The following is a 57,671-nucleotide window of genomic DNA, read 5'->3' on the forward strand; positions in this document are numbered from 1 at the left end:
AATAGAAATGTGGACGACCACGGATGCTACAGGTAAAACGGTATATAGTAAAGATTACAGCACAACTATTACTTACACTGCAACGCGTTACTATTGCAAAAAATACTGGCCAGAGGTATACAGGACCGTTGGCGGAAGTACAACTTTACTAAACTATCTATATTTCCGCTATGGCGAAATATTGCTAAACTACGCCGAAGCACAGAATGAAGCGGTGGGGCCTGATGCAAGTGTTTATGCACAGCTTGTGGCCTTGCGTAAACGCGCAGGAATTACCCAAGGTGCTGGTACTTATGGCTACGGACTTAAAGATAACATGACCCAGGATGAAATGAGAACTGTTATCAGGCATGAGCGTGCTATAGAGTTGGCTTTCGAAGATCACCGCTGGTATGATATTATGCGTTGGAAAATTGGTGCACAAACCATTGCTGTTCCGATGAAGGGTATGGATGTGGTAAAAAATGCCAATGGAAGTTTTACTTATACACCGATTGTACTTAGCTCAACTTTCCAGAAAAGCTGGACAGAGGCACAAAACCTTTACCCAATCCCTAGAGCTGAAATTTACAAAAGTAAAGGGGCTTTAATCCAAAATCCAGGCTGGGAATAGTTGATATAATCACATAACGCTAAAAGATTTTCAAAATGAAATTTATAAAATCAAAATATATTATATGTCTGTTATTCACGATGGCAGGAATGCTGAGTGTTTATGGGCAAAAACCTGACGAAAGATTAACCGTAACCGGGAAAGTGGTAGATCAGGATAAAAAACCGCTTCCAGGCGTAGCCATTTCCATTCAGGAAGATAAAACCAACAAAGCGGTTTCTACAGGCACAGATGGTACCTTTTCTATCGAAGTGACGAGCAGCGATGTACTGGTATTTAAATTTGTAGGCTATGGAACAATATTAAAGCCAGCAGCAGAAGTAATTAAAGCCGATATAATTTTAACCAAATCTTTAGTTGATGCTGGAGATGATGATTTGGTATATATCCCTTTTGGGGTAAGAAAGAGAAGGGAAGTAACCGCAACAATCAGCACCATTCGTGCAGAAGACCTTCCTCAAATTCCTTCCTCATCATTAACCAATGTTTTTACCGGAAGGTTAGCAGGTTTAGCAGTATACCCAAGTGGTTCGCAACAACCGGGTTACGATGCATCTAGTTTTTTAGTAAGAGGGCGTTCATCTTACAACAGCAATCAGGAACCCTTAGTATTGGTTGATGGAATTGAAAGAGACTTTACCTCAATGGATTTAAATGAAATTGAGAGCGTAAGTGTTTTAAAAGATGCCGCAACATTAGCCTGGTATGGCATGTATGGCGGCAACGGTGTAATTTATGTAAAAACGCGCCGTGGTAGTGCAACTTCTACCAAAGTAAGTTTTGATGCGCAGGCTGGTTTACAGGCTCCATTGCAGATTACTGCTCCTTTAGATGCTTATTCTTATGCAACGCTTTATAACGAAGCATCTATCAATAGCGGTGGTACAACAGTTTACAACCAAGAAGCTTTACAGGCTTATCAAACCGGATCTGATCCGATAAAATATCCGAATAACAATTTTGTAAGAGATTTTACCAAAAGAGTAGCACCTACACAGCGTTATGTAGCTTCGGTAACAGGCGGTAATGCCTTTATTAAATATTATACGGTATTAAGTGCTTACCAACAAGGTGGTTTTTACAAAGGTGGTAACAGCGAAACTTATGATGCCAATACCGATTTTAGCCGTTATAACCTGCGTACCAATTTAGATCTCCATGTAAACAAAAATTTAGATGTAGCTTTAGATATTGGTGGTAGGATCACTAACCTTACTTTCCCTAATGCGGGTACAGGAGCCTTTTTAACCGCAGTATACGCTACACCTGCAAATGCTTTCCCTATTCTTAATCCTAATGGATCGTATGGTGGAACCTCAGTTTATCAGCAAAGCAACCCTTTGGCCATGATGCAATCAAGAGGTGCAAGTACTGATTTAATGCGGAACATGATTGCAACCATCAGTGCACGCCAAAAAATGGATGGTATCTTAAAGGGCTTATCAGGTGAGGTTTTTTATGCTTACGATATTGCAGGTTTGTATCGCTCAGGTTTTGCTGAAACTTATGCAACCGCAGTGCTGAATGCAGATGGAACTTATTCGCCATTTGGTACAGCAAGTAAGGTGAATTATCAAGGAAATGTATTTTCTGGTAACGTTAAAAAAAGTGAGTTTTGGGCTGGCTTGGATTACAACCGTACTTTCGGTAAACACGATATTAAATTCTCAACAAGGGTTTCGAGAGCAAATTTATCGTCTTTCGGAAGTTTGGACGTTCGCAGAGAAGGTTGGTCTAACCGCTTATCATACAATTTTATCCAACGTTATTTTGTTGATGTAACAGCTAATTATTCAGGGTCAGAGAATTTTGCACCCGGCAAAAGATATGGCTTTTTCCCTGCTGCATCAGCAGGATGGATCATCTCTGATGAGAATTTCATGAAAGGATCCAGCAGTTTCTTAGATCTGTTAAAAATCAGGGGATCTTATGGTCTGGTGGGTAATGATGCAATTGGTTCGGCCAGAAGATTTGCCTTTAACGATTTCTATAGCAGAAGTACAACAGGATATAATTTCGGTACGGCTTTTACTGGTGCAACTGGTACAGGTCAACTGGCTTTGGCCAATCCCGATCTAACCTGGGAGAAAGCCTATAAAACCAGTGTTGGTTTCGATGCCAGGTTGTTTAAACAATCATTATCCATCAGTGCCGATTATTTTTACGAAGACAGGAAAGATTTAACCACGGCTTCGTTATTACCAAGTTTGCTTGGCCAGAATTTAATTTATGTTAATGAAGGTGAAGCCGAATATAAGGGCTTTGAAACCGGTGTTAATTATAATAAGAAAATTGGCGCCGTAAACCTGAACGTTTTTGGAAACTTTACCTATAACGTAAGTAAAATCCTTGCTATAAACGAAGGAGCTGGTTTGCCGTCTTATCAAAAGCAATTAGGTCATCCCATTTCGAGTGTAATTTCGCCTGCAGCCACTGCAACTACTTCTGCAGGTTATATTTCTACTATGTTAATATCCAATGGTATTTTCCAATCACAGGCTGAGATTGATGCTTCACCAAAACAGATGTTGTCAGGAGCTGTGAAACCTGGTGATATCAAATATGTTGATCAGAATGGTGATGGCTTGATTAACGATCTAGACAGGGTAAGGACTGATTTTAATTTTGTGCCAAAAGCATTCTTTGGTTTTGGCGCTTCAGTATCCGTTAAAAATTTCGATCTGAATTTCCTGTTCCAGGGAACCAGCGGTCGTTCTATTACCATTCAGAACCTGGTTAACTCAGGTAATGCCAATAATGGTTACTTAAGCCAGTTTAGTGTAGATCGGTGGACACCAAGTAATACAAATGCGCCTTATCCTAGGTTATTATTAACCGATAGGGGTAATAATACGGCTAATTCTGATTTTTGGATCCGCTCTGGCGATTACATCAGGTTAAAAAATGTTGAATTGGGTTACTCATTATCTCCGGCATTTATCAAAAGGTTAAAAATTTCACAGCTCCGTTTTTATGTTGGCGGATTAAACCTGTTAACGTTTGATAAACTTGGCGATCTGCCAATCGATCCGGAATTGCCCGAATCGGGATACAATGCTTCATATCCTTATATGAAAATTTATTCGCTGGGGTTGAACTTGAAATTTTAAAAGATAAGACAATGAAACCATCATGATTTTACAACTTTCTAATAAGATATGCTTAAAATCATGATAGCTTCATCACCGTTGAAATAAATAAAAAAAGATGAAAAAAAATATATTTTATCCAATCCTGGCCTTTGTGATCTTACAGGTAGCAGGGTGTAAAAAATCCGACTTTCTTCAAGATGGATCTTTTAGCGGGACTAATGATATTACCGAAGCACAATTATGGGCAAATCCCGATTATGCCAGGAATTTTTTAAACAATGTATATTCTGTTGTTTCTGACCGATATAATCTGGGTGATGGCGCACTGTTGGCATCAGGAACTGATGAAGCAGTAAATTCCAATCTCAATGCATCAATTTCTACTATAAATAATGGCACCTGGAGTCCGGTTAGAACCTTCGATGATGTTTACGTAGATATGTATGTAGGCATCAGAAAAGCCAATATGTTCCTCGAAAAAGTAGATGGCAGCGCAATTGTTCCCATTGATGAGGTTTTGCCTGCTAACGTGGCCGAAAACCAGACTTATGCTTCGCAGATAGAGCGTTTAAAAGGTCAGGCTTATTTTTTAAGGGCATTTTTCGAATTCGAACTGCTTAAACGTTATGGCAGCTTCGCCATCATAACTAAAACCTTAACCATTAACGATAATCTTGATTTGCCCAGAAATACTTTCGATCAATGTGTCGCACAGATTTCGGCAGATTGTGAAGCCGCTATATCCAGATTACCGCTTTCTCCATTAGAATGGAATACGACTAACCGCGGTAGAGCCACGCAGACTTCAGCCATGGCACTTAAATCGAGAATGTTATTATATGCAGCTAGCCCGCAATATAATCCAACAAACGATGTTACCAAATGGCAGGCAGCCCTTGATGCGGCCAAAAGGCTAATGGATACCAATAAACATGGTATTTACACCTCTTATCCAAACCTTTGGCTGTGGAATGTATCTGGGGCTGCATACAACACAGAAGTTATTTTTGCCACGCAAACGCTTAATACCAATTCTATCGAAAGTACCAATGCTCCTATCAGTTATGATGGTGCAACCGGACGTACCAACCCGACGCAGGAAATGGTTAATGCTTTTGAAATGAAAACAACCGGTAGAGCCATTACCGATGCTGCTTCAGGATATGTAGCAACAAACCCATATGCGAACCGCGATCCAAGATTAGGTTTTACTGTGATGTTTAATACCGCTTCAGTGCAGCCCATTGTAACGGCCAATAATTTTAAGGGTAAGCCTGTGGAAACTTTTGTGGGTGGTAAAGATGGTTTAGGACTTAATGTTAATGCCACAAAAACGGGTTACTACATGCGTAAATATTTAAGCGAAAGTGCTGTTTGGACAGGTACAGCGACAAATATCCGCCGCCCCTGGATCCTGTTCAGGTATGCAGAAATACTCTTAAATTATGCTGAAGCATTAAATGAGGCACAAGGAGCAGGCGCACAAACTGAAATATTGAGGGTATTAAATTTAATCAGAGATAGAACAGGCGTTAAAATGCCTCTTTTGCAAACCACTAATGTCGCCGGTAACGCTTATGTAGCACCAACAAAAGATGAATTGCGTAAAAGGATTCATAGCGAGCGTAGAGTAGAACTATGTTTTGAAGAGCACCGTTTTTACGATGTGCGTAGGTGGAAAGAAGGAGAGATTACATTTAACAAACCGGTTACAGGTATGCGCATCGTTCAGTTAACGCCAACAACTTTTAGTTATACACCGTTTACAGTAGAAAATAGAGTGTTTACAGCTAAAAATTACTTATACCCTATTGCTCAAAACGAATTAAATAAAGCACCAGGCCTGGGTCAGAATCCCGGATATTAACTAAAAACTAGATTTTGCTCAAATTTAGGCGGGCGGTGGAAACACCGTCCGTTAATTAATTGTTAGTTTTGAAACGATCAATTAATTAATATTAAAACTTAAGTTATGCTAAAAACAACCTATAGCGTATTTTTAATCTACTTTTCGCTCCTTTCATCAATCAGTTATGGTCAGGTTACCGCTATACAGAACATTCAGGGCCGGAAAATCCAGAGCCTTAATGGTAAATGGAATTATATTGTCGATCCTTACGAAAACGGTTATTACGATTATCGCCACGATCCGTTCGATCAGTCTAAAACCGGAACCGGAGGTTATTTTGATGACAAAGTACAGAAAGATAAATCGGAGCTGATTGAGTACGATTTCGATCATTCACCTCAAATGAATATTCCGGGAGATTGGAACTCGCAGTCAGAAAAATTAGAACTTTACGAAGGCAATGTCTGGCTCCGTAAAAAGTTTGATGCAAAACCCGAAAAAGGTAAAAAATACTTCGTGTACTTCGGGGCCGTAAATTACGAAGCCCATGTGTACCTCAATGGTAAAAAGTTAGGTGTGCACAAAGGCGGATTTACGCCTTTCCAGTTCGAAGTAACCAATAACTTAAAAGTTGGCGAAAATTCCATTGTACTTAAAGTTGATAATATCCGCAAACAGGATGAAATCCCGACTGTAAATACCGATTGGTGGAATTATGGCGGCATTACACGTGATGTTTTTTTAGCCGAATTTCCTGAGCATTTTATTAGTGATTATAAACTTCAGCTCGTTAAAGGAAACAATAACCTGCTAAATTTTTCGGTAAAACTTGCTGATGCAACTGCCGGGCAGGAAATTACCCTTTCTATTCCAGAACTTAAGCTAGAAAAGAAATACAAAACGGATAACGAAGGTAAAATTGCAGATGAGTTTACCTGGAATAATTTGAGCTTATGGTCGCCAGAAGCACCAAAACTTTATGCGGTAAATATTAAAAGCGATAAGGAAAATATTAACGATAAAATTGGTTTCAGAACCATTCAGGTTGATGGTGATAGCATTTTGTTAAACGGTAAATCTGTTTTTCTAAGAGGGATATCACTTCACGATGAAAACCCGCTTTTAGCAGGCCGTTTACGCTCAGAAGGAGATATGCGCATGATGTTACAATGGGCGAAAGATATGAACTGTAATTACGTTCGCCTGGCACATTACCCACATAATGAAGAAATGATCCGCCTGGCGGATGAAATGGGCCTGTTGGTTTGGGCAGAAGTGCCTGTTTACTGGACCATCAGCTGGACCAATCCTGCAACTTATGCCAATGCAAAAAAACAGCTTACTGATTTAATCGTACGCGATAAAAACAGGGCAAGCGTAATCGTTTGGTCTATCGGTAACGAAACGCCGCTAAGCGATGCCCGTTTAAGTTTTATGAGCAATTTGGCAGAGACAGCCCGCTCTTTAGATGATACGCGTTTAGTAGCTGCCGCTTTAGAAGTGCACCGCGAAGGAAATAATATCATTTTAAATGATCCTCTAGGCGAAAAAATAGATCTGGTTAGTTTTAATGAATACGCTGGCTGGTACTGGGGAGGTAATCCATCCGAAATAACCAAATACAATTTTGATATCAAATATAAAAAACCTGTAGTGATCACCGAGTTCGGAGGCGATGCTTTGGGCGGTTTCCACGCAGATGAAAATACGCGTTGGAGCGAAGAGTACCAGGAGGCATTGTACAAAAACCAGATTACCATGTTAAGCAAAATCGGTGCTTTACGCGGAATGACACCATGGATTTTAACCGATTTCAGATCACCAAGAAGACAACATCCAATTTATCAGAATTTCTGGAACCGTAAAGGATTGATCAGCGAAACAGGCAAGAAAAAGAAAGCCTTCTATGTGCTGAAAGATTTTTACGACCAGATGCAGGTCAAATACAAATAAAATATGAACAGATTACAGAAAATTAGTTTCGCTTCGAAAATAATGTTTTCGATGTCGCTGTTATGCCTCTCTTGTGCGAAATATAAGAGCACCAGCATTGATCCCGGGATCTTGATACAGCCACAAAAGACAGAAGAAATCAGTTTGCAAAAGAATATGCCTTTCCCAATGGGTGCCGCTGTTAATGTAAGTCTTTTAAAAAGCAATGCTAACTACCGTAATCTGGTCATTAAAGAATTTAATAGTGTTACGGCAGAAAATGCCATGAAGTTTACCGCTCTGCATCCCTCAAAAGACACTTATACCTGGAGCGATGCAGATTATCTGGTCGATTTTGCCGTAACCAACGGAAAAAGAGTGCATGGCCATACCTTAAACTGGTACAAATCGCTTCCCGATTGGGTGAATAACTTCCAGGGAACTACAGCTGAATGGGAGAATCTCTTAAAAACACATATCCAAACTGTTGTGGGTCACTTTAAAGGCAAAGTTGTTTCCTGGGATGTGGTAAACGAGGCAGTTAACGAAGATGGTACCATGCGCAACAGCATCTGGGTACAGAAATTAGGGGTCGATTATATCGGTAGAGCATTTCAGTATGCACACGAAGCAGACCCTAATGCCTTACTTTTTTACAATGATTATGGCCATGAATTTGGGCCAACAAAACGAACAGCAATCCTAAACCTTATTATAGGATTAAAAAATAAAGGAATTCCAATTGATGGAATTGGTATACAGATGCATACCCGCGTAACACAAACTGATGCCAACTTAACAGCTGCTATTTCTACTGCAGCAGCAACTGGCCTAAAAATCCATATTTCTGAAATAGATATTGCGCTTAATCCTGATAATGTACAGTCGATGACTTACACCACTACTTTAGGCGAGCAACAGGCTGCAAAATATAAATCCATTGTTCAGGCGTATAATGCCATCCCGAAAAGTCAGCAATTCGGGATCACGCAATGGAATGTAACCGATGCCGACAGTTGGATACCATCCAATTATAGCCGCCCCGATTGGCCTTTGCCTTTCGATGCACAATATCAACGAAAAGCAGCTTATCAGGGAATTTTAGACGGAGTAAAATAGCCATACAGTAATGAGAAGATATTTACCATTAGCCTTAATTTTAGGAATATCCCTTTCTGCTACAGCGCAGGATAAAAAGATTGAAAAGAAGATCGATTCGGTTTTAAAACTGATGACTTTAGATGAAAAAATAGGCCAGTTAAACCAGTATACTGGCGATCGCGATGCAACCGGACCAATTACCAATAACCCCAACAAATTAAAAGATATCCGTGATGGTAAATTAGGCTCTATGCTGAATGTGCGCGGCGCAAAAGAAACCCGCGAAGTACAGGAAGTGGCGATGCAGTCGAGAATGAAAATTCCATTGCTGTTCGGTTTAGATGTGATACATGGTTACCGGGTTACTTTTCCGATTCCTCTGGCAGAGGCCGCCAGTTGGGATTTAGCAGAAATGGAAAATGCGGCAAGGGTTGCTGCGAGAGAAACTGCTGCCTCTGGTGTACATTGGACATTTGCACCCATGGTTGATATTGCCCGCGATCCGCGTTGGGGAAGGGTAATGGAAGGGGCAGGTGAAGATACCTACCTGGGTTCTAAAATTGCTTTTGCCCGTGTAAAAGGCTTTCAGGGTAAAGGTTTAGGTAATCTTGATGCGATCATGGCCTGTGCAAAACATTTCGCTGCATACGGAGCGGCCATTGCCGGGAGAGATTACAATGCGGTAGATATGAGCGAGCATACACTTTGGGAAACTTATCTTCCTCCTTTTAAAGCTGCGGTTGATGCTGGTGCGGCTACTTTTATGAATTCTTTTAATACGTTGAATGGAATTCCAGCTACTGGAAACAGCTATTTGCAACGCGATATTTTAAAAGGACAATGGAAATACCAGGGCTTTGTGGTAAGCGACTGGGGATCGATCGGAGAGATGATTGCCCACGGTTATGCAAAAGATAAAACCGAGGCCGCAGAACTGGCCATAAAAGCAGGAAGCGATATGGATATGGAAAGCAGGAGTTATCTCCCAAGCCTCGCCAAACTGGTTGCTGATAAAAAAGTACCTGTTGCTTTAATTGACGATGCTGTAAGAAGAATTTTGCGTAAGAAATTCGAACTGGGCCTGTTTGATGATCCATACCGTTTCAGTAACGAAGGCCGTCAGGAAAAAGAATTAAATTCTGCAGAAAACAGGGCAGCTTCATTAAAAATGGCCGAAAAAAGTATCGTGTTGTTGAAAAATGAAAACCAGGTTTTACCCTTATCCAAAAACTTAAAAAAGATTGCGGTGATTGGTCCATTGGGGAAATCAAAAAAAGATATGCAGGGCTTTTGGTCAATCGCCTGGGAGAAAGATAACCTGGTTTCTTTATACCAGGGTTTAAAAAATAAAGTTGGCAACAAAACCGAATTACTTTATGCAAAAGGTTGCGAAGTAGCTGATTCATCCAAAACTGGTTTTGCCGAAGCTGTAGAAGTAGCCAAACAGGCCGATGTGGTGATTATGGCGGTTGGAGAGACCTTAGATATGAGTGGTGAAGCAAAAAGCAAAGCTAATATCCATATGCCTGGTGTGCAGGAAGATTTAATAAAAGCCATTCAGGCTACAGGTAAACCTGTTGTGGTGTTGGTAATGGCTGGTCGTCCACTAATCTTCAATTGGACAGCCGATCATGTTCCTGCCATTATGTACACCTGGTGGTTGGGCAGCGAAGCCGGTAATGCCATGGCCAATGTACTTTATGGCGATTACAATCCGTCGGGTAAATTACCCATGACTTTCCCACGTGATGAAGGACAGATTCCTTTGTATTACAATTATTTAAGTACTGGCCGTCCGGCTAAAAACGATAATGATACCCGCTACCGTTCTGCTTATTTAGATATGCCGAACAGTCCGAAATTTGCTTTTGGTTATGGCTTAAGTTATACCAATTTCGATTATAGCGATTTAGCCGTGAGCAAAACACAAATGGATAGCAACGATAAAATAACTGTGAGTTTTACTTTAAAAAATACAGGTAAATATGCTGGAGAAGAGGTAGTTCAATTGTATTTGCAAGATAAGTTTGCTTCAGTAGTGCGCCCGGTTAAAGAGCTTAAAGATTTTTATAAAGTAATGTTGAAAGCAGGAGAAAGCAAAACCATCACTTTCAATATTGATAAAGAGAAACTTTCTTTTTATAACCAGCAACTTAAATGGGGCGCTGAAGCTGGCGACTTTAAATTAATGATCGGAACGGCTTCGAATAATATTAAACTGGAAAAGGATTTTACGTTGTTGAATTAGGATGGCCACGGACACGGAATTATGAAGTAAGGCTACTTTGTGTACCTAGTGGTTATAAATGTTAGCCACGGAGACACAGAAACACGGCGGATTTGTATAAACTGCTTTTTGTACTTAGTGCCTTGGCGGTAAAAAAAGAAAAACGGTTGGTGGATACATGAACCATTGAGAAGCAGGAAAGAATTCAAATTAAACAATGTTTTCCGTGCTCTCCGTGCTTCCGTGGCAAAAATAGCTTAGCCAAGGAGACACAGAAAATTTGTGTAAACACACTTTGTGATAAAAAAAAATATGTGAATGGTCTGTGAGGATACAGGTCAAGGAATGGCAAAAATGCTGAATTAAATCCGATAGCTATCGGATCAGCGTGACGATTACCTTATAGGAACCAGATAAACCGAATTGAAAAAACTAAACGAATGTTAAAAGCGAAATCACTTTTATTACTACTTATTACAGCGGCTACAAGCCTAACCAGCTTTGCTCAGGATTCAGGTCGGAAAACCATCAGTTTAAATGATCAATGGGAATTTAACAAAGAAAACGGACCGGTTGAAAAGGTAAATATTCCACACACCTGGAACGATAAAGATGTTTTGGATGATGTGCCAGGTTACTACCGTGGATTGGGAATTTACAAACGGAAACTCAAACTAGATGAAAGTGCAAAAGGCAAAGCTATTTTTCTGGTATTTAACGGCGTAGCGCAAGAAGCTGAAGTATTAGTTAATGGTAAATCTGCCGCTAAACATATCGGTAGCTATACCCGTTTTATCGTGCCGATTTCTTCATTTTTAAACTATAAAGATGATATAATCGAAGTTAGGGCAAACAATCGTTTCAATGAAGATATTCCACCACTCACCGCCGATTTTACATTCTTTGGTGGTATTTACCGTAATGTAACACTGTTAATTGCCAATCCAGTTCACTTTTCGCAGACAGAAAATGGTAGTTCTGGCGTTTTTATCACCACCCCACAGGTTTCAGTATCAACGGCAAGTGTGCAGGTTAAAAGTTCTATTAATAATACCTCAGGAGCAGCTCAAAAGGTACAAGTGATTACCACTATTTTCGATGCCAATGGAAAAGTTGTAAAGAGTCAAAATACTGCTGTAAGTATAAAAAAAGGTGGAAATATAGTTGCAATCCAGGATATTAAAGCAATTCAAAAGCCTCAGTTATGGTCGACGGATAATCCTTATTTGTATCGTGTAGTTACTAAAATTATCGATGCTAAAACCAAGTTAGTAATCGATCAGGCGTCGAATCCGCTGGGTTTCCGTTGGTTTAAGTTCGATGCCGAAAAGGGATTTTTCTTAAACGATAAACCTGTAAAAATTATAGGTGCAAGCCGTCATCAGGACTATGAAGACAGAGGGAATGCGACCCCCGATGCTTTACAGATCAGAGATATAGAACTGCTAAAAGCCATGGGCGGTAACTTTTTAAGGGTAGCGCATTATCCTCAAGACCCACAGATTTTAGAGGCCTGCGATCGTTTGGGCATTTTGGCTTCGGTAGAAATTCCCGTAGTAAACACCATTACCGAATCGGAGGCTTTTACTGCAAACTGTTTGAATATGCAGACCGAGATGATCAAACAGAACTTCAATCATCCTAGCGTTATTATCTGGGCATACATGAACGAGATTTTGCTTCGCCTGAAGTTTTCGAATGATAAACCACGACAGCAGATTTATTTTGATCATGTTCGTGAACTGGCCCAAAAATTAGACAGTTTAACCCGTAAACAAGATCCATCCAGGTATACACTTTTGGTTAACCATGGTGCCTGGGATATTTACAACAAAGTGGGATTGACGAAAATCCCAATGATTGTTGGATGGAACTTATATTCTGGCTGGTACTCTGGCCTTCCTGGAGATTTTGCTAAATTTTTAGACCGTCACCATAAAGAATTGCCCAATACACCCTTTATGGTTACAGAATACGGTGCCGATGCTGATCCAAGGATTCGATCTTTTTTCCCCATCCGTTTTGATAAAAGTGTAGAGTACGGCATTAAGTTTAACCAGGTCTATTTAAATGCGATGTTGAGCAGGCCCTTTGTAGCCGGGGGGGAAGCGTGGAATTTGGCCGATTTCAATTCCGAAACGCGTGAAGAAACCATGCCTCACATCAATAATAAAGGCCTGTTAACCATCGGCCGCGAACCAAAAGATACTTATTTTCTTTATCAGGCTTATCTGCTCGGCAAACCATTTGTCAAGATTACTTCTGCACAGTGGAAAGATAGAACAGGTAGTGCAGATTCTGCGGCTCTAACCTGCACACAGCCTGTTCAGGTGGCCACTAACCTGAAATCAGCCGAACTTTTTTTAAACGGCAAAAGTGTAGGCGTAAAGGAGGCTATAGATCACATTATCGAATGGCAGGTGCCTTTCATTAACAGTAAAAACCAGTTGCGTGTTGTTTCCGGCGATCAAAATGATCAGGCGGAGATCAACTTCCAATTACAGCCATTTAAATTTAACGATTCCAATATTCCTTTTAAAAATATCAATGTCCTTTTGGGTTCAAAACGTTTTTATATCGACGAAAAAGAACATCAGCTCTGGATGCCCGATCAACCTTACAAAGTTGGTGGCTGGGGCTGGATAGGTGGCGAACCCTACAAAGGAACCAATAACCGCATCACCTACGGCAGCGATAAGAATATTTTAGGCACCGATAACGATCCTGTTTATCAAACTCAGCAGGTAGGTATCAAACAGTTTAAATTCGATGTACCCGATGGAGAATACGAGTTAGCATTACATTTTGCCGAACTCGTTGGTGGCGAAACCAAAGAAGCTTTAGCCTATAATTTAGATAATAACCATAAAAAAGAAGTAGAAGAGCAACGCATTTTCGATGTCTCTATCAACGGAACGTCATTTATACCAAAACTGAATTTAGCTTCCGATTTCGGGTACACTACAGCGGTAAAGAAAACAACCAGGATTACCGTCCAGAACGGGAAGGGGATCGTGATTGATTTTAACGCCATTCAGGGAAAACCTGTTCTAAATGCTATTCAACTCAGAAAAATCTATTAATCACTAAGAGCGCATGAACCAACTACCGCTGCGTATTTTATCAATCGACGTTTTAAGGGCCATCACCATGTTTCTGATGATCTTTGTGAACGATGTTGCAGGGGTTTCCAATATCCCGCAATGGATTGAGCATACACCAGCCGATGTAGATGGAATGGGTTTTTCAGACCTCATTTTCCCTGCCTTTTTATTTATCGTCGGACTTTCCCTGCCGTTTGCCATTCAAAGTAGAAAAGATAAGGGAATAGGATTGATTTCCATTTCTGCCTACATTGCTTTAAGGGCATTGGCCCTAATTGTAATGGGCTTTTTCCATGTCAATTTAGAGAATTACGATCACCACTCAGCCCTACTGCCTTATCCTGTTTATACCATTCTTGTCACCATTGCTTTCTTTTTAATATGGCTTGATTATCCTAAAAGTCTTTCCAAACTTAAAAAGAACGGATTTATTACTTTAGGTATTTTGCTCATTGCCACGATGGCATTGTTATACAAAGGTGGTTCAGCAGTGCAGCCCGAAGGTTTAAAACCACACTGGTGGGGTATTTTAGGCATTATTGGCTGGGCTTATCTTGTTTCGGCTTTTGTATATCTTTTTTCTAAAGGCAATCTGTTGGTACTCATGTTTGCTTTTGTGGCTTTTGCAGCTATTAACATCACCACGCATACAGGCGTTTTCAACCATCGTTTATGGATCATTGGCGATGCTTCGTCAATTGTATTGATGTTAGGCGGTGCACTGATTATTTCGATGTACAAAAAGCAAATCGGAGCTAAAAAATACCTTGATTTCTGGATACTCATTAGTTTTTATGGTTTGTTATCCTTCGCTTTTGGCATGTTCATCAGGCCTTATGCAGGAGGGATTTCTAAAATTTACGCCACTCCAGCCTGGATATTTGTATGCATGGGCATTACAATTTTAGTTTTCGAAATATTGATTTACCTGGTAGATGTTAAACGAAAAAATGATTGGTTTAAAATCATTAAACCTGCTGGTACCAGTACGCTAACCTGCTACCTCATTCCTTATTTGTTATATGCGCTTTTTAGTTTAGTCCGTTTTCATTTTCCGCATTTCCTGAGTTCGGGTATTGGAGGGGTCATCAGATCTTTGTCGATCGCATTTTTGGTGATCGGTATCGTGTACTTTTTAGAAAAGAAAAAATTGCGTTTAAAAGTTTAATTTTCAAAATTTATGTTAAAGTTATTTAGATATATAATATTATTTATCACGTTGTTTAACAGTCAGTTATTGTTTGCGCAGCAATCAGTTCGCTTAAATAATAATTGGGAGTTTTTAAAGCAAGATCTAGGAGGCATTTGGGAGGCTGTTCGTCCGGTTGGTGTGGGTAATCCAGAAGCTGTACCATTATGGCAGAAAGTGAATTTGCCGCATTGCGTTAATGCTGAAGATGCGGTAGATCCGGATGTAAATTATTACCAGGGGCCAGCCTGGTACCGCACACAGCTTAAGATCGAAAACCCTTATCAAAGCGGCAGGACGATCTTACATTTCGAAGGCGCCGGACAAAAAACAGAAGTTTACGTGTATACCACCAAAGTTGCTTCGCATGTTGGTGGTTATGACGAGTGGACAGTTGATATTACCGACGCTGTTGCTGCTTTTCAAACAACAGATGTTTATCAAAAACAGTTTAAGGGTAAAGTTCCGGTTTCAGTACGGACAGATAATTCCAGAGACTTGGAAATGATTCCCTCAGATTTATCAGATTTTAATGTATATGGTGGTATTTACCGTTACTTAAACCTGGTTTATGCACCGCAACTTTCGGTAGATAAGATGTTTGCCAAAGCTGAGGTTGATGTACAAGGTAAAGTGGGCAGGTTAACCGTTAAAACCCGTTTGTATAATCCCAGGGACATTAATGAAGCAACGATTTTATTGAAACTGGTTGATCCTTCAGGAAAAACCATCAGTAAAACAGAGAAAAAACTTAATAATTTATCTGCTGATATTGATTTATGGTCGCTGGAGATTAAAAAACCTCAATTATGGTCTACCGAAAAACCTATGCAATATCGTTTGCAGTACGAAGTAATTTCTACAGCAGGCAATTATAAAGGAGAAGAAAAAATTGGTTTCCGCAATATCGAATTTGTAGAGAAAGGACCGTTTAACCTGAACGGAAAACGTTTACTGTTGCGCGGAACACACCGCCACGAAGATCATGCAGGTGTAGCAGCAGCAATGACCGAAGGTATGATCCGTGAGGAAATGCAGATGATGAAAGACATGGGCGTTAATTTTATCCGCTTAGGGCATTATCAGCAATCGCGCATTGTTTTAAACCTTTGCGATAGCTTGGGGATTCTGGTTTGGGAAGAAATTCCATGGTGCCGTGGTGGCCTTGGTGGCGAAGTATACAAACAGCAGGCCCGCAGAATGCTTACTAATATGGTTGAACAGCATTATAACCATCCGGCCATTATCATCTGGGGGATGGGCAACGAAAATGATTGGCCAGGCGATTTCCCAGAGTTTGATAAGGAAAAGATCAGGACTTTTATGAAAGAGCTGAACGATCTCTCCCACAAATTGGATAAATCGCGTTACACGGCCATTCGCCGTTGCGATTTTTGCAGCGATATTGTAGATGTATATTCTCCTTCTATTTGGGCAGGTTGGTACCGTGGCGCTTATACCGATTACAAAAAGGCATCAGAGGATGAATTTGCGAAGGTAAAACGCTTTTTACATGTAGAATGGGGAGGAGATAGTCATGCGCTACGTCACTCAGAAAATCCGGATAAAGCTTTAAGTAAGATTAAAACCGGAGGAAGTGCCGATGAAAGGGCAGGTGATGCCTCGTTATATGGTGGTGCAGCAAGGATCTCTAAGGATGGCGACTGGAGCGAATCATACATCACAAACTTAATCGACTGGCATTTAAAAGAGCAGGAAACCATGCCTTGGTTAAGCGGTACGGCTTACTGGCCCTTCAAAGATTTTTCTACGCCTGTCCGTCCCGATAATCCTGTGCCTTACATGAACCAGAAGGGCGTAGTAGAAAGAGATTTTACCAAAAAAGAAGCTTATTACGTTTTCCAGTCTTACTGGACTGAAAAACCAATGGTACACATTTACGGACACACATGGCCAATCCGTTGGGGTGATGAAGGTGAAGAGAAAATGGTAAAAGTTTACTCCAACTGTACAGATGCCGAAATTTTCTTAAATGGCAAAAGTTTTGGCAGTAAAAAACGCAATAGTCAGGATTATCCTGCAGCGGGTTTGCGCTGGAACCTTCCGTTTGTAAAGGGCGAAAACACGGTTAAGGTAATTGCCAAAAAAGGGAAAGAAACCGTGACCGACGAAATTAAATTTACTTATCAAACTGAAAAATGGACAAAGCCAGCTCAAATGAAACTGACAAAGGTCAGTCAGCACGGTGATGTGGCAACTATAGAAGTAAAACTTTTTGATGCCAATGGAGTTCAATGTTTAGATGCCATTAACTGGATAACTTTTGGTTTAACTGGCGATGGTAAATTAATTGATAATCAAGGTACTTCATCAGGTTCCAGGAAAGTGCAGGCTTACAATGGAAGAGCGATGATCAGCGTGAAATTAAATAAAGGTCAAAGTGCCGTATCTGCGATTTCTGAAGGTCTGAGGACGGTTTTTACAACTTTATAATAGCTAACCAAATATATACCAATGAAAAGAATCATTACCTATGCATTATTAGTGTTGCTCTGTTTTGCCGGAACAGCTTTTGCATACCCAAAACCCAATCTGAAAGGACCCGATTTAAAAAAGCAGGCAGAAGTACTGTTGAAAAAACAGGTTTTGGCCGAGGCAGCCTGGGCCATGCAGCAAAAACCGATTACTGTTACCGCTTCATCTTCGCCAAGGAGTGCTGGTGGAAAGCATGATTTCTTCTCTGAAGCAGACTATTTTTGGCCTGACCCGAAAAATCCGGATGGCCCCTACATCAACAGGGATGGACTCACCAATCCTGATAACTTTTTAGCACACCGTAAGGCAATGGTCCGTTTTAGTAAAATCATTGGTGCGCTGGCTTCCGCCTATAAAATTACTGGCGATGAAAAGTATGTTAAACAAGCCGTTAAACATTTCCAAGCCTGGTTTATCAATTCAGAGACATTAATGAACCCGAATCTATTGTTTGCACAAGCGGTAAAAGGTAAGTTTACGGGGCGTAATTATGGTATTATCGATACTATTCATTTAATGGAGGTGGCTCAAGGTGCATTAGTAATGGAAAAAGCAAAAGCATTTGATCAGCGTACTAATAAAGGTGTAAAAAAATGGTTTGCCGATTATACCTTATGGTTAAATACCAGCAAGCCAGGTATTCAGGAAAAAACCGTGAAAAACAACCATGCAACGTGTTGGGCCATGCAGGTAGCATCTTTTGCAAAACTTTGTGGCGACGAAAGCATGCTTGATTCCTTACGTACCAGTTATAAAACCATCCTTCTGCCAAACCAAATGGGCGATGACGGTAGCTTTCCGTTGGAAATGGCGAGAACAAAACCTTATGGTTATTCGATCTTTAACCTTGATGCCATGACGATGCTCTGCCAGATTTTATCTACACCAAAAGATAACCTCTGGGATTTTGAAACGGCCGATGGAAAATCCATAAAAAAAGGATTAACTTATTTATATCCGTTTATTGCCGATAAAAGCAAGTGGACCTTAAAGCCCGATGTAATGTATTGGGAAAACTGGCCTGTAGCACAGCCTTTTTTACTGTTTGGAGCAGTACAATACAATCAAGCCAATTGGTACCAAACCTGGGCGAAATTAGACCATCAGCCTCAGGTAGAAGAAGTAATTAGAAATTTACCTATCCGTAACCCATTAATCTGGTTGTAATATGAACTTAAAAATAACAATAACGGCGCTAAGCATGTTGTCTTTCAGTATAGTAAAGGCGCAAAAAACAAATGTTAAAAAAGCATTTGCTTCAGCAGCGAAACAAACGGAAGTACTGATCAAAAATGTAGATTCGGCCAGGAAAATAAAGCCTAATCTGGTTTCACCAAGAACCGTAGAAAACGGACAGTTTAAAATGGTGGTGTCGAAAGATTGGACCAGTGGATTCTTTCCGGCAGAATTATGGTATTTTTATCAATATACCAACGATAAGAAATGGCTCGATCTGGCTAAGAAATATACTGAAGATATTAAAAAGGAACAATTTAACACAGGAACGCACGATTTAGGTTTCATGATTTATTGTCCGTTTGGAAACGGATACCGTTTAACAAACGATCCGGCCTATAAAGCTGTAATTATTCAGGCGGCAAAATCATTGTCTACAAGATTCAACGTCAAAGCAGGTGTATTAAAATCGTGGGATCATAATGGCGATAAGTGGAAGTATCCGGTAATTATTGATAACATGATGAACCTTGAGCTATTATTTGAAACCACTAAGTTAACAGGCGATTCATCTTTCTATAAAATTGCGGTAACACATGCCAATACCACGATGAAGAATCATTTCAGACCCGATTTTAGTTCTTATCATGTTATCGATTATGACACCTTAACAGGCAATGTGCGCCAGAAATTAACTGCACAAGGTTACGCTAATGAATCGGCCTGGGCACGCGGCCAGGCCTGGGCACTCTACGGTTATACGATGTGTTATCGTGAAACTAAAAATAAAGCATATTTAGCTCAGGCTGATGGTGTTGCAGGCTTTATCTTAAATAGTAAAATTACGCCAGCTGATGGCATTCCATATTGGGATTATAACGATCCTAAAATCCCTGATGTTTCCAGAGATGCATCTGCTGCGTCAATTACAGCCTCGGCGCTTTACGAATTGGCAAAGTACAGTACCAATGGTAAAAAATATAAAGCCGCTGCCGATAAAATCTTAAATTCGCTCAGCACAAAGTATACCAGTAAAATTGGTACAAATTATGGCTTTATTTTAGAGCATAGCACAGGGCACCGCCCGGCGAAGTCTGAAATTGATGTGCCGATCAATTATGCCGATTATTACTACCTGGAAGCTTTGTTAAGAAGTAAAAACTAAAATGAAGCGTGTATTAAAGCTATTTATTGCTGCAAGCCTTGCTATCGGCCTACTATTGAGCATGCAGGTAGATCATTTAACCAAAAAGAAAGTGGTTATTGGTTATGTTGGCGGTTATAGAGGTTTGGTTGATGTGCGTAAAATTTCTGCAGAGAAACTCACACACATCAATTATGCTTTTGTCGACGTAAAAAACAACCGTGCTTTTTTACACCGTGAAGCGACTGATACAGTTAATTTTCAGCAGCTTAATCAACTTAAACTTAAAAATCCTGATCTTAAAATCCTGATTTCTATCGGTGGGTGGGCTTGGAGCGAAAATTTTTCAGATGCTGCACTGAGCGACACCTCGCGTAAAGCTTTTGCCGAAAGTGCCGTTAGAATTATAGAAAAATTTAAGCTGGATGGGGTAGATATCGATTGGGAATATCCTGGTATAGCAGGAGAAGAAGGTAATGTTTTCAGACCGGAAGATAAACAGAACTTTACTTTGATGCTGAAAGAACTCCGCTTAGAATTGGATAGTTTAGAACAGAAATCTCAATCTAAAAAGCTATTGACTATCGCAGTTGGTGGTTTTACCAATTTTATCCGCCATACAGAAATGGATAAAGCACAGCAGTATCTGGATTACATAAACCTCATGACCTACGATTTCTATAATGGCAATTTTGCGGGTCATCATACCAATCTTTATAATTCAAAAAGCTATCCGGCAGAGAATTATGCAGACAAAACCTTTCGCGAGTTTGCCGCTGCAGGTGTTCCTAACGGCAAATTAGTAATGGGAATTGCCTTTTACAGCCGCTCTTTCACCCTTAAAGAAAATGCCAAAAATGGATTAGGCGATTCTGTTTTAAGCAGCAGGTACGGAAAAGGTTATACTTTTTTAAAAGATAGCCTGATCAATCAGAAAGGCTTTAAGAAATATTACGATAAAGACGCCAAAGCTTCTTATCTCTATAATGCAGCAACCCGTGAATATATGACTTACGATGATGAAAGATCGGTAAAGGCAAAATGCGAATATGTATTGAAAAATAACATGGCTGGGGTGATGTTTTGGGAATACGATTCTGATGTAAATGGCTATTTACTTGATCAGATCAATAAAAGTTTAAAATGATAATAATGAAACGAAATCTAAGCATCCTATTGATTTTGGCAGCTGCATTTAATGTATCTGCCCAGAACAAAAAAGTGGTTAAGCCGGTGCAGACTTATACTGTTGCCAACAAAAAAGTAACGGTTTACACTACAGCAGAGAAATCTGAATACCGCATCAGTAAAACCGAAACCTTAAGTTTTGCTGAACATAAGCAACCTTTTGAAACAGAGCCTTGTATTTTTGTAGATCCAACTATAAAATACCAAACCCTGGTTGGCATTGGGGGCGCTTTAACCGATGCTTCGGCAGAAACATTTGCAAAGTTATCTAAGAAAAATCAACAAGAACTTTTAACGGCATATTACAGTAAAGATAAAGGTATCGGCTATACTTTGGCACGCACCAATATTGCCAGCTGCGATTTTTCGAGTGGAAGTTATACCTATGTACAGGATAATGATAAAGACCTTAAAACTTTTAGCGTAGCGCACGATGAAGAATTCAAAATTCCTTTGATTAAACAAGCCATTGCGGCATCGGGAGGTAAATTACCGCTGTTTGTAAGCCCATGGTCGCCACCGGCATGGATGAAAGATAATAACAGTTTAATTCAGGGCGGGCATTTATTGCCTGCATATCGCCAAAGCTGGGCCAATCATTATGTGAAATTTATCAAAACTTACGAGGCTATGGGTATTCCGGTTTGGGGTTTAAGCGTTCAAAACGAACCCATGGCCAAGCAAAAATGGGAATCTTGTGTGTTTACTGCCGAAGAAGAACGCGATTTTATTAAAAACTTCCTAGGTCCAACCTTACAGAAGTCAGGCCTCGCATCAAAAAAACTAATTGCTTGGGATCATAACCGCGATCAGATTTTTCAAAGGGCAAGTACCATTTTAAATGATAAGGATGCTGCTAAATATGTTTGGGGTATTGGTTTTCACTGGTATGAAACATGGACAGGGAGCGGAATGCAGTTCGGTAATGTGAAACAAACACATGAAGCTTATCCAGATAAAGCATTGATTTTCACCGAAGGCTGTAAAGAAAAATACGATGTAAATAAACTGGATGACTGGACTTTGGGCGAGCGGTATGGTTACTCTATGATTAACGACTTTAATGCCGGGACAGCTGCCTGGACGGATTGGAATATTCTTTTAGATGAAAAAGGTGGACCAAACCATGTCGGCAACTTCTGTTTTGCTCCCGTACATGCCGATACGAAAAATAATAAATTGATTTATACAAATGCTTATTATTATATGGGACATTTTTCTAAATTTATCCGCCCGGGAGCTAAAAGAATAGGAGCAGCATCCAGTCGCGATAAACTGCAATCAACAGCTTTTTTAAATCCCGATGGTAAGTTGGTTGTAGTGGTAATGAATCAATCCGATGACAAATTAAAATACAGTTTGTGGATAAAAGGTGAGGCTGCAACAACAACCAGTTTGCCACACTCCATCACAACATTAGTAGTAGAATAAACTTAAAAAGAACTAAACAAATGGTAAAAGAAGTAGAAAGCCTTTTTTCGCTGAAAAATAAGGTTGTAGTAGTTACAGGTGCTACAGGTGTTTTGGGCGAGGCTTTTATTAATGGTTTGTGTGCCGCGGGCGCTACAATCGTTGTAATTGGAAGAAACGAAGAAATAGCTAAACAAAGAGCGGCAGATGTAATTGAGGCCGGCGGTAAAGCAATTTACATCATTGCTGATGTATTAAATGAACAGAACCTGATTGATGCAAATGCGACCATTATTAAAGAATTTGGCCGGATTGATGCATTGGTTAATGCAGCTGGAGGCAACGTGGCTGAGGCAGTAATCCAGCCAGGTAGCGATGTTTTTGACCTTAATATTCCGGCCTTAAAGCAGGCTTTTGACCTAAACCTGTTCGGAACGATTATGCCAACGCAGATTTTTGGCAAAGAAATAGCCAAGAACGGCGGTAGCATTGTAAATATATCGTCTGTTTCGGCTACCCAGGCACTTACCAGGGTGTTGGGTTATTCGATGGCTAAGGCATCTATCGATAGTTATACGAAATGGATGGCTGTTGAATTAGCCAATCGTTATCAGGATAAAATAAGGATAAATGGCATTGTACCCGGCTTTTTTATCACTAACCAGAACAGGGCATTATTAACCAACGAAGATGGTTCTTTAACTGCAAGAGGGCAGGCTATTATTTCTAAAACACCGTTTAAACGTTTTGGATCCCCAGAAGAATTAATCGGCGCTTTAGTATATTTGCTAAGTGATGCCTCTAAATTTGTAAATGGACAGAATGTTACGGTGGATGGAGGATTTACAGCATTTTCTGGCGTTTAGATATCAATACAATCACATATAAACAGTGTAATCTTAAAATCTGTGTAATCACACATATATGAAAAAATTAGAACAAACCTGGCGTTGGTATGGTCCGAATGATCCAGTTAGCCTACAAGATGTTAAACAAGCAGGCGCTACTGGCGTTGTAACCGCACTGCATCATATTCCACATGGTGAAGTTTGGCCATTACATGATATTCAGGAAAGAAAAGCCATTATCGAGGCAGCAGGTTTAACCTGGTCGGTAGTAGAAAGTGTTCCCGTGCACGAAGCGATTAAAACGCGTAGGTCAGATGCAGGGCAGTATATCGAAAACTATAAAACCTCTTTGCGTAACCTATCGGCCTGCGGAATTAAGATTGCGTGCTATAATTTTATGCCGGTTTTAGATTGGACACGTACACAATTGGATCTGGAAATGACCGATGGATCGAAAGCCCTTTATTTTAACTGGATTGATCTGGCCATTTTTGATCTTTATATTTTGAAGAGAGAAGGTGCAGAAGCAGATTATTCGCAATCTATTTTAGATAGGGCTGCAGCTAAACATGCTACTTTAACACCACAGGATTTAGTTGATCTTCGTATTAATGTATTAATGGGTATCCCGACCGAAAAAGAAATCGAGCTGGAGACTTTACGTAATAGTATTAATGAATATAAAGTCATTGGAAGACAAGGCTTAAAAGAAAATCTGAAATTTTTCTTGTCATCTATTGCTGAGGTTTGTACAGAAGAAGGCATTAAAATGACCATCCATCCTGACGATCCTCCTTATGCTATTTTAGGTTTGCCAAGAATTGCAAGCACCCTCGAAGATTTTAATTATATAATTAAAGAAGTAGATCAGGCTTTTAACGGTGTTTGTTTCTGTACGGGCTCTTTAGGTGCCGGGATGGGGAATAATGCTTTAGAGATCTTTAATGCAGTTAAGGAACGTGTTTATTTTGCGCATTTGCGTAACGTTAAAAAAGATGAAGACGGTAGTTTTTACGAAGCAGACCATTTAGGTGGCGATGTGAATATGTACGAAATTATGAAAGCCTTATCAGAAGAAAATGCTTTACGCGATAAATCAATTCCTTTCCGCCCGGATCATGGCCACCAAATGTTGGATGATTTGGCCAAAGAAACCAACCCGGGTTATTCGGCTATTGGCAGATTAAGAGGTTTGGCCGAATTAAGAGGGCTGGAAATAGGGGTTACAGGGAATTACTAATTTAGATCGTCATTGCGAGGAGGAGCGACGAAGCAATCTCATTAATTGTTTTTCTTCGTTTTGTCATCCTGAGGGGTAATTATTTTATAAAAATAAATATGAATGACGCATACCCTTTTTTGCCCAGCGGCTCATTCTTGCCTCGGCTCACCGCCGCCGAAAGGCTCTTTCTTTTTGGCATCAAAAAGAAACAAAAAATGCCGGCTGAAAATTTTTCTTTAAAGGTCAGTGGTGTGGTTGGGGCAGCAGAATCCGAAAAATTTGTTAGGCCGGATTTAAGTGGAACGGGGATACGGTGCTGTGGCCTAGCTGGGTGGAAGTGTATAGTGTCGTAAATACTTATCAGTATGTAATTGCAAAATAACGTCAATGCTAGCGTAGTCAAAGGATCTTTTAGCGTTAATTTACCACTTATGCGCACAAATAAAACTGATTTATTTGTGCGCATTTTTTGTAATAGCCGGGCTTGTATTCGCTTATCGCCTAACGCCAACCCTTATTATCACAAATACACACCAATTCCCAAAATTTTAACTCACCTTTGCTTGTGGCTTGAAATTTGAGTCTCTTAAAATTATGGAAAACAGCAATAACCCCAAGAAGAAGATCTTAACGCCTTCTGTTGTACATGATGATTTGCCTGAGGTTAAGAAACCTGAGCATTTACGGAAGGTGCCGCTAAATCACGATGGTGGATTGCCAGAAAATCCTGAAAGAAATTATCACCATGAAGAATTAAAGAGTGTAACCGCGGCTCATGACAAAATTCGGCATGCCGATGATGATATTTGGAACGGAGAAGACGCGTAATTTAGATTTGATCATGTTTTTTATATACCAGCTCTGTGCTTTTGGTACAGAATAGGGTGAAAAATAACGTTTTTTATGGACTAAAGTCAAATTTATTCCGCCCAAATTTAATTTTAATTGCTTCGTTCTTAAACACTTATTTGAAATGCTAAAAGCAGCTTCTAAATAGTTTAAAATATATTTTTACATATTAAATAGAACTTCTATATTTGCAGCTCATTAAAAAATGAGCCTCGGTAGCTCAGCTGGATAGAGCGTCGGTTTTCTAAACCGAGGGTCAGGGGTTCGAGTCCCTTCCGGGGTACATAAAGACATGTTTGTCAAAGATTCAAAGGATTGTTCGATTTCGAGCAATCCTTTTTTTGTTGATATTCATTAGATGGGAGGGCGTTCGGTTTTTCAATTATCCGCTCAGCTATTCCTTACTTTTGCAGGCAATAACGGCTAAATGGCTTAATTAATAAATGGATAATAGATTTTCTAACAGCAAACAGGTTGCGGTGGTTTCCACTTTTTCTCACCTTTTAAATACGAATTTTAAGGGAGATATAAATGCAGTTTGCTGGCAGAGAGACCTGGTTGGCGACTTTAGGGAAATTGTATCTAAACTTGAACTGAAAGCAGATCTCACGGAAGTTTCTATGGAAGACCTCCATGCGCTTAAGCTATCAGAACAAGGTAGTATGGCAAGGGATATTATTTCAAATGATTTTCTGTTGCTCACAGAATCCGGAGCATCGCCTTCGCTTAATTTAATCAAAAGTTACGAGCGGGACGAGGAACTCGGTTTCATTTCAACAGATGTATATTCATTTCATGTAGACCGTTCGCCCATCGGTACTGATACTTTTTTATGTACCTATTACGGTGCGGCCAGCGAAATCTTAGCTAATCATCAAGCAGAACAAAAAATCCTGGTCCCTGGAATCCGGCAAAAGCTCAAAGAGCTGCATAACGGTCCGGAATCGGAATTTGAAAGCTTTTTGATGGAACATTATTTTGACCTGCATTACCAGGCCAAAGCTGATGCAAGACCAATCAATTTGGGATTGGGCCATTTATGGCGGTTGGCAGTAGATTATCCTGATAAACAGGTTTTACCATGCGTGCACCGGGCACCCAACGAAAAAGATGGTGAATATAGATTGCTTCTGATCTGCTAATATTAAATTTTTTAATCTATACCCCCTTAATCGGTTGTTAATCAGGTTGGTTATGCCAGTTTAATTATCTGCCAGGCAATCTTTCTGTTTAAAAAATACCCCTCGAAAAGTTTCGTAGTTAACATTTCTGCTTACTAATTTAACATTACTGCTCTGTGGGCATGATATGGCATTGTAGTTTTGCATCATAAAAACATACCACCATATTCTAACCAATTAATTCTTTGTTCCGTTATGAAACGATTCTCTTTCTTTATTATGTTGTTATTTGTTGCTGGGAGATTGCTTGCCGCTGAAGCTGTTGAGACGCTGGAGAATGGGATGAAGGTCCACCCCAAGGGAGGAGCTGCCAAAACTATTGAAATAAATGTGATCAACAGCCGGATTGTTAGGGTGCAGGCTTCACCCGAAAGCACAATTCCCCAGGTTACAAGCCTTTGCGTAGTAGCCGGATTGACTCCGACAATTCCATTCAAAGTAACAGAAAATGCAGAATTTGCCCAACTCTCTACTCAGGAACTTAGCGTCAAGGTTTCCCTTGTTACAGGCAAGGTTTCCTTTACAGATAAATTAGGGAAAGTAGTGCTGCAGGAGGCAAAAAGAAGCTTTAGCCCTATTAATGTCGATAACGATAAAGGATATACCATGCAACAGGTCTTTTCGGGTACTCCAGGCGAGGCCATCTACGGGCTCGGGCAGCATCAATCTGACGATTTTAACTATAAACATAAAAGCGAAGACCTCTTCCAGTACAATACGAAAGTGGCTGTGCCATTCATCATGTCTACAAACAACTATGGTGTATTGTGGGATAATTACTCGCAGAGCAAATACGGCGATCCCCGGGATTATAAAGACCTGAACCAGTTTACCCTCTTTAATAAACAAGGCAAAAAAGGTTTCCTTACCGCTACGTATAATCAAAAAAATAATACGCCCATTATCCGTCAGGAGTCAGCAATCGATTATGAAAACCTCACAACTGTTAAGAAATTTCCTGCTGATTTTGATTTTAACAATGGTTCTGTAGTTTGGGAAGGAGAAATTCTTGCCAGCCAAACTGATGTTTATAAGTTTAGTCTCTATTATGCAGGTTATACCAAAGTATGGCTTGATGGAAAATTGGTGGTGCCGGAGCGCTGGAGAACTTCATGGAATCCGAATACTTATCGTTTTCCTTTCTCGCTAACAAAGGGAAAACGCACCAAAATAAGACTGGAGTGGAAACCTGATGGAGGCGTTTCCTATGTTGGCCTCAAAGCACTTTCTTCATCTCCGATAGAAAAAAATGGCAATATATCCTTTTGGTCAGAAATGGGCGATAAGATGGATTATTATTTCGTGGCCGGTAAAAACATGGACGACGTAATCAGTGGTTACCGCACGCTGACTGGCAAGGCGAGCATTATGCCTAAATGGGCAATGGGTTTTTGGCAGAGCCGTGAGCGTTACAAAACCCAGGATGAACTAATAAATGTGGTAAGTGAATACCGGAAGCGTAAGATTCCGCTTGATAATATTGTGCTTGACTGGAATTATTGGCCAGAAAATGCCTGGGGAAGCCATCAGTTTGACTTGAAACGGTTTCCTGATGCGAAAGGAATGGTAGACTCAGTACATAAAGAAAATGCAAATATCATGATATCGGTATGGCCAAAATTCTATGCTACAACAGATCATTTTAAACAATTTAAGCAAAAAGGATGGATGTATATGCAGGCGGTTCAGGATAGTGTACGCGATTGGATAGGCCCGGGTTATGTAGGATCTTTCTACGATGCCTATAGTCCCGATGCGCAAAAACTTTTTTGGAAACAGATGAAAGAAAACCTTTACGTAAAGGGATTCGATGCCTGGTGGATGGATGCTTCTGAGCCCAACATCCGTGATTGTACCGATATGGACTACCGCAAGAAACTGTGTGGGCCTACTGCGCTGGGTTCTTCTACAAAATACTTTAATGCATATGCACTAATGAACGCCAACGCTATTTATAACGGGCAGCGTGAAACGGATAATAACAAGCGGGTATTTCTGTTAACGCGATCTGGTTTTGCGGGTTTACAAAGGTATTCTACCGCTACGTGGAGTGGCGATATCGCCTCAAGATGGGAAGACCTAAAAGCGCAGATTCCTGCCGGGCTTAATTTTGCAATGTCGGGCATTCCGTTCTGGACAATGGATATTGGTGGTTTCTGCGTGGAGAAACGTTATGGAGATGGCCAGCTTATTTTTGACGAAACAGGCAATGAGAATGCCGACCTGAAAGAATGGCGTGAATTAAATTTACGTTGGTTCCAGTTTGGGGCATTTTGTCCGTTGTTCCGCAGTCATGGCCAGTTTCCTTACCGCGAAATCTATAACATTGCTCCAGAAGGCCATCCGGTTTACAAAAGTCTGGTTTATTACGATCAACTACGCTACCGCTTAATGCCTTACATCTATTCGTTGGCAGGAATGGCGTATCATAAAGATTATACACTGATGAGGTCGCTCGCAATGGATTATACTGCCGATAAACAAACTTATGGCGTGAGTGATCAGTTTCTTTTAGGTTCAGGCTTGATGGTTTGTCCTGTTTATAGTTACAAAGCACGTAGCCGCGAAGTTTATTTCCCGGCAGGAAACCGTTGGTATGATTTCTATACCGGTAAACAGATTGAAGGCGGTCAAAAGTTGAATGTAGAAGCACCACTTGAGCGTATTCCTCTTTTTGTTCCTGCAGGTACTATTTTACCAGTTGGTGATGTGATGCAATATACTTCAGAAAAGAAAGCTGATAATATCGAGATTAGGGTTTACAAAGGTAAAGATGGCAAGTTCAGTTTATACGAAGACGAGGGCAATAACTATAATTACGAAAAGGGTGCATTTTCAACGATCAATTTTGAATATAATCATGCCGCTGGTACGCTAACCATCGGCAATCGCGAGGGGACTTACGAAGGGATGTTAACCAAAAGGATTTTTAGAGTGGTTGCCATCGGTAATTCAACAGCACCGGCTAAAGTTGTTCAATACAACGGTGCTAAAACGGTAGTGAAACTCTGAAGACTTGATCAATAAGCAAATGCGTAGCCATAATTTTTGTTTAAATCCATGTTCAAACCTAACAGATTAGCAGCATTGGTACCTCATTTTGAACTGAATTGAGCTAATTAAGACAGCAATTGAGCTAAAATGGGCCGTTAAAGTCGTGGCAGGCAGTACAAGTGCTGGACCGCTTGTGGCGCCCTGCTTAAGGGCAACATAACCGTTGGCGATGGTGCCATTCTGCGAAAGCAAGCTCTGGCTTTACCTTTTAGGTAAAGAAAAGGCAACCCCAGGGTAACCCTGGGGTTATCCTGGGGTTACCTGGTAGCAACAAAGGGTAAAGAACAGGCAAAGCAGGGGTAATCAAAAACAGCCCTTTCGCTGGCTTTCCAGGTAGGCAGCCAGTAAATCTTTCGGGCAAAAACGATAAAAACTAAACACAAAAGAATATAATTAAATGAAATCGATATTTTTAACTGTAGTAGCAACAGGAGCCTGGTTAATGGTTAATGCGCAACAAAAGCTGCCTGTTTACCTTGATATAAATAAACCCATAGAAGAGCGGGTTGAAAATGCACTTTCAGCAATGACCACCGAAGAAAAAGTGTCGCTTTGTTATGCCCAGTCTAAGTTTAGTTCAAAAGGCGTGCCCCGCTTAGGAATTCCTGAAGTTTGGACCGATGATGGGCCCCACGGCATCCGTGAGGAAGTTTTATGGGATGAATGGGGCGGGGCCAACTGGACAAACGATTCGTGTACAGCCTTTCCGGCACTTACCTGTCTGTCAGCTTCCTTTAATCCTAAATTATCGCTGCTTTATGGCAAGTCAATCGGAGAAGAAGCGCGTTACCGCAATAAAACCGTATTGTTGGGGCCTGGGGTAAACATTTATCGTACACCATTAAACGGGCGTAATTTTGAATATCTGGGCGAAGATCCTTATCTCAGCTCACGCATGGTTGTGCCTTACATTCAGGGCGTTCAATCCATCGGCGTAGCGGCATGTGTAAAACATTTTGCATTAAATAACCAGGAAGAGTGGCGTGGGCACATCAATGTTGATCTGAGCGACCGTGCATTATATGAGATTTATTTACCTGCTTTTAAGGCTGCAGTGCAAGAAGGGAAAGCCTGGTCGATTATGGGTTCTTACAATCAGTTTAGAGGCGAACATTGTTGCCACAATGACCTGCTTTTGAATAAAATCTTAAAAAAAGACTGGAAATTCGATGGGGTGGTGATTAGTGACTGGGGAGGTGTACATAGTACCGATCAAGCAGTTAGGAACGGGCTGGATCTCGAAATGGGTACCTACACTGATGGTTTAACAACCAAGGGAAAGTTTCCTTACTCTGAATACTATCTGGCCAACCCGTTCCTTAAAGGTATTAAGGAGGGGAAATATGATATTGCTTTGCTTGATGATAAAGCCCGCCGGATATTACGTTTGATTTTCCGTACTACCATGAGCGCCAACCGCCCGTTTGGCCGTTTCGTTTCTCCCGAACACAGTGAAGCTGCGCGTAAAATTGCTCAGGAAGGAATTGTGCTTTTAAAGAATGATAAACAGTTTTTTCCTGTTACAAACGGTAAATTCAAAAAGATTGCTGTTATCGGCGAAAATGCCGATCGCAGTCTGGTCATCGGCGGGGGATCATCATCGCTGAAGGTGGCTTATGAAAAATCGCCATTGGATGGATTGATCGCTAAATATGGGAAAGACCATGTGGTTTACAGTCTTGGATATGCTTCGGGACCATCAATGTACGGACGAGAAGAACCATCTAAGCTAAATGCTGATTCTTTGATGGATGCGGCGATCGAAGTTGCTAAACATGCTGATGTTGTATTCTTTATCGGAGGACTGAATAAAAACCACTTTCAGGATTGTGAAGGTGGCGACCGTAAATCGTTAAGCCTTCCTTTCGGGCAGGATAAACTGATTGATGCTTTATTGAAAGTAAATAAAAACACTGCTGTAGTGCTGCTTAGCGGTAATGCAGTGTCAATGCCTTGGGTAGATAAGGTGCCAGCTATTATTCAGGGATGGTATCTTGGTTCAGAGGCTGGATCTGCATTGGCTGATGTTATTTCGGGCGAGGTAAACCCTTCGGGTAAGCTGCCATTCTCTTTTCCAAAAAAGCTGGAAGATAATGGTGCACACTTTTATGGTAAAATTTCCTATCCCGGAGACAGTATTAACCAATATTACAAGGAAGATATTTTGGTCGGGTACCGTTGGTTTGATACAAAAAAAATAGTGCCTCAATACGCCTTCGGATACGGCCTTTCTTACACCAGCTTTAATTTAGGCGCTCTATCTGCAGATAAACCGGCTTATGGTAAAGACGATATCATCAAGGTCAGATTTACTGTGAAGAACACAGGAACGCGCTATGGCGCTGAGGTTGCTCAGTTGTATGTGAACGATCCTGTTTGCAGTGTTCCGCGTCCGGTAAAAGAGCTGAAAGCCTTTGAAAAAGTATTCCTGCAGCCAGGGGAAACGAAAGTTGTTGAAATGGATGTAAAAGTGTCAGATCTTGCCTTCTATGATGAAAGTAAAAAGGATTGGAACGTTGAACCTGGAGACTTTATCCTGCAGCTTGGAAATTCATCCAATAATATTTCCCAGAAACTGAAGATAACTGTTAAATAACCGGTAGAGAAGAAGAAACAAAATAAAACAGTATTATTTGGAGAAATGCCCTTAGCAACAAGCTAGGGCATTTCTTTTTGGTTTCAATCTTTATACGCTGGTATCGTTACTTTATCTAAATATTTTGTTGATAGCCAGTTGAACCTTAGCTGCGTCATTTTCGATGGTTTTTTTGATAGACTCGTCAAATGAAGGAGGGAAATCTGCTGTAACGGAGATCAGCTGCGTATGATTGGTTACAGTAAGCTCAAAGGCATGACTGCCAAACTTAAATTTACTTTTTATTTTGTCTGCCTGTTTTTCAATTGCCTTAGAAAACTCATAGCTGTTGCTAATCTCGTCAAAATGATCCTTTACGGCATGGAAGATCAGGTGTGTTTCTACATCTAATTCGTTGATGATTACCCTGGCATTCAATAGCGCATGTGCTATTTTTCCTTCAGCTCCTTCCTGGAGGTTCTTCAAAGAGGGAAGCAGGTCTTCACTAAAGATGATATCTTTAGGGTCTTTGATGAAAATTGTTGAAGGGTTACCGTTTTCATCCGATCGCTGTTGGAGGTATATCGTATCATTACCGTCCTTAAGTTCTACGCTAGCTGGGGCAATATATTCTGTTTTGATGTCGGTTATGGTGTTTTTAATGAGCTTAACAACATATGCCAGCACTGGGTAATCTGTGATATCGTTCATTGTGTCTTTTTTGCAAATGTACGGCTTAGTTGAAGTGATATAAAGCGCCTTTGGAAGCGAATGGATAGTTTTATTATAAATGGATCATCAAGAGGGAGTTAAATTTTTCTTTGTACCGGTATATTTATATTTAAATCACAATTACGGCTGTGTTTAAACCATCACTCTGATTAACTTAATGACATTAGGCTATCGGGAGAAAATATCAAAGGAAAAAACTGCCCCTCCATTTTATGGCCTGCCCTAACAGGTTCCACCCCTTTAAGTAAGGCCTCGTTGGTATTCGATTCGGTCCCGTCAGTAAATACATTTAAAACGAAAGCACTTCTTGAGCGTGGTGATTTGTTTTGGAACGAGCCATGAACCATCAAAGGATGGTGAAACGTAGCATATCCCTTTTTAAGTTCGATAGGAACAGGATTAAATTCTGCTTTCTGCGCTTCTGTTAAATACTGCATTAAGCCTTCCATATCACCGGCTAAATCTGGTTTATCCAATAAGCCCCAGTTATGGCTTTTAGGTACATAATATAAACAACCATTTTGAGTGGTTGCATCATCCAATCCGACCCAGCAGGTTAAATGTTGCATGGGGCCGGTGCGTGTCCAATAAGAATAATCCTGGTGCCAGGCTACAACTCCTCCGTGTTTTGCTGGTTTACAGAACAACTGATCGTGCCAGAAACGTACACCTTTATTGCCTAAAATCTGACTGGCCGCCATCGCAAAAGCCGGATTCCATATTACATCATGAAAGCTTTCGGTAATGCGCCAGGCGCCCAAAGCATGAAATAATACTGAATTAGGATCTGTGGATTCATTGCTGTGAAACTCATGAAAAAGCCCGTTTAATGGGTGTGCAGGATCTATAATTTCTGCTAATTCTTTGTTTAGCCGCTCAATCTGCCATTCCTCCAATAACTTTATATCACTAACGTATCCAAACGTTTTAAAAAAATCAAGTTGCTCGTTGCTGAGCTTATATTGTTCCCACTCAGAAGCTTTGGTGGGCCATTTAAACAGATCGGAAATGAGTTGATGTTTTTTTGAAAGGTCTTGCTGATTGGGAATTGTCATCAATTTTATTCGTTTATGGTTAGAAATTGCTCATTTATTTAAAGGTAATAAAACATTTTCCTTCGTGGAACAGGCGAGCAAATTTGATTCTGATTATTTTTTACCCGTTAAGCGGTTTCTAACGATTTAATGAGCGAATGCGGTGTTACCAATTTTAGATAACATTGATAAATATTTAACACTGAATTAATAATTGGTCATTAGTTTTGTGGTATAAATATTTGGTTAGTATTTATAAGTTTAGGTTAGTTGATTATAAAAGCCCAGATGGATATCGGGGCTTTTAATATTTTAACCCATACGATAGAAAAACTCGTCGGCTACGATTTTTCCATCTTTAACCTCATAAACACAGATTTCACTCATAGGCATTCTTCCATGGGCTTTATAAGTGGCATCAATGTTCATTACAACAGCAAAATGATTTTCTGCTACAATTGGTTCTGAGCACGAAGAGCTATGTATCTCTTCAACACTTTCTTCCCATTGTATGGTTTTCTTTTTAACGGCATCTTTGCCTTCTGTTAATTCCATTGGCGAGCCTTTTGGCTCTTTGCTTACCACGTTGTCGGCGTAAAGTTCATCAATGGCTTGTTCGTGTTTGCCTTCGCGGCAAAGTTGCACCAGCTTGTCAGCTACTTCCTGAGTATTCATATGCTTATATTTAGTTATGATCTAAGTTATCTAAAAATAAACGCTCTACCTGTTTAAAAGGTTTAAAGTTTAGGTAAAGTTGAAGTGTTAGCGAAGAAGATTGCAGTCATTAAAATTTATGATAAAAATTAGCTGTTTAGGCAAAATAGAAATCCTGGCAGCTAAAAAAACAGCGCAAACGAATATTTAAAAGCACATGGGACCTGGTGCACAATATGTTGCCAAAGGTATTACCCCAATGTTAAGCTTTGATTAACTGTTTTTTTCTTGTAGCGATTTAATAGCCTGACCCGTTTCTGTGTCAAAATTAATGCTATGAAAATAATCTTAAAGGCTTTTAGCCTAATACTGATCTGTACAATTGTTTTTACTGCCTGTAAAAAAGAGAAACCTGAACCGGCAGCGCTTTTGCCACTTGTGGGCAGCTGGACCGAAACACCTGTTTCACCTGATTTCCAGCGGAAGCTGTTCTTTAGTGCAGACGGTACCTTTACCATGCACTTTACTTATTACGGATTGCAAGGAGGCGTTACATCAACAGGAACTTATTCGGTAAGCGGGAATAAGCTCACCGCTATTGTCAAAAGCCAGGTATTCATTGAGCCTAAAAAGCAACCAGAAGTTAGAGCTGTCGAACAGTCGCTTTTTGATAGCGGTACTTTTACTATCGCCGGCAATGTGCTTACGGTTAACTTTTTAAGTTATCCGGCCGATGGCCCTGTACCAACTACAATTAAGTTTCTGAAGAACTAGTGTATAAGCAAGGTATTGCCATTAGTTTTATAGCTTATCCGCTTAGTGAAAAAATGGCTACTAAGGGGATAAGTTATTTATTGTTTAATAAACCGACTTCGCTTATCCATGCTTTGGCAGCCGAGAGGGTTTTATCGCTAACATTGTCGATAGCGATTATTTCGTCGGGTTGGATCTTACCTTTAAACTCTTTTTTGTTTCGATCGGCTGTAAGGCTAACTGCTAGTAAGAGCATAGAACCATCGGATAGGGGAAAAGACTGGTTGGCGGTCGTATGGCCACTAGAAGGTTGTCCGAAGAGCTTGGTGCCAGGTTTTCCAATAAACGACATAGCAGTCATCTCTCCTGAGCTTCCCGTTGCGGGGCCAATGAGCACAGCCACAGGTGCATTCGTATTCTTCAATTTATAAGGATCATTAAGCGTTACACCTAACATTGACCCGTTTTTGCCTTTTTTTGATTTATAAGACCATTGAATATATTTTTTGTGATTTCCTGTGCCAATAACAAAATAACCTAGTATGCCTTCGCCTGTAAGTGGTCCAAGGCCTGCAATCATAGGGTACATGTTACCACCACCATTTCTCCGCAGATCCACAATCCAGCCATCTATTTTCTGAGCCGTTTCAAGCATTTGAATGCGCTGCTGGATATCGTTGGCAAAATCGTCCATGGTCTTTTGGTCAGTAGAACCAAATGCAGGGATAGAAAGATAACCGATGTTGCCTGCAATAAGCTCTGAGCTAACTTTTGCTGCAACAGTATTGGTCTTAGCATAGGCTTGTGCTATGGCTTTAGGTTGAATAAAGGAATGGTTATCTCCAGCTTTCCTAAGTTTGCCCAATATATAGCCAGTCAGCATTCGGGCCTCTTCAGTCCGTTTCATGCCTTTTGATAGTTCTGCGATATCGCTATCAATTTGTAGCCAATCGAGCGAATCGCGATAGATAGAATTCTTTTTGATCACCGCTTTGAAGACATCAATATACTTTTTGACCGAATCGCTAGGCGGGGTATCTGAAAGTTTATTATCTGCGATGCTGAAGTCATCAAAATATGCCGAGCCACTCCCTGCAAGATAACTTCCAAAAACTAGCTGGTCTACTTCTTTACCAAGGGTGAGGTTTAATGTGTATTTTTTCCAGTCGGCAGAACCCGTAATTCTAGGCTGTTGTGAAATGATATTTTCAAAACCCACCATTTTGTTTTGTTTGCTGTCCCAAATTTGGCACCAAATGGCAACATATCCTTTAACATCTTCTGTACGGATATTTACACTGAGGCCCACCCGTTTAATTTTATCGGTTTGAAAACTAATGGATTGGGATATGCCCTGAAAGTCGCGGGAAAGGCTATCTGTACCAAACACTTTAACCGAATAGTTACCTGTATATTTTTGAGTACTGTCCAAATTAATCAAGTAGCCTTTTTTATTCATCACTCCCCAATCTGCAGGTAAATTGTGATCCTTTGTTCCGGGTTGTTCGAAGCCTGTATTTTTGATCTGAGCAGAAATTGTTAATGAAAATAACAGCGCAGAAATGGAGAAGATGATATTTTTCATGAAAAGCGTTTTTGGTAGGATTGTGTGTGCTAAGCTAAAAAGAAAACAGGTAAATTCAAATCACTGTTTCAGTAAAAACACTTCATTTCTTGATAACACAACGCCCAAAATTTGTTCGCCTTTTTCCAGAAGCAAAAAACTATTTCATTTTGAAACAGACTCTTAGTAATTTAGTTCTGTTTGGTTATCATGGTCAGGATCTCCATTAAATTGTCTATTACCGCGTCAGGTTTAGCTTCTTCCAATTGTTTTTTTGTGTGTGCGCCTGTGGTAATACCAATGCTTAGGCCGCAACCTGCATTTTTACCCTCTTCAATATCGATACTTGAGTCTCCAACCTTAACAACTGATTTACCTTCGGTTAGGCCATGATGCCTCATTGCCAATAAAATCATATCAGGTTCTGGCCTGTTTTGGCCTACCTCAGAAGCTGTAACAAGTGTATCGAATTCAGCACCAGCCTTCCAACCTAGTCTGCTCAGGATAGCCTCTGCTGTAACCCTGTCATAACCTGTATTAAGCACCGAAATTATTCCTTCTTTGCGAAGTTTTTCAAAAAGTTCAATCGAACCTGGTTGAGGTAAAATTTCCTCAGTTTCATATGCCAGTTTCAGTTTGCCGATAAATTCTTCATATATATCGAATACCATGGCTTCATCAAAAGTGCCTTCGTAAGTTTTAAGTACCGATCTGATTGCTTCTTTCTTTTCTTTTCCAGCTGCAACAGCAAGAACCTGATCAAGGGTATAAGAAAAGCCGGCGGCATTTATTGCATTCATTAGCGTTTTGTAAACCAGGTTGTTCTCGTTAACTGTAGTGCCAGCCATATCGAATACTACCATTTTAATTTCAGGGTACATTTGCTTTTCTGTTATTTAGTTGAATTAATTTCTGAACTTAGTCGTCAAATATACTATCGGTTTTTTTGCTAAACAAATGTTTAGTAATAGTTAACATTTAGGTTAACATTTGTTTACTTTAGCTAAACATTAAAAATCATTTTTGAATTATTGTTTAGTCGTTAAGGAAGGATGGAGCAGGTTAGCCAGATTTCAATTAGCTGAAAAAGAAAAGTATGAGAATGCAACCCTACATTAATTACGAATTTGCGCTGCTCAAAGAAAGTATTCAAAAAAGCCACTTAACTTAAGCGGTTAATAGGGGTGTTAATTGTAAAATTGAAAATATCAAAATTACTCGGATCGGTTTGTGCATTCGCCAGTACGATTTACGTGGATCATTAAAATGATTTCTGGTTTTTAAATATTGATCATGCGATAATCAGTATGGTTTGTTTTAAATTATAAAGTTTAATATAAAAATGTTGTTCGTTTCTAAAATGATGCACTTCTATTTTTTTTATCCGTCCCGAATATGATTCGTATGTAATATAATCACCCTCCTGGAGCGTCTGAAGCACAGCACGGCTGGTCCATCTTTGTATTCTCATATTTGTGATAAACTGGCTCCTATAACAGGACCAACATTAAGGATTGCTGAAAGAGAGCGTCCTTTTTAACAGGATTTTCACCCGTTATTTGTCAGTATAGCTTTTATTTATTCACATAGAACATAATATAATTGCTGGCAAGAATATACCTTTTCTACAGCAAAGCTTAAAAAAAATGTAAAGCAAATTGTCCATCAATTGTGAAGGACAATAAACCGCTAATTCCATAATTTGCATTAGATTAATTGTTGAGCATGAAAAATAAAAGTCTGCCTTTTTTAGGTTTTATCTTATTTATTTGTTTTAGCTGTAACTCAATTCAGCGTTTGACGGCTTTTCATGCCATCGGTACAACTGCTGAGCAAATAAAGAATAGTGAAAGAATGGATGGCAACCAGTTAATAGATTCACTTTTAGCCGATCGGTTTAGTTACAACAAAGCGCTGATTGAATATGGTTTTAATTCAAAAAAACAGCTTCCAAAACCCACGGCAATCATTAACAATTCTCCACTCAAAACCATATCGTTTAATGGGTTAAATTATTTAGTTATGGGCGGTAAAGTTATTGACATTAAAGGGCTTAAGCTATCTGCATCAGCGCTATCTATAATAACCGAAAAGTTAGCAAGCTTAGATCAGATTCAGCAGCATTGTTGTGAAAAAGCAAACCTGGAATATCAACAGAAAAATCGCGATATGAATGCCATTAAAACACTAGACCGTCAGTATTTTGCAGCACTGAATACCCTAAAAAATATCACTTCAAGCATAGCAATCGAAGCCAGGAAACGAAATGCATCTGTTTCGATAGAAATGTCGCTAGCCAAAATCAAATTGCCCGATATCAAAAATCCCGGTTTAAAAACTAAGCGTAATTATGTAGCCAAAATTGAATGATATCAGATGAAGTGATACAGGAATACTACATCACCCACATATGCTGGTTTGGGTTGGTCTTTAATTACAAGCGTAGCTTGAATCGTAACTTTAGTTATTCCCCTCAAATTGCTAATGCAATTTAATTTTGCTTTTAGTTGTACTTCGCTATCCACTAAAACTGCCTGACCAAATTTAAAACGTTCAATTCCATAATTGATTTCCATTTTAATATTACGTACGTCCGCAATCTGCTTCCATAAATATGGAATTAAGGATAAGGTTAAATATCCATGTGCTATTGTTGCCTTAAATGGCCCTTCATTTTTAGCTTTTTCTGGATCGGTGTGTATCCATTGATGATCTAAGGTTGCATCGGCAAATTTATTAATCTGTTCCTGGTCTATGGTATGCCATTGAGAAACACCTAGTTCTTTACCTAGATGCGATTCATACTCTTCAAAATTATTGATCACCAACATATATTCTGTTCTGTTTATAGGATTAATACTGTTTACAACTCCTTTAGGCATAACAATCCTTTAGGTATTATAGTTTTATTCACGCTTTTGTATTCAATGATAATCATAATAACGGTGTATTTGCAGGATATGATTGAAAATATTCAAAAGATTTTTCTACCCATTTTGCGTGGATTTGTGAACAGCAAGTGCAGGTTGTTTATAATCAGTCAGATAAGTGTCATCGCTATTTATTCAAAATCGATTAAATTTTTTAAAAAAGAAGCAACCGGAAACGAAAGATGCTAATCTGACCAATGGGCTAACAAATGGCATTAGCGGAAATATAGCATAAGATGGAGAATGTACGATGGGAAATATAAAATGGATGATGGAATGTCTTCCTAATTATTATTCGAGTTCTGAAAAAAACACCTTTCAACCAACGTAAAGTACTTTTATTTTTTGCTTGAATATTTTGATTTTAAGTAGGTTAATATTATCTAAATATTTTATTTGCTATATTTAAATTAAAATTTAGATTTGTCTAAAATTATATTTAGATAAACCATTTTTGTTCATGAAGCCATTCTTACTATACTGCCTCTGTTTTTTTATATCGCTAAATGCCATCGCGCAAAAGGTTATGGTTAAAGGTTTGGTCACCTCCCAAAATGAACCTATAGAGAATATCACCATTAAAATTTTAGGGTCTAATAGATCTACCAAATCAAATATTTCCGGAACCTATCAATTAGGTGGTATTCCATCCGGAAATTACGACCTCATTTTTTCGGGCATAGGTTATCAATCTAAAAGAATTAAAGTAATGTTAAAAGGAGATACTGCACTGGTTAACGCTGATCTGTTAAGCCTCGCATCTGATTTAAGCGATGTGGTAATTACCGGGGTTAACCGCGCCACGCAGCTGCGTAAAAGCCCTGTACCTATTGCCGTGCTTTCCAAAAAATCAATGGACCAAAATGTAAACACGAACCTGATCGAAGCTATTGTTAAAGGCGTTCCTGGAATTACAGCAGTTACCACAGGGCCAAATGTTTCTAAACCCTTTATTAGAGGTTTGGGATATAACCGTGTGTTAACTTTATATGATGGTTTACGGCAGGAGGGACAGCAATGGGGCGATGAACATGGCATTGAGGTAGATGAATATGGTATTACAAGGGCTGAAGTTGTAAAAGGTCCGGCCAGTTTAACCTATGGTTCTGATGCCTTAGCGGGTGTAATTAATATGATTCCTAACAGTCCGAATTTTGAAGATGGTAAGTTGAAAGGCGATTTTACTGCAAACTACCAAAGCAACAATGGGATGATTGGCTCGTCGCTCGGATTGGCCTACATTAAAAATGATTGGAAGTATACATTTAGAGCAACAGGGAAAACGGCGCATAATTACAAAAATCGAATTGATGGACTGGTTTACGGAACAGCTTTTAGAGAATACAATCTATCTGCCAGTGCCAGGGTAGATAAAGCTTGGGGTTTTTCTAAAACTGCCTTTACCTACTACGATAATTTAATGGAAATTCCTGATGGCAGCAGAGATTCTTTATCGCGACGATTTACCAGACAGGTTTTGGATGACGGAGATGATATTAAAAACAGACCTGTTGTGTCTGAAAGCGATCTGAATAGCTACTCCATTAATCCCTTACACCAGCACATTCAACATTACCGGTTTTATAACATCAGTCAGTTTAAATTTGGAACGAGTGATTTAAACTTATTGATTGGCGGACAGCAAAGTGTAAGGAGAGAATATAATCACCCTACATTGCCAAGTCAGGCCGGCCTTTATGTAGTATTAAACACTTTTAATTACGATCTTAAATACAACCTGCCCGATTTTGCCGGTATCGAAAGTACCATTGGGGTAAATGGCATGTACCAGGGAAACAGGAGCAAGGCTGCTACCGATTTTCCCATTCCCGATTATGATCTTTTCGATATCGGTGCTTTTTATTTCGCAAAGAAATCGATGGGTAAAATTGATGTTTCCGGTGGAATCAGGATAGACAGAAGAAATATACACTGGAGTGATTTTTACGTAGGTACCGATGCACAAACAGGTTTTGGTAAACAAGTGAGCCCTACTGATGCCACAGGGAAATTGCAATTCCCTTCGTTCGATAAAAAATATTATGGCTTGTCAGGAAGTTTGGGGTTAACCTATAACATTTCTGAAAAACTGCTTATTAAAGCTAATATTGCAAGGGGATACCGTGCACCAAACATTACAGAAATAGGTTCTAATGGATTAGATCCCGGTGCACACATTGTGTATTTGGGCAACAGAGCCTTTAAGCCAGAATTTAACCTTCAGGAAGATATTGGCATTATCGCTTACTTAAAAGATGCAGAAATAAGTATGGAACTGTTCAATAACAACATTCAGAATTATATTTATCAATCGCGCTTAACCGATGCCAACGGAAATCCAGTGGTTATAGTTCCTGGAAACCTAACTTATCAGTATCAGCAGTCGAAAGCAAGATTATATGGTGCAGAAATTTCGGTAAATCTACATCCTTCGGCGCTGAAATGGTTAAGTTTCAACAATAGTTTGGCTTATGTGGTAGGGTTGAACCAGAATCAGGAATTATTAAATAAACATGGCAGGGAAGCTAAATACCTGCCCTTTATTCCGCCATTGCAGGTGAGGACGGAGATTAAGGCGACCGCTCAAAAAGCTATTGGCATTTTTGATAAGCCTTATATTAAAATTGATGCTGCTTTTTTCGCTGATCAGGATAAATTTTATGCGTTAGATAATACCGAAACTTTTACGCCAGGCTATACCTTAGTCAATGGAGGAGTAGGATCAACACTAAAAACTAAAAAAGGAAAAATTTTATGTGATATTTTTCTTCAGGCAGATAATATTTTCAATATCGCATACCAATCAAATTTGAATAGATTAAAATATTTCGAATATTATAACCCTTCACCCAATGGCCGATCAGGAATTTACAATATGGGCAGGAACTTAAGTTTTAAAGTTATTATTCCGATTTAAGTATGGGAAATGGTTGATGGATCATGGTTGGTCGTTAATAGCCTACAGCCAATAGAATGTCTGCCCATGAAAATAGGAGTGATCGCGATGAACTATTGACCAAAGAACCATGGGCTTCCAAAAGAACTATAGCAAGGTTATATAAGCATGTTTTAGGGTTAAATGTTTCGTTTAGGGAATGGGAGGTATTTGATATCTTCCATTTTCTTTTTGCTATCGAACCTTTTTTATCTCAAGCGGTCCATATTGGACTATCGACTAATAAACTATTTTACCTATTTTTACCCTATATGGAACCCTCTTTAAGCGAACAGCGTTTAACTTTTTTAAAGCAATCAATTGGCAAGATAATTACCAATTCGCCTTCTAACTTTATGAACTGGCTGGCTCCTGTTTTAGTTAAAGCAGAGCATGGCATACTGGTGTGCCAGTATACCATTCGTAAGGAAATGACCAATCCTTATCAAATTTTGCATGGTGGTGTAACAGCAGGCATTATTGATGATTTAATTGGTGCAACTGTTTTTACAATGGGATTAAACGAACGTTATACCACTGTAAATAATTATATCGATTATTTCGCCCCTGCAAGCGAAGGGGATGAAGTGATCGCCGAAACATCAATAGTGAAAAAAGGACGCACGATATTAAATCTGCAATGTGAGATATTTTTACCTTCAAAAAAGCGTTTAATAGCAAAAGGCTATTCCAACATGTTAAACATAGGTTAAGCCTTTCCTGGTAGTTTAAGAATTAATTATTAATTCCTTTAAATTAACGAAACATTCTCGTTTATAATTTGTTGTAAATTAACCAAAAATATAATGAGCCATGTTAGAAAATTATTCCACCCTGCAATTCATTGTTAGAGGCAAAATTTTTAAGGGATTTTGCATGCGTATCCAAGATGATTTTCACGAAACCTATGCTGTTGTTTTAGATGGTTACCATTCTTTCTGTATCTGGTTAGATAACAAAACAGAAACATGGTGTGCTTCCAAAAACGTAGCGATTGATCCTGATGCTATTGATGAAATCATTAACAGGATATCTATCCCCCAACCGTCTTGCTAATACTGCGTAATAAAAATGTTGCAGCATAAATTTTGTTAAACTTGCGGGGTTTTGCTGTTTTATGCGGCATTTTCTATTTTTCTCGTCTGAGTTCCCTCTAAAACGAAGTTCATAAAGAGTTTTGATGGGTTAAATTGTGTATTTTAACAACAACTTAACAAATCAATTAACCTAAATCTTTCATTATGAACAAAAAATTACTAATGCTATTAGGAGTTTTAACTTGTTACGTGGTTTCCTATGCCCAAACAACTGTAAAAGGCAAAGTAACCGACGAAAGCAACGTTGGTATTCCGGGCGTAAGTGTACTGGTTAAAGGTAGCACCAATGGCTCTTCTACGAGTGGTGATGGTACTTATAGCATTTCTGTCACCTCAAATGATGTTACGCTGGTTTTTAAATCAATAGGCTTTGTTACCCGGGAAGTGGCCATTGGCGGGCGTTCGCAGGTTGATGTTAAACTCTTACCCGATTCTAAAGAACTTTCAGAAGTAGTTGTAACAGCTTTAGGGATTAAGAGATCTGAAAAATCGATTGGTTATGCCACTCAAAAGGTTGATGGTGATGCATTAACCATGACCAAGGAAACAAACGTAATCGGTTCGTTAGCTGGTAAAATAGCTGGTGTTCAGGTAACTGGTTCATCAGGCGCAAGTTTAGGCGGAACGCAAAAAATTAAGATCAGAAGTGTAAATTCATTAACTGGTGGTGGCTCACCTTTAATGGTGGTGGATGGTACACCCATTACACAGAATAATTTTGGAGGTTCGGAGAATGGTGTAGATTATGGAAATACCTCTCAGGATATTAATCCCGATGATATCGAGTCGATCAATGTTTTAAAAGGGCCTGCTGCGTCTGCGCTGTATGGTATCAGAGGACAATATGGCGTACTATTAATTACCACTAAAAAAGGAGGTAAGGGTGCCAAAATGCAGATTGATATCAGTTCTGCTTATACTATCGATAAAATTGGAAATTTTTTGCCATTACAGAACATTTATGGGGTAGGAAATAGCCAGGTTTTTTCTAAACTAACCAATGGACAAAACTATGTAAATGGAAATGATGAAAGCTGGGGGCCAAAAATGGACGGTACTCCAATCAGAAAAATCAACAGCTTTTATCCACAGGATCCAGAGTATGGTCAGTTAAGTCCGTTTGAACCGCAACCGAACAATATTAAGGACTTTTTTGAAACAGGCCAAAATGTAAATAATGGAATATTTCTTACTGGTGGTTCAGAAAATTCTACTTTTAAAATCGGTTATACTAATGCTTATACTAAAGGAACTATTCCAAATACCTGGTTAAAAAGAAATAATTTAAGTTTAAGCACCACATTCGATTTGACTAAAAAGCTTACGGTAGGTGCCAATGTAAATTACGCCAATAATTCAGGACAAAGGCCAACCCAAGGTTATCAGGGTTCATTTACAGGCGCTGTGCAATGGTTCCAGCGTAACCTAGATATTAATACGCTTAGAAATTACAGGTATGCTGATGGTACGATTTTAAACTGGAATGTAAATCCAAACACAGCGGGTGTAATTACCAACAATAAACCTAGTGATTGGAACAATCCATTTTTTGATGCTTATGAAGTATTAAATAATGATGATCGTAACCGTTTATTTGGTGATGTAAATCTGAGTTACCAGCTATTGCCAGAATTAAAAATCAGTGGTTTTGTACGCTCAGATATGTTTAGTCAGAATATTACGCATAAAGAGCCTCTTGGTGGTCGGAATTTAGATAACTATGCTATTACCAAAGCGGATGGAATAGATAATAATTATGAGTTTTTAGCGCAGTTCAATAAGAATATTAACGATTTTTCGATCAACATCAATGCAGGTGCCAATCTTTATACGACCAAATTTACCCAAACATCGCAATCAACAGTCGGAGGTTTATCCAGTCCAAACACTTATACCATTGCGGCTTCAGTAGATCGGCCAAACAGCAGTTCGTATCTCCGCCAGAAACAGGTAAGAAGCATTTATGCCATGGGGTCGTTCGGTTACAAGGATACCTATTTTCTTGACGCATCTATCCGTAATGATATATCATCGGCCTTACCAGCTGCAAATAACTCTTATTGGTATCCATCTGTTTCTGGAAGTTTTTTATTTAGTAATCTGATTAAATCAAAAGTGCTTACTTATGGTAAATTAAGGGCGAGTTACGCTATTGCCGGTTCCGATTTCGATCCTTTTCAAACCGCAATTACCTATGCTTTTGGTAGCCCATACCCGGCAACAAGTGGAACAATCAGTTCTTTAACGGTACCAGATATTCTAAAAAACCCAGATCTTAAACCATCATTTGCCAATTCTTATGAAGCCGGGGTCGATTTAAGGTTTTTGAATAATCGGGTGGGGATGGATTTTACCTTATATCAACAGCGAAATAAAAATCAGGTGATTAATTTATCTGTGTCTGGTGCTAGTGGCTATGAAACATATGTGGTTAATGCTGGCTTGATAGAAAACAAGGGTTTAGAGCTTACGTTATATGGTCAGCCCATTAAATCTAAGTTGTTTACATGGGATATTAGCTTGAATTATGCGAAAAACAGAAATACGATTAAAGAATTATATCCGGGAATAGGGGTTTATCAGCTCGATCAGAATACCTATTCGAGTCAAACCATCTTTTTAAATTCTTCACTAAATCAATCTTTCGGAAACTTAGTTGGCCCAGGGTATAAGCGTGATCCTTCAACAGGAGAAGTCCTTCTAGGAGCAGATAATATGCCTATTTCTGTAATTGGGGTCGATTTCGGAAGTGTGGTGCCAAACTATACAGGCGGTATTACCAACAATTTTAAAATCTGGAAATTCGATCTCGGTGCTGCATTCAGTTTCCAGAGTGGGGGCAAGTTCTTCAGCTGGAGCCAAATGTTAGCCGCAAAATCGGGACAATCAGAAATTACAGCTGCACTTAACGATAAAGGAGTTAACGTTCGTGAACCCATTGCGAACGGTGGTGGTGTGAAAGTTTCGGGGATATCTTCAATTACAGGTCAGCCCGTTACTGCTTATGTAGATGCCAGAACATATTATAGAACAAACTTAGGGACTAAATTTTATGATGAGTGGATTTATGATGCATCTTATATTAAAATCCGTGAATTAAGTTTAGGTTATAACTTCGATGCGAAGCTTTTGAATAAAACACCATTTAAAGCCATTAAGCTTTCGGCGGTGGCACGTAATCCGGTAATGATCTGGCAAAAAGCGCCTAAAGGTGTCGATCCTTCAGAGCTTTCTTCTGGTAGTTCTGCAATTAGCTGGATCGAAAAAGGAGAACTACAAACGGTACGCTCTTTTGGTTTAACCCTAAACCTCAAATTTTAAATTTAAGACCATGAAAAAACTACATCAATCAATATATTATTGCTTAATGGTTTTAACCTTATCAAGCAGTTGTAATAAATTTAAGGATTCAATAAATACAGATCCAAATAATCCTACTAAGGCATCAGGAACGCAGTTGATTGCCAATTCGGAGCAATTTTTACCCACACTTAGCTCTTCTCCATACGGTGTGCATTATCCGCAATATTTATCCAATACTTCATTTCCTGATAACTCCAGGTATGTAACAACTAATTTTAATTTTTATGGTTTATATCAAGGCCCGATGATTAACCTGGAAAACGTAATCACCAATACTTCACTTGACGCAAGTGAGGGGCCGATTGCCAACCAGATTGCGGTAGCTAAAATACTGAAAGCTTACTTTATGTGGCATGCAACAGATCGGTGGGGGCCGCTGCCGTATACTGAAGCTTTAAAGGGAAAGGACAATTTTACGCCTAAATACGATTCTCAACAGAGCATTTACAATAGCCTTTTTGCATTACTTGACGAAGCCAATGCTTCTTTAGTTACCGGTAACTTAAAAAATGATATTGTTTATGGTGGAGATGTGGCTAAATGGAAACGTTTAGGTAACACCATTCATTTATTAATGGCGCTGCGTTTAAGCAAAGTTGACCCAACAAAAGGAAGTGCGGAATTTAATAAAGCGTTAGCTAATGGCATTATGACTGCTAATACTGATAATTTAGCTTATCCTCATTTAGCCGTTACCGCTCAGGAGAATTATTGGTATAACTCATTTACCGTACTCAGCAGAAACTGGTTCGCCGTGAGTAAACCGATTGTAGACTTTATGCAGCCTTTAAATGATCCGAGACTGCCTATTTTCGCAGCGAAGAATACCGCTGGAAACTATGTTGGCTTAGATTACGGTTTATCTACTACCGTTACACCAGGTAATTATTCGTTATTGGGCACAGCAATACGTCAGCAAAATTCTCCAGTTTATTTAGTTACTTATGCGCAAGCTTTGTTTGCTTTGGCTGAGGCGGCAAAAAGAACCTGGATTGCTGGTGGTGATGCTGTTGCGAAGACCAATTACGATCTGGCCATCGAACAATCGATAAGGCAATGGAATAATAATGATATCAGTGGATTAGCTGCATATAAATTAAATGCTTCTGTAATATACAACCCACTTACCGCATTAGAGCAGATTGGTAATCAACGTTGGGTGCATTTATTTATGCATGGTTATGAGGGCTGGGCCGAATGGCGTAGAACTGGTTTTCCTAGCTTTTTGGTTCCAGCACCAAACAACAACAACAAACCGATACCAAGAAGAGAAGGTTATCCTACGCAGGAACAGGCTAATAATACCGAGAACTACAAAGCTGCAATTGCAGGCTTTCCTTATCTGGGTAACGATGATTTAAATGCCCGGGTTTGGTGGGATAAACCTTAAATCCCCTAAATCAATACCGTATTAGTGTTTAAATTATAGCTCTTGTTTATATTAAAAACCTGTTAGATTATTCTCTGACAGGTTTTTTTTATAGCTTCTCAACCCTTCCTTTTTGTCATTCTGAATGCAATGAAGAATCTTTAAAAGAATTTAAGATGGGTAGAGGAATTAAAGTATTCTGCTATTCATTTTGCGGTCATAATCGATTACTTCGCTAACCGCTAAGCGCTCAACACTAACCAATTTACGCAAAAAACATATAACTAAGTGCTATGGCTGTACAAACCCCAACTAAATCAGCCAATAACATCGAACCGATGGCATAACGCGTATTTTTTATTCCAACAGAACCAAAGTAAACCGCTACCACATAAAAAGTAGTATCGGAAGCACCCTGAAAAACACCTGATAATTTACTGGCAAATGAATCTGGTCCACTCGAAATCATAGTACTTACCATCATACCTCGGGCGGCACCACCACTTAAAGGCCTGATTAAAGCAGTGGGCAGCGCATCAACAAATTTGGTGTCGGCTCCAAAAAACACAAACATGTTTTTAATCCCGCTCATGATCACATCAAAAGTTCCGCTGGTTCTGAGCATGCTTACCGCGACTAAAATTCCAACTAAATAAGGAATAATTTTCAGCGCAGTTTCAAATCCGCCTTTGGCGCCATCAATAAACGCATCAAAAACATCTATTTTTTTATATAGTGCACCCAAGACAATCAATAAAAAGATCAATAAAATTATTCCACCGCTTAATAATCCTGAAAATGATTTTATGCTTTCTGCATTTAACTTGCTTACGTACCAAACCAGTAAACCAACTACTGCAGAGATACTTAATACCCAGGTAATGATAACGGGTTGAAGTAGATTTATCTTTTGTTTAAAGGATACAATGAGCATGGCAGCCATGGTACCAACAAAAGTTACAATCAAACACGGGATGAAAATATCGGTTGGGTCTTGCGCATTTTGAGTTGACCTAATGGCAATTACACTAACGGGAATTAAGCATAAACCTGCGGCATGCAAACATAAAAACATAATCTGCGAATTGCTGGCAACATCCTTATTTGGATTAAGCTCCTGCAAACTTTCCATTGCCTTTATACCAAATGGAGTGGCTGCATTATCCAAGCCTAATAAATTGGCCGAGAAATTCATGATCATGTGTCCCATAGATGGGTGTCCTTTTGGGATTTCTGGAAAAAGTTTTGAAAAGAAAGGTCCAATAATTCTAGAAAGTAAACGGATACCACCTGCTTTTTCGGCGATGCTCATAAGCCCCATAAATAAAGCCAGTGTTCCAATTAATTTAATGCAAAGATCAACCGCAATCCAGCAGGTTTCTATAATACCATCTAATTTTAAAGGATTTAAGGGATCGGACGATTTACCGATTACCATCCAGTTAAAAATATCCGTATGTCCGAAAAAGAAACATTTAATACTTGCTACAACAATAGCCACAATAATAAATGCTGACCAAATTCTGCTTAATGCCATTGGGGTTGTTTAGTTTTATTTTTGAATGGGTTAAAATACCTTTTTTAGTCGAAAGTTCATAGAAGAGAGTTCGGAGTTGAGAGTTACCAGCGATCGCACTATTCATTGTCGAGTAATAGCATGAATTTATCGTATTTATTCAATTAAAAATCCATGATACAAAGCTTTTGATATTGCTTGTATCATGGATTAGATTCTTAGATGTCAGCATTGAATTGCCGTTTTATGAATTAAGCACGCTAAACGCCCAACGCTAAACTCAGCTAAGGTTTATCATCTGTCAGTTCAAAACCCCAGGTTTTTCCTTTTTCAGTTGCAGGTACTCCGCTTGTCATCCAGGCTGGCGCTTTCGCACCTTTTAAATAATAATCGAAAAACTGTTGCTCACGGATTTGAATATCCTTACGGTTCTGGCGTTGAACTAAGTTATGTGCTTCGCCATTATAGTTCAGCATCCAAACTGGTTTACCTAAACGGCGCAGACCGGTAAACATTTCAATACCCTGATACCAAGGCACAGCTCCATCTGCATCATTAGCCATTACCACAACAGGAGTGTTTACTTTCGGAAACATAAATAGTGGTGAGTTCTCGATATATAGTTCTGGTTTTTCCCAAAGTGTTGCACCGATACGGCTCTGTGTTTTTTCGTATTGGAACTGACGGTTCATACCAGTTTCCCAGCGGATACCGCCATAAGCAGAAGTCATGTTGACTACAGGTGCACCGGCCCAAGCAGCAGCATACATGTTATTCTGGGTTATGAGATAGGCTACTTGGTAACCACCCCAGCTTTGACCCTGGATACCGATTTTACTACCATCTACCCAGCTATTTTTCTTCAGGCTTTCTACACCAGAATTGATGAATTCGACTGCAGATTTACCTGGATGACCAGTTTCATAGCTAATATCTGGCGCAAAAACGAGGTATCCGTTACTCACGAAATAAGAAATGTTTAAGCGCGACGGAGTAGGTGCGGGCGCTTGATAAGTGTACAAACCATCCGTTAGTTTTTCGTAGAAATATGCGATCATCGGATATTTCTTATTTGGATCGAAATTTTCCGGTTTGTATAGTATACCTTCAGCTTTATAGCCTTTCGGCGTGGTCCACTTAACCAGTTCAGCTGTGCCCCAATTGTAATTTTTTTGTTGAGGGTTGGTATTGCTTAATTTGGTTTCGGTTTTGAAATCTGTAGTGATATAAACATTTGGCGATTCTACATAATTGGCTTTATCGTAAATGTAAACATCAGCATCTTTAGCTTTTAGCAGGTTTGAATATTTAAACTTAGCCATTACGACCAATTCTGGTGCTTTAGCTAAACCTACATTGGTACGGTAAAACCCGTTTTCTTTAGTTAAATTGTTAAAACCATCTAACCAAACCGTTTCGTTCACTTTTACAAATTTGCTATCTGCATTGCGCTCAAACCTGTTATCCTGTTGTACCCTTTCGTAACGGAAGGTAATATTGTTTGCTCTTCCAAAACCGGCAGTAATATTTTTTGGTGCCAATTTTCCATCTGGCGAGAAAGACCAGATATCGTATTTATCGTAAATTAAAACAGCTTTATCACCTTCAGTCCATGTTGCTAAACCGTAAGGGGAAGGTAAATCCGGTACATCGTTTTCTTCGTCAACAAATTTTTCTATTAATCCAGCTGTTAATACGGTTACTTTTCCGGTGGTTACACTATAGGTATTCCAGCTACCCGCTTTTCTATCGAAATATAAAACATAGTTTCCGTCTGGAGAAGCCATTGCATAGCCGCTTAAATTATCAATGATTTTCTTTTTCTGGCCGTTTTTAGTATCAACCAGGTAATAATCTTTTGAGGTAGAGCCACTCCACTGTGATTCAATCCTGCGGCCATAGTCTGTAGAGGCTAAAACCAGATTTGCATTACCTTCAGCAATCAGATTGGCATCAGGCATTTTTAAATCCGCTAATGGAATTACTTTTGGATCACTGCTATAAACATCAATCACCGATAAATAACTTTTTTTACCGTCTCTATCTGCGTTTTTAAGCTGCATAGGCTGCAAGTAATCATCTTTATAATTCCAAACATCAACTTTGGCCACCTCAAAATCTACAATAGTGGTGTCTTTTGGTTTTTTGATAGGGGAGATGCCGAAAAACAATTTCTTGCCGTCTTTACTAAAAGTTATTTTTCCATCGCCATTAACCGACCATTTTGCAGGTAGCCCTGGCATATCAAAATCAACCAGTATCTGCGCTGTATCTAGTGTTAAAGAGTTGTAATAAATATTGTAATTTTTTATCTCCTGTTTCTCCGGACTTTGCTCGCCCACAAAGGCCACATGCTCGCTTTCCTCATCAAAAGTGAAGTTTTTAAAACTTCCTTTACCTTTAATTAAGGTTTTTAATGTACCTTTTTCTGTGTTTAGCAAGAATACACCTTGGGGAGCCGTTTTGTCTTTTTTAGATCCGCTACAGGCGAAAACCAACTGTTTGCCATCTTTACTGAAATAATAATCGGTAACGAATTTATAAGTTTTATCTGTGCCTGTTAAAAGGTTTTTTACCACTAAATCAGTTCCTTCGTCGGTTTTACCTTTTCCGGCAGCTTCATCATCAGCAAGATCCATTTCACCATCCTTTTTCTCAGCTGGTTTTACAGTTTTCTTTGCTGTATCTGGCTTTTCTGTTAGATAAGCCATTACACCGGCACCTTCTTCAGGAAATTTGAAAGATTTTACCCTTGCCACTTTTGTAACGGCACTGGTGGTGAGGTTGGCAATGCCCAACGAATCTTTTGGTAATTCATCTGGCTTTTTCTTTTTAATTTTAGCCTGGCGTAAATCTTTATTTAAGGGACGGATATTAAAAGCAGCAAACTTAGAATCGTTACTAAACTGAGAGTTCATCCCTCTTGGTATATTAATCTTCGCATTCGTTTTAATATTGGTAAGGTACAATTGTGCATCACCTTCTTGCTGTAAGATGCTGTACATGGCCCATTGACCATTATTTGATAATTGCTTTGTTCCTACTGATTCCCAGGTATCATATACCGAATGATCTAGAGGTTTCTTTTGTGCGTAGGCAAAGCTGACAACGAAAAACAGAATAATAGTTAGTCTCTTTTGCATTTTTAGATTTATTAATTTGTTGGTTGAGATTTAATCTTCTAAAATTGGAATTTTTTAGCTTATTAGGAAACTTGTATGCCAAATATTACAATTAAAAGCATTTAGTTGGAAAGTCACAGGTCAGAGATCAGAGGTTTTGGCGCCCAGTTTTACGCCATACCCTTTCGCTCAGCCCAAAACAAAAATCCCCGATCACTTTGAAGTAACCGGGGATGTCATAAAATTTCAAAGTAAGATTACTTTTTAGCTTGTTGTTGCTGACGCATATAATCATCTAAACGTTGTTGGAATTTAGATTTTTTCTTTTTCTCATCAGCTGGTCTGGCTTTATTTTGCTGAATCAAAGCGTGGATTTTATCATCATCAACCATTTTACGGATTAAGAACTGCTGTCCAAAAGTCATTAAGTTGGCCAAGAAATAATAATAGTTTAATCCGGCAGGGTAGCTGTTCAATACACCTAAGAAAATAACCGGCATAATGTAACCGATGTATTTCATTTGGCCTGTAGCACCAGAAACCTGGTTGTTAAAGTAAGTCATAATTAATGTAGAGATGGTCATCAATACACACATTAAACTTAAGTGATCGCCAATGAAAGGAATTTTTACGCCAAATTTGATAAACTCGTCATAAGTAGATAAATCTTTCATCCAAAGGAAACTCTCACCACGTAACTCAAACAAGTTAGGGAAGAAGAAGAAGAAGGCCATTACCAAAGGCAACTGTAATACCATCGGCAAGCATCCCCCCAGAGGGTTTACCCCCGCTTTCTTGTATAATTTTAAATATTCCTGTTGAACCAATGTTGGATTATCTTCACCTACTTTAGCTTTAATTTCGTCCATTTCTGGTTTCAAAACCCTCATTTTAGCCATTGATAGGTATGACTTGTAAGTAAGTGGCGATAAAGCAACTTTTAGTAAAATGGTTAATACCAAAATAATTAATCCGTAGTTCCAGCCAAAGCTGTTTAAGAAGTTAAATACAGGCAATACAATAAAACGGTTAATGTATTTTAAAGGCCAGTAACCCATATCAACCTGTTGCTCTAAATCGTACCCCTGAGCTTTTAAGGCAGAGAATTTATTGGTTCCGAAATAGAATTCCATTTCATAAACCTGGTTGGCCGTATGTGCATATGGCAATTGCATATTGGCATCATAAAACTTAACCTGGCCAGGAGCTGTTGGGATTTTAACTTCTAAACTTCCTTTTTCGAACGCTTGTTTCGAGATTAAAGAAGCTGAGAAAAAGTGTTGTTTGAATGAGAACCATTGGATTTTACCTTTCGATAACTCTTCTTTTTCATCTTTAGAAACACTTAGGTGATCTACATCGCCATCTAAATATTTATAGTATGGTGCAGAATAACGGTGCTCACTTTCGATCGATTTTTCTTGCTGTAATAAAGTAGTCTGCCAGTTTAAGCCAATGTTGTTGCCTGCAATTACTTGCTGTAAGCCAACTAAATTGATGTTGAAAGCTACTTTGTTACTTAATGCTTTTAAATCGTATACATATTCTACATATGCGTTTGCACCATAATTGGCACGCATTGTAACTGTATTTCCTGTTTTTGTTGGTGTAAAGTATAAATCGTTTGTATTAATTACTTTGCCAGCAGCGTTCAGGCTTAAACCAAATTTGTTCTGGTTACCATCAAATAAAATCAGTGGTTTTCCGGTAAAGGTTTTCTGACCTTTAACTTCAACCGAGGTAATTTTACCACCTTTATTGCTTAGCGTGATTAATAAATTCTCGTTTTCTAAAACAGTATTGGCTTCGGTGCCAGTAATTGCGGTACCAAAAGGGCCTTTTAGGGCTAAAGAATCTACAGCTGGGTTAGCAATCGCAGCTGTTTTTGTTGTATCTTTTTGTACTGGTGTAACACCAGCTTTTTTCAAAGAATCTAAACGCTCTGTTTCTTTGGCTTTTTTTATTTCAGCCTCGTTCGGCTTCAAAAAGTAGAATGATCCTGCCAAAATGATCATAATCAGGAACAGTCCTGTAAAGGTATTTCTATCCATTATTTATGTATGTACTGCTTTTAATTCGTTTTCTTTTTCGCAAACTCCATCGCAGCGGCGACAAATTTAACAAAAAGTGGGTGAGGATTAGCAACTGTTGATTTTAATTCTGGGTGAAACTGCCCGCCAACGAAAAACGGATGATTTTTAAGCTCCACAATTTCAACTAAATTGGTTTGCGGATTCATACCTGATGCAATCATTCCTGCATCTTCATATTGCTTTAAATAAGCATTGTTAAATTCGTAACGGTGACGGTGGCGTTCATTGATGTGCGATTTGCCGTAAATAGAAAAAGCTTTTGTTCCTTTTTTAATATCACAAGGATAAGAGCCTAAACGCATTGTTCCACCTTTATTTGTTATTTTTTTCTGCTCTTCCATCATGTTTATTACCGGATTGGCAGCATTTTCTTCAATTTCTGTAGTATGTGCATCTTTCAAACCTAAAACGTTACGTCCAAATTCGATAACAGCACATTGCATGCCCAGGCAGATTCCGAAGAAAGGAATGTTATTCTCGCGAACATATTTTATGGCATCAATTTTACCTTCAATACCGCGGCTACCAAAACCTGGTGCAACTAAAACACCTTGTAAGTGACCTAATTTATCTTTTACATTATCGGGGAAAATGCCTTCAGAGTGGATGTACTCTACCTTAACCTTACATTCATTTTTCGAACCTGCGTGTACAAAAGATTCGATAATTGATTTATAAGCATCAGGTAATTCTACATACTTACCGATTAAACCAATTTTAACCTCTGCTGTAGGGTTTTTTAAACGGCCCAGGAAATCTTTCCAGCTTTCCATATCCGGATCGTTCTTGGTCGGTAATTTTAATTTCGATAAAACAGTTTTATCCAATTGTTCTTTTAACATCAACAATGGCACATCATAAATAGTAGATGCATCCATCGATTCGACTACCGCATTGATGTTAACGTTACAAAATAAAGCAATTTTTTTTCTGATCTCAGGGCTAATGTGGTGCTCGGTTCTGCAAACCAATATATCCGGCTGTATTCCGTACTCCAACAAAGCTTTAACCGAGTGTTGTGTAGGTTTGGTTTTTAACTCGCCGGCAGCAGCTAAATAAGGTACAAGGGTTAAGTGGATCACAATAGCATTGGTACTGCCTTCTTCCCATTTAAACTGACGAACAGCTTCGATAAATGGTAACGATTCGATATCACCCACAGTTCCACCAAGTTCTGTTATTACAATATCATATTCACCGCTATCACCTAAAATACGCATGTTGCGTTTAATCTCGTCGGTAATGTGGGGTACAACCTGAACTGTTTTGCCCAGATACTCACCTTTGCGCTCTTTATTAATTACGTTCTGGTAAATACGGCCGGTAGTAATGTTGTTTGCCTGTGATGTTGGAACGTTAAGGAAACGCTCATAATGACCAAGATCCAGATCGGTTTCAGCACCATCTTCGGTTACAAAGCATTCGCCATGTTCGTATGGATTTAAAGTTCCTGGATCGATATTAATGTACGGATCGAATTTTTGAATGGTTACACGGTAGCCACGTGCCTGTAAAAGTTTAGCTAAAGATGCGGAAATGATGCCCTTACCTAAAGAGGAAGTAACACCGCCCGTAACAAAAATATACTTTGTCATGATTGATAATTTGTGGAATTAACCAGGTATTTTAAGCCTGTTTAATTGTTTTTGTACGGGATACAAAGGTACAAAAAATTATCGCTCGATTAGATACTTGCCAGAATATTTTTTCGCCATATTATATCTCTGATAGTGACTGTTTTAGGTATGGTAGCTACTTAAAGTATTAGCGTGTAGAGTTCTTTTTTAATGTCTTCTATCTTTCTGGGGTTCTTTTTGTCCTCATAACGGGTATAGAGGTCGATCATTTTTTTGAAATCTTTTTCGGTATCGGTTCTTTTACCTTTTACAGGAGGAGCAACGTTCAAGATAGGAACGTTTTTAGCTTCAACCTTGGTGGCAAACCAGGTGGTATTATACCGGGGTATGGCCAGGCCTAATATCATTCCAGGTAAGCCGGTAAATCCTTCAGGACCGCCTTTTAGTAAAATCTCTTCACTATAGAAAGCCACTACAGTAACCGAATCGTTTATTACTGCTATTGCTTTACGGCACTCGTAGCCCGCAATCTGGCGTACATCGTGCATGATTTTCCAATTGAGATGGGGGATAGTATCTTTTAAAATAAAATCTTCGCCTCCTATTGGTTTTCTTATTACTCTTGCTTTTTTGCTAAAGTCGGTATACAGTTCATTCGTATTCTCACCAGCAATAAAGAAGA

38 protein-coding genes and 1 tRNA gene (2 of these 39 cut by a window edge) are annotated in these 57,671 nt (G+C 39.3%); 27 read left to right on the top strand and 12 right to left on the bottom strand.

The annotated features are described in order from the left end of the window. From ACTJKN_RS09585 to uxuA, 15 genes are all read left to right on the top strand, one after another. On the top strand, nt 1-613 hold the end of the coding sequence (locus ACTJKN_RS09585; RefSeq protein WP_440824435.1) for a RagB/SusD family nutrient uptake outer membrane protein. It extends 1,127 nt beyond the left edge of the window; the window shows 613 of its 1,740 coding nt (coding positions 1,128-1,740); its start codon lies beyond the left edge, outside the window; the stop codon is at nt 611-613. A 35-nt stretch (nt 614-648) separates the two neighbouring features. After that, complete coding sequence (locus ACTJKN_RS09590) at nt 649-3,723, top strand: SusC/RagA family TonB-linked outer membrane protein (protein ID WP_440824437.1); 3,075 nt, start codon at nt 649-651, stop codon at nt 3,721-3,723. A gap of 97 nt (nt 3,724-3,820) precedes the next feature. Beyond that, nucleotides 3,821-5,572 carry a RagB/SusD family nutrient uptake outer membrane protein gene (locus ACTJKN_RS09595; protein WP_440824439.1) on the top strand — a complete coding sequence of 584 codons (1,752 nt, stop codon included), beginning with the start codon at nt 3,821-3,823 and terminating at the stop codon, nt 5,570-5,572. A 105-nt stretch (nt 5,573-5,677) separates the two neighbouring features. Next, the gene (locus ACTJKN_RS09600) at nt 5,678-7,507 is read left to right on the top strand and encodes a glycoside hydrolase family 2 protein (RefSeq protein ID WP_440824441.1); all 1,830 of its coding nucleotides are present in this window, start codon (nt 5,678-5,680) and stop codon (nt 7,505-7,507) included. A 3-nt stretch (nt 7,508-7,510) separates the two neighbouring features. Beyond that, the gene (locus tag ACTJKN_RS09605; protein WP_440824443.1) at nt 7,511-8,605 is read left to right on the top strand and encodes an endo-1,4-beta-xylanase; all 1,095 of its coding nucleotides are present in this window, start codon (nt 7,511-7,513) and stop codon (nt 8,603-8,605) included. A gap of 10 nt (nt 8,606-8,615) precedes the next feature. Further along, nucleotides 8,616-10,835, top strand: coding sequence for a beta-glucosidase BglX (gene bglX / locus ACTJKN_RS09610; RefSeq protein WP_440824445.1), 2,220 nt, complete (start codon nt 8,616-8,618; stop codon nt 10,833-10,835). A 419-nt stretch (nt 10,836-11,254) separates the two neighbouring features. Beyond that, on the top strand, nt 11,255-13,897 hold the full coding sequence (locus ACTJKN_RS09615; RefSeq protein ID WP_440824447.1) for a glycoside hydrolase family 2 TIM barrel-domain containing protein: 2,643 nt from the start codon (nt 11,255-11,257) through the stop codon (nt 13,895-13,897). A 13-nt stretch (nt 13,898-13,910) separates the two neighbouring features. Continuing rightward, complete coding sequence (locus ACTJKN_RS09620) at nt 13,911-15,086, top strand: DUF5009 domain-containing protein (RefSeq protein ID WP_440824449.1); 1,176 nt, start codon at nt 13,911-13,913, stop codon at nt 15,084-15,086. Nucleotides 15,087-15,098: 12 nt separating this feature from the next. Next, on the top strand, nt 15,099-17,561 hold the full coding sequence (locus ACTJKN_RS09625) for a glycoside hydrolase family 2 TIM barrel-domain containing protein (protein ID WP_440824451.1): 2,463 nt from the start codon (nt 15,099-15,101) through the stop codon (nt 17,559-17,561). Between the two features lie 21 nt (nt 17,562-17,582). Further along, entirely contained in the window at nt 17,583-18,770 is a 1,188-nt protein-coding gene (locus ACTJKN_RS09630; RefSeq protein WP_440824453.1) for an alginate lyase family protein, read from the top strand. 1 nt (nt 18,771) lies between these two features. After that, entirely contained in the window at nt 18,772-19,944 is a 1,173-nt protein-coding gene (locus ACTJKN_RS09635; RefSeq protein WP_440824455.1) for a glycoside hydrolase family 88 protein, read from the top strand. A 1-nt stretch (nt 19,945) separates the two neighbouring features. Beyond that, entirely contained in the window at nt 19,946-21,070 is a 1,125-nt protein-coding gene (locus tag ACTJKN_RS09640) for a glycoside hydrolase family 18 protein (protein WP_440824457.1), read from the top strand. A 5-nt stretch (nt 21,071-21,075) separates the two neighbouring features. After that, on the top strand, nt 21,076-22,542 hold the full coding sequence (locus ACTJKN_RS09645) for a glycoside hydrolase family 30 protein (protein ID WP_440824459.1): 1,467 nt from the start codon (nt 21,076-21,078) through the stop codon (nt 22,540-22,542). A gap of 20 nt (nt 22,543-22,562) precedes the next feature. Beyond that, complete coding sequence (locus ACTJKN_RS09650; protein WP_440824461.1) at nt 22,563-23,387, top strand: SDR family oxidoreductase; 825 nt, start codon at nt 22,563-22,565, stop codon at nt 23,385-23,387. A gap of 58 nt (nt 23,388-23,445) precedes the next feature. Beyond that, nucleotides 23,446-24,609: a mannonate dehydratase gene (uxuA, locus tag ACTJKN_RS09655; RefSeq protein ID WP_440824463.1), complete on the top strand. Its 1,164-nt coding sequence runs from the start codon at nt 23,446-23,448 to the stop codon at nt 24,607-24,609. Between the two features lie 79 nt (nt 24,610-24,688). Here the strand turns inward: uxuA and ACTJKN_RS09660 are convergent, their stop codons facing one another. Next, nucleotides 24,689-25,057, bottom strand: a complete 369-nt coding sequence (locus ACTJKN_RS09660; RefSeq protein WP_440824465.1) for a hypothetical protein — start codon at nt 25,055-25,057, stop codon at nt 24,689-24,691. A gap of 128 nt (nt 25,058-25,185) precedes the next feature. Here ACTJKN_RS09660 and ACTJKN_RS09665 point away from each other — a divergent pair, with 128 nt between their 5' ends. From ACTJKN_RS09665 to ACTJKN_RS09685, 5 genes are all read left to right on the top strand, one after another. Continuing rightward, nucleotides 25,186-25,419, top strand: coding sequence for a hypothetical protein (locus ACTJKN_RS09665; protein WP_440824467.1), 234 nt, complete (start codon nt 25,186-25,188; stop codon nt 25,417-25,419). A gap of 230 nt (nt 25,420-25,649) precedes the next feature. Further along, nucleotides 25,650-25,723: transfer RNA gene (locus ACTJKN_RS09670), tRNA-Arg, on the top strand. Between the two features lie 160 nt (nt 25,724-25,883). Then, a complete protein-coding gene (locus ACTJKN_RS09675) occupies nt 25,884-26,582 on the top strand; it encodes a DUF1826 domain-containing protein (protein ID WP_440824469.1) in 699 nt (232 codons plus the stop codon). 234 nt (nt 26,583-26,816) lie between these two features. Beyond that, on the top strand, nt 26,817-29,633 hold the full coding sequence (locus ACTJKN_RS09680; protein WP_440824470.1) for a TIM-barrel domain-containing protein: 2,817 nt from the start codon (nt 26,817-26,819) through the stop codon (nt 29,631-29,633). Between the two features lie 439 nt (nt 29,634-30,072). Then, nucleotides 30,073-32,271: a glycoside hydrolase family 3 C-terminal domain-containing protein gene (locus ACTJKN_RS09685; protein WP_440824472.1), complete on the top strand. Its 2,199-nt coding sequence runs from the start codon at nt 30,073-30,075 to the stop codon at nt 32,269-32,271. 111 nt (nt 32,272-32,382) lie between these two features. On the opposite strand, the gene ACTJKN_RS09690 is transcribed toward ACTJKN_RS09685, so the two are convergent. The 3 genes from ACTJKN_RS09690 to ACTJKN_RS09700 all read right to left on the bottom strand — a co-directional run bounded on the left by ACTJKN_RS09690 (nt 32,383) and on the right by ACTJKN_RS09700 (nt 34,691). After that, on the bottom strand, nt 32,383-32,961 hold the full coding sequence (locus ACTJKN_RS09690) for a hypothetical protein (RefSeq protein WP_440824474.1): 579 nt from the start codon (nt 32,959-32,961) through the stop codon (nt 32,383-32,385). A 170-nt stretch (nt 32,962-33,131) separates the two neighbouring features. Further along, nucleotides 33,132-34,037 carry a phytanoyl-CoA dioxygenase family protein gene (locus ACTJKN_RS09695; protein WP_440824476.1) on the bottom strand — a complete coding sequence of 302 codons (906 nt, stop codon included), beginning with the start codon at nt 34,035-34,037 and terminating at the stop codon, nt 33,132-33,134. A 291-nt stretch (nt 34,038-34,328) separates the two neighbouring features. Continuing rightward, nucleotides 34,329-34,691, bottom strand: coding sequence for a SnoaL-like domain-containing protein (locus ACTJKN_RS09700; RefSeq protein ID WP_440824478.1), 363 nt, complete (start codon nt 34,689-34,691; stop codon nt 34,329-34,331). 315 nt (nt 34,692-35,006) lie between these two features. On the opposite strand from ACTJKN_RS09700, the gene ACTJKN_RS09705 reads away from it, so the two are divergent. Further along, a complete protein-coding gene (locus ACTJKN_RS09705; RefSeq protein ID WP_440824480.1) occupies nt 35,007-35,444 on the top strand; it encodes a hypothetical protein in 438 nt (145 codons plus the stop codon). A 73-nt stretch (nt 35,445-35,517) separates the two neighbouring features. Here the strand turns inward: ACTJKN_RS09705 and ACTJKN_RS09710 are convergent, their stop codons facing one another. Next, nucleotides 35,518-37,008: a S41 family peptidase gene (locus tag ACTJKN_RS09710; RefSeq protein WP_440824482.1), complete on the bottom strand. Its 1,491-nt coding sequence runs from the start codon at nt 37,006-37,008 to the stop codon at nt 35,518-35,520. A gap of 170 nt (nt 37,009-37,178) precedes the next feature. Continuing rightward, nucleotides 37,179-37,868, bottom strand: coding sequence for a phosphonatase-like hydrolase (locus ACTJKN_RS09715; protein ID WP_440824484.1), 690 nt, complete (start codon nt 37,866-37,868; stop codon nt 37,179-37,181). A gap of 844 nt (nt 37,869-38,712) precedes the next feature. Here ACTJKN_RS09715 and ACTJKN_RS09720 point away from each other — a divergent pair. After that, on the top strand, nt 38,713-39,357 hold the full coding sequence (locus tag ACTJKN_RS09720; RefSeq protein ID WP_440824486.1) for a hypothetical protein: 645 nt from the start codon (nt 38,713-38,715) through the stop codon (nt 39,355-39,357). A gap of 2 nt (nt 39,358-39,359) precedes the next feature. On the opposite strand, the gene ACTJKN_RS09725 is transcribed toward ACTJKN_RS09720, so the two are convergent. After that, nucleotides 39,360-39,818, bottom strand: a complete 459-nt coding sequence (locus ACTJKN_RS09725; protein WP_029274701.1) for a MaoC family dehydratase — start codon at nt 39,816-39,818, stop codon at nt 39,360-39,362. Nucleotides 39,819-40,377: 559 nt separating this feature from the next. Between ACTJKN_RS09725 and ACTJKN_RS09730 the strand changes: the two genes are divergently transcribed. The 5 genes from ACTJKN_RS09730 to ACTJKN_RS09750 all read left to right on the top strand — a co-directional run bounded on the left by ACTJKN_RS09730 (nt 40,378) and on the right by ACTJKN_RS09750 (nt 48,702). Next, nucleotides 40,378-42,834 (top strand): TonB-dependent receptor, encoded by a 2,457-nt coding sequence (locus ACTJKN_RS09730; RefSeq protein WP_440824487.1) that lies wholly within the window; start codon nt 40,378-40,380, stop codon nt 42,832-42,834. A 290-nt stretch (nt 42,835-43,124) separates the two neighbouring features. Beyond that, on the top strand, nt 43,125-43,565 hold the full coding sequence (locus ACTJKN_RS09735) for a PaaI family thioesterase (protein WP_440824490.1): 441 nt from the start codon (nt 43,125-43,127) through the stop codon (nt 43,563-43,565). Nucleotides 43,566-43,728: 163 nt separating this feature from the next. Further along, nucleotides 43,729-43,908: a hypothetical protein gene (locus tag ACTJKN_RS09740; RefSeq protein ID WP_440824492.1), complete on the top strand. Its 180-nt coding sequence runs from the start codon at nt 43,729-43,731 to the stop codon at nt 43,906-43,908. A 185-nt stretch (nt 43,909-44,093) separates the two neighbouring features. Further along, the gene (locus tag ACTJKN_RS09745) at nt 44,094-47,270 is read left to right on the top strand and encodes a SusC/RagA family TonB-linked outer membrane protein (RefSeq protein WP_440824494.1); all 3,177 of its coding nucleotides are present in this window, start codon (nt 44,094-44,096) and stop codon (nt 47,268-47,270) included. A 10-nt stretch (nt 47,271-47,280) separates the two neighbouring features. Further along, nucleotides 47,281-48,702 (top strand): SusD/RagB family nutrient-binding outer membrane lipoprotein, encoded by a 1,422-nt coding sequence (locus tag ACTJKN_RS09750; protein WP_440824496.1) that lies wholly within the window; start codon nt 47,281-47,283, stop codon nt 48,700-48,702. A 244-nt stretch (nt 48,703-48,946) separates the two neighbouring features. Here ACTJKN_RS09750 and ACTJKN_RS09755 read toward each other — a convergent pair whose 3' ends face one another. The 5 genes from ACTJKN_RS09755 to ACTJKN_RS09775 all read right to left on the bottom strand — a co-directional run. After that, on the bottom strand, nt 48,947-50,218 hold the full coding sequence (locus ACTJKN_RS09755) for a nucleoside recognition domain-containing protein (RefSeq protein ID WP_440824497.1): 1,272 nt from the start codon (nt 50,216-50,218) through the stop codon (nt 48,947-48,949). A gap of 263 nt (nt 50,219-50,481) precedes the next feature. Then, entirely contained in the window at nt 50,482-53,340 is a 2,859-nt protein-coding gene (locus ACTJKN_RS09760) for a prolyl oligopeptidase family serine peptidase (RefSeq protein ID WP_440824499.1), read from the bottom strand. A 236-nt stretch (nt 53,341-53,576) separates the two neighbouring features. After that, nucleotides 53,577-55,370: a membrane protein insertase YidC gene (gene yidC / locus ACTJKN_RS09765; protein ID WP_440824500.1), complete on the bottom strand. Its 1,794-nt coding sequence runs from the start codon at nt 55,368-55,370 to the stop codon at nt 53,577-53,579. Nucleotides 55,371-55,390: 20 nt separating this feature from the next. Beyond that, nucleotides 55,391-57,007, bottom strand: coding sequence for a CTP synthase (locus tag ACTJKN_RS09770; RefSeq protein WP_440824502.1), 1,617 nt, complete (start codon nt 57,005-57,007; stop codon nt 55,391-55,393). Nucleotides 57,008-57,168: 161 nt separating this feature from the next. Next, nucleotides 57,169-57,671 carry the 3' portion of a GLPGLI family protein gene (locus ACTJKN_RS09775; protein ID WP_440824504.1) on the bottom strand. Its footprint extends 259 nt past the window's final position, so only the last 503 of its 762 coding nucleotides appear in the window; its start codon lies off the right edge, out of view — the gene reads right to left on this strand; its stop codon occupies nt 57,169-57,171.

The organism is Pedobacter sp. 22163, from assembly GCF_052045595.1.
Classification (GTDB): domain Bacteria; phylum Bacteroidota; class Bacteroidia; order Sphingobacteriales; family Sphingobacteriaceae; genus Pedobacter.

Bases quoted from the DNA above. Each gene is read 5' to 3' on its own strand.
- ACTJKN_RS09590 (WP_440824437.1), top strand. From the start codon at position 649: ATGAAATTTATAAAATCAAAATATATTATATGTCTGTTATTCACGATG.
- ACTJKN_RS09595 (WP_440824439.1), top strand. From the start codon at position 3,821: ATGAAAAAAAATATATTTTATCCAATCCTGGCCTTTGTGATCTTACAG.
- ACTJKN_RS09600 (WP_440824441.1), top strand. From the start codon at position 5,678: ATGCTAAAAACAACCTATAGCGTATTTTTAATCTACTTTTCGCTCCTT.
- ACTJKN_RS09605 (WP_440824443.1), top strand. From the start codon at position 7,511: ATGAACAGATTACAGAAAATTAGTTTCGCTTCGAAAATAATGTTTTCG.
- bglX (WP_440824445.1), top strand. From the start codon at position 8,616: ATGAGAAGATATTTACCATTAGCCTTAATTTTAGGAATATCCCTTTCT.
- ACTJKN_RS09615 (WP_440824447.1), top strand. From the start codon at position 11,255: ATGTTAAAAGCGAAATCACTTTTATTACTACTTATTACAGCGGCTACA.
- ACTJKN_RS09620 (WP_440824449.1), top strand. From the start codon at position 13,911: ATGAACCAACTACCGCTGCGTATTTTATCAATCGACGTTTTAAGGGCC.
- ACTJKN_RS09625 (WP_440824451.1), top strand. From the start codon at position 15,099: ATGTTAAAGTTATTTAGATATATAATATTATTTATCACGTTGTTTAAC.
- ACTJKN_RS09630 (WP_440824453.1), top strand. From the start codon at position 17,583: ATGAAAAGAATCATTACCTATGCATTATTAGTGTTGCTCTGTTTTGCC.
- ACTJKN_RS09635 (WP_440824455.1), top strand. From the start codon at position 18,772: ATGAACTTAAAAATAACAATAACGGCGCTAAGCATGTTGTCTTTCAGT.
- ACTJKN_RS09640 (WP_440824457.1), top strand. From the start codon at position 19,946: ATGAAGCGTGTATTAAAGCTATTTATTGCTGCAAGCCTTGCTATCGGC.
- ACTJKN_RS09645 (WP_440824459.1), top strand. From the start codon at position 21,076: ATGAAACGAAATCTAAGCATCCTATTGATTTTGGCAGCTGCATTTAAT.
- ACTJKN_RS09650 (WP_440824461.1), top strand. From the start codon at position 22,563: ATGGTAAAAGAAGTAGAAAGCCTTTTTTCGCTGAAAAATAAGGTTGTA.
- uxuA (WP_440824463.1), top strand. From the start codon at position 23,446: ATGAAAAAATTAGAACAAACCTGGCGTTGGTATGGTCCGAATGATCCA.
- ACTJKN_RS09660 (WP_440824465.1), bottom strand. From the start codon at position 25,057: ATGCGCACAAATAAATCAGTTTTATTTGTGCGCATAAGTGGTAAATTA.
- ACTJKN_RS09665 (WP_440824467.1), top strand. From the start codon at position 25,186: ATGGAAAACAGCAATAACCCCAAGAAGAAGATCTTAACGCCTTCTGTT.
- ACTJKN_RS09675 (WP_440824469.1), top strand. From the start codon at position 25,884: ATGGATAATAGATTTTCTAACAGCAAACAGGTTGCGGTGGTTTCCACT.
- ACTJKN_RS09680 (WP_440824470.1), top strand. From the start codon at position 26,817: ATGAAACGATTCTCTTTCTTTATTATGTTGTTATTTGTTGCTGGGAGA.
- ACTJKN_RS09685 (WP_440824472.1), top strand. From the start codon at position 30,073: ATGAAATCGATATTTTTAACTGTAGTAGCAACAGGAGCCTGGTTAATG.
- ACTJKN_RS09690 (WP_440824474.1), bottom strand. From the start codon at position 32,961: ATGAACGATATCACAGATTACCCAGTGCTGGCATATGTTGTTAAGCTC.
- ACTJKN_RS09695 (WP_440824476.1), bottom strand. From the start codon at position 34,037: ATGACAATTCCCAATCAGCAAGACCTTTCAAAAAAACATCAACTCATT.
- ACTJKN_RS09700 (WP_440824478.1), bottom strand. From the start codon at position 34,691: ATGAATACTCAGGAAGTAGCTGACAAGCTGGTGCAACTTTGCCGCGAA.
- ACTJKN_RS09705 (WP_440824480.1), top strand. From the start codon at position 35,007: ATGAAAATAATCTTAAAGGCTTTTAGCCTAATACTGATCTGTACAATT.
- ACTJKN_RS09710 (WP_440824482.1), bottom strand. From the start codon at position 37,008: ATGAAAAATATCATCTTCTCCATTTCTGCGCTGTTATTTTCATTAACA.
- ACTJKN_RS09715 (WP_440824484.1), bottom strand. From the start codon at position 37,868: ATGTACCCTGAAATTAAAATGGTAGTATTCGATATGGCTGGCACTACA.
- ACTJKN_RS09720 (WP_440824486.1), top strand. From the start codon at position 38,713: ATGAAAAATAAAAGTCTGCCTTTTTTAGGTTTTATCTTATTTATTTGT.
- ACTJKN_RS09725 (WP_029274701.1), bottom strand. From the start codon at position 39,818: ATGTTGGTGATCAATAATTTTGAAGAGTATGAATCGCATCTAGGTAAA.
- ACTJKN_RS09730 (WP_440824487.1), top strand. From the start codon at position 40,378: ATGAAGCCATTCTTACTATACTGCCTCTGTTTTTTTATATCGCTAAAT.
- ACTJKN_RS09735 (WP_440824490.1), top strand. From the start codon at position 43,125: ATGGAACCCTCTTTAAGCGAACAGCGTTTAACTTTTTTAAAGCAATCA.
- ACTJKN_RS09740 (WP_440824492.1), top strand. From the start codon at position 43,729: ATGCGTATCCAAGATGATTTTCACGAAACCTATGCTGTTGTTTTAGAT.
- ACTJKN_RS09745 (WP_440824494.1), top strand. From the start codon at position 44,094: ATGAACAAAAAATTACTAATGCTATTAGGAGTTTTAACTTGTTACGTG.
- ACTJKN_RS09750 (WP_440824496.1), top strand. From the start codon at position 47,281: ATGAAAAAACTACATCAATCAATATATTATTGCTTAATGGTTTTAACC.
- ACTJKN_RS09755 (WP_440824497.1), bottom strand. From the start codon at position 50,218: ATGGCATTAAGCAGAATTTGGTCAGCATTTATTATTGTGGCTATTGTT.
- ACTJKN_RS09760 (WP_440824499.1), bottom strand. From the start codon at position 53,340: ATGCAAAAGAGACTAACTATTATTCTGTTTTTCGTTGTCAGCTTTGCC.
- yidC (WP_440824500.1), bottom strand. From the start codon at position 55,370: ATGGATAGAAATACCTTTACAGGACTGTTCCTGATTATGATCATTTTG.
- ACTJKN_RS09770 (WP_440824502.1), bottom strand. From the start codon at position 57,007: ATGACAAAGTATATTTTTGTTACGGGCGGTGTTACTTCCTCTTTAGGT.